The organism is Bradyrhizobium sp. LB8.2 (assembly GCF_040548035.1).
Taxonomy (GTDB): Bacteria; Pseudomonadota; Alphaproteobacteria; order Rhizobiales; family Xanthobacteraceae; genus Bradyrhizobium.
In genome coordinates this window covers 1-55,409 of sequence record NZ_JBEPQV010000042.1, presented here as the reverse complement: position 1 = coordinate 55,409, position 55,409 = coordinate 1, and the positions used below count along the sequence as shown (strand labels likewise).

The following is a 55,409-nucleotide window of genomic DNA, read 5'->3' as shown; positions in this document are numbered from 1 at the left end:
ATGCATCAGGACGAATCGGGTTTCAGGAAAATCCTGCAACAGGCGGCAGACGTCTGTAGCATTGCTGTGAGTACGAGCGAGTTGCATCACACCGTAGCCAGCCAAAACGCCGGTGTGTAGTTTGACCGGCAGATCGCATTCGCCAGCCTTGCCGACGCAATAGCGGAACAGATAATCTTGCAGCGCCTTGAGGTCCTCGGGACCGAGGGCATGTAATGCGCCGGCTCTGTCGGCATGGTTGGGAAATAGCCTTGACGCGTGCGCTTTAGTGACTGGCTCGAAATCGAGAGCGCGCGAATACGCAATTTGCGATTTTACAGCCACGGCTTTGGCGCCATATGTCGCGAAATAGAAGTCGATGACCCCGAGCCACTCATCGAGTGTCGTCGGGGACTTGCCTGTCTCGGCTTCCACCCACGCGAAGTCAGCAGCACTACACCGGCAAAGTTGAAGGATGCTTATATCGTGGTCGAGTAACTCTGGCTGCTCGGTCTCCATAAAGATGCGCTGCAGCGAATTGACCTGGCAGCCCTCGATGTTCGCCAGGCCTAGAATGTGTTTGTAAAAGCCGGGCTGAACGGTCTCATGGTATTTCTCGGCGATGCGGGGCAGGCTCTCAGCAGTTAGGTCGTCTTCACCGTATACGCCGCGAAAGGTATGGCGCAGCGCCTGGGCGTAACCAGTGTGGCGGATGCGGTCCCAGTAGGGGGCGATCATCCGGTATTTTTCCTGGCTCGCGAGATCCGGCCCGAGAAACCTGCGCAACTCGGCTGCTGGCAGGCCAGCAACCACCAGGTCCTCGGCAGCATAGGACCTGAATAAATAGGCCCAGTCGTTGCATGGCAATGTTCGTGGATGGATCGCTCCGGAAAGGCGCTGACTTTCCTCAATCAAATGCTCGTGGGTATCCACAAACGGCGTCTCCTCGACCCACTGTGCGATTTGTCGATCGGAGTCCGTCATTGCCTCCCAGCCAATCGCAGCTCTACTCATTTTCGGCTCCTTTTATGTAAAGACGGTCGCTTGCGTCCGCATTCGCGATCGCAGCAAGCGTTAGACCATGCTGTACGTCTGACGTTGGCCAGCAGCGCCTTCAGGGCCGCGGCTGGCAAGATCAATTGTTGACGACATCACTAGGATGGGCAACGCGCTCTTTAAGAGCGTCGGTCATTGGGAAGCAGAGATTGATGTTCTTCGGCGGGATCGTAGCCATAAACCATTTGTCGTAGATCTTCGTGAACTCGCCGGAAGCCATGAGCTTAGAGAGAACGTCGTCGACCATCTTCTTGAAGTCGGGATCATCCTTCGAGAACATCAGACCGTAATAATAAATGGTGCCATAGTTGGATTTTAGGAACGTGAGATCAGAAGGGTTAGAATAATCCGCCTTCATACCGGCCAGGAGAATGTCGGCTTCGACCCACGCCGCTGCACGCCCAGTGGTCAGCAACAACAATGATTCCGCATGGTCTTTGGCTTGCGCGACAGTAAGGTTGAGATCGTCATCCTGCGAAATACCTTTGGCAATGCCGAGAGCATCAGACCCCTGTGTGACGACAATAGTCCTTCCCTTCAAGTCTTTTGGCGTCTTGAGCCCGCTTGACACCTTTGTGAGCCAAGCCGTTTGGCTGGCGAAGGTTGAAACGCTAAATGAGACCTGCTCCAGACGCTGCTTGCTGCTGGCAGTACCGCCGCACTCTATATCGATCGTGCCGTTCTGGATAAGCGGAATACGGTTGGACGAGTTGACCGGCGTAAGCTTTATCTGAAGGTCTGGAGTGCCGAGAGCAGCTTTCAGACGATCGACAACGTGCGCGCACAGGTCCAGGGAAAAACCAACAGGCTTCTGGTCAGCACCGAGATAGGAAAAGGGGATCGAAGCTTCCCGGTAGCCAATGGTGATCGCCCTTTTCGATTTAATATTGTCGAGCGTTGGACCCGCCTGGGCCGGGGAGACCGCAAACACGGTGATCGTAGTCGCGGAAAGCAGGGCAAACATTTTAGACATGGATATCCCTCTGGTTCAGGTGAGACGCGCTTTGCGCCTTTATCATTTTTGGGGCGACGCGCGCTTTGCTGCGGCCCGGGTGCGATCGCGCCAGCTAGGAATTGACGACTTCCAACATTCGGCAGACGGCTTTAGTCCTCGAACCTGGGAAGCATAAGATCCGCTCATTTTTTGCACCGCACATGAACTGGGCAGCACTCAACCTTGGCTAAATGATAGGCCACACAAGGTGTCTCGTTCTACGACAATATCACTTTGTGAGTATCCTTATTCCGTAAACTGAGAATTACGATGCAAGATCTGGGAAAACCAAATCCGAGTGCGCAGAACGCCCAGCTGGCAAGTTCGAGCGCTTTTCATCAGCACCGACGGGGCGCTTCGAGAGCACCGCGGCGCCGGCCAAGCGTGCGGCATGGTCGAGACTCAGATGAGTGGGCGCTCGTCTGGGTCGAGCCGGAGGTAAGCTGGCGATGCTTTAGATGATGCTGTCGGCGCTTCGCGGCATCAATTGATTGCACTACGCTCCGACCTCGAGGTGGTGGCGATACAGTCGCTCGACTTTCGCAGGTCGATCTGCGGCCACACAGAATTCAAGAAAAAAGAACGGCCACCGCCTGCGCGGTGGCCGAGTCAGGGAGGAACTGCAAACGAATTGCGTTACGCAACACGCCATCAATTTTATCTCGGCTACGTTCGGCACCAAACGCGCCCGCTGATAAACAAGTCAAGCCCGCGGCTCGGTTGGGCACTCCTATTCACTCGGTATCAGAATGATCTGGCGAGCGAACTCTCTCTAGACCTCCCACCTCAACCTCAGCGGAGAACGCCGCTCTTCTTTGCCCGTCCATGTCGAGAGATAGTCCATCAAAGGCGGCGACAAACAGTCATAAGGCTCTAGATCGAGGGACCGTAGATCAGAACGAATGCCATCCATTTCTGAAGGATCTACCCCGCTTTCAATGATTGAAGAGACAAATGCGGCGAAGGTCGGCCGCGGCCAATCACCATTCTCGAACAATTCCGGATGGATGAATGAGAGGCCCTTGAATGCGTGATCGCGCTCGACTGGGCCATGCATATGAACTCTGCATTCTTTGCATGCGTGGCGTCGGATCAGCGCCCTCGGGTCGACCACGACAAGCTTGTCGCCGTTCTCGATCACCGAAACCTGCTCGCTTGGCGCGACGGCAACGACGGAGAAGGCGGCGTTGTCTGGCTTCCAGCACTTGGTACAGCCGCAGGCGTGATTGTGCGCAATAGCGACTGAGACCTTGACCTTCCACCGGGCGATTCTTGCAATGGCAAGCGAGTACACCTCCCGCGAATAAGGCATTCCCTGCGCGTGAGCCTCCTTCTTGAACCGCCGGATGCAACAGTCTTTTTGTCATACTTTCCTCCTCGTAAAGCGCGATGGTCGCGATCAATAGACAATTACTGATCGGATAGATTTGCCTTCATGCATGAGATCGAAGGCGGTGTTTATGTTGTCGAGAGGCATCGTATGGGTGATCAGATCGTCGATCTTGATCTTACCCTCCATGTACCAATCCACGATTTTCGGCACATCCGTGCGACCGCGCGCCCCGCCGAACGCAGTGCCCTTCCACACGCGACCGGTGACGAGCTGGAATGGCCTGGTCGATATTTCCCTGCCAGCCTCGGCGACACCGATGATGATCGATTCGCCCCAACCACGATGACAGCATTCGAGCGCTTGGCGCATGACGTTCACGTTGCCGGTGGCATCGAAGGAATAGTCGGCACCCCCGTCCGTCAGATCCAGGATTGCCTGCACGACCTTGTCGTTACCGACTTCGGTCGGATTAATGAAATCCGTCATCCCGAACTTCTTGGCCATCTCGACCTTGGCCGGGTTGATGTCGACGCCAACGATCCTGTCGGCACCGACCATCCGCGCCCCTTGAATGACGTTCAGACCGATGCCGCCGAGGCCAAAGACCACTACGTTTGATCCCGGACGCACCTTCGCGGTGTAGATCACCGCGCCGATTCCGGTCGTGACACCGCATCCGATGTAGCAGACCTTGTCGAAGGGAGCGTCTTCGCGGACCTTCGCCAGTGCGATTTCCGGCAACACCGTGAAATTTGAGAAGGTTGAGCACCCCATGTAGTGGAAGACCTCGCCTCCGTCGCAAGAGAAGCGGGTTGTCTTGTCGGGCATAAGACCTTGGCCCTGGGTCGCGCGTATCGAAGTGCACAGGTTGGAGCGCTGTGACAGGCAGGTCTTGCACTGACGACATTCCGGCGTGTAGAGCGGGATGACGTGATCGCCCGGCCTCAACGAGGACACACCTTCGCCAACCTCGCGCACGATCCCCGCGCCCTCGTGGCCGAGGATGGCCGGAAATTTGCCTTCCGAGTCCAGGCCCGACAGCGTGTAGGCGTCGGTGTGACAAACGCCCGTCGCCTTGATCTCGACAAGCACCTCTCCCTGTCGAGGACCGCCGATTTCGATCGATTCTATCGATAGAGGCTTCTTGGCTCCCCAGGCGACGGCTGCTCTGGATTTCATACATGCTCCTTCAAATGACAAATTCTGGCAAGACGACGATCGGCATTCGTCGCCGCATCTCTTTTCGATAGGTGATCGCGATCTATGACGCCACTCGCGTTCGCGTCGGCCTGGTAAGACGATGCGGATCGGTTGTCTGGGCGATCAAATCCGGGGAGAGATCCGGCTCGTCGTCGAGTACCTCGCGGATTGTCTTGCCCGAGATGAGCACCTTCTTCGCCAACTCGGCCGCACGCTCATAGCCGATCGCCGGAGTGAGAGCTGTCGCAACCGCGGCGCTGGCCTCAAGGTGCCTCAGACATACTTGCACATTTGGCGTGATCCCGGTGACGCACTTCGTGCGCAGCACCTCGATCGCATTCGTCAGGAGCTCGAGAGAGTGAAGAATATTGTATGCAATCACGGGCTCCATGACGTTCAATTGGAGCTGCCCTGCTTCGGCAGCAAGCGTGATCGTTAGATCGTAGCCGATGATCTGGTATGCGACCTGATTGACGACTTCCGGCACAACCGGATTGACCTTGCCAGGCATGATTGACGAGCCGGGCTGAAGCGGTGGCAGATTAATTTCGTTTAGTCCTCCCCGCGGTCCACTAGAAAGTAGTCGTAGGTCGTTGCAGATCTTCGACAACTTAGTCGCGGTTCGCTTGAGCATCCCGGAGAACAAAACGAAAGCTCCGGTATCCCAACATGCTTCGATCAGGTTGCCGGCGGCAACGAGCGGAAGATCCGATATCTCGGAAAGCTCCGAAACGGCAAGGGCCTGATAGTCGGGGTTGGTATTGATGCCGGTACCGATCGCCGTGCCTCCAAGATTGATCTCCTGGAAGAATGCGGCGATCTCTCCGAGCCGAGAGACATCCTCGCGAAGCGTCGTCGCGAAGGCTTGGAATTCCTGCCCCAAAGTCATGGGGACGGCATCCTGCAATTGCGTTCGGCCGAGCTTTATCACTTCGCTGAAACAAGCCGCCTTCTCCTCGAAGGCAATCGCGAGGCGTTCTAGTGCAGCCTGGAGCTGCCCTTGGGACTGCAGGATCGCAAGGCGGATTGCCGTCGGATAGACGTCATTCGTGGACTGGGACAGGTTGACATCGTTGTTGGGGTGCACGACGTCGTATCGCCCGCGCGGCAAGCCCATGATCTCAAGGGCGCGGTTCGCAATCACCTCGTTGATGTTCATATTGGTCGACGTTCCCGCTCCTCCCTGGAAGACATCGAGCGGAAACTCTCTCCACAACACCCCCCTCGCTATTTCGCCGCAAACCGCGCAAATTACATCGGCCTTATTTTGCTCCAGATCTCCGAGACGCGCATTTGCCCTAGCTGCGGCCATCTTCACGAATGCCAGCGCCTTTATGAATATGGGAAAGTGATTAATCGGAATACCTGAGATCGGGAAATTTGCGATCCCGCGCGCGGTCTGCGGTCCATAGTAGGCTTTGACCGGGATCGTCACCGGGCCAAGGGAATCGCTTTCGATGCGCTCCGTTGGCGATGCGCTCGTCATATCAAACTCTCGTTGTTGTCGTGTTTTTCAGGGAAGACCGCGCGGGTCGCGACCTCAGTGAATGATCTGGTTGAGGAAGGCCTTTGCACGTTCCGTGTTCGGCGCGTGAAAGAAGGTGCTCGGATCGCCCTCTTCCACGATTGAGCCGCGATCCATGAAGACCACGCGATCTGCAACTTCGCGCGCAAAGCCCATTTCGTGCGTGACGCACACCATCGTCATTCCGTCCCGAGCGAGCTCAACCATGGTTTCGAGCACCTCCTTGACCATTTCCGGGTCGAGGGCAGAAGTCGGTTCGTCGAACAGCATGATCTTGGGCTGCATGCACAAGGCGCGCGCTATGGCGACACGCTGCTGCTGACCGCCAGACAATTGCGCGGGATACTTCTTGGCCTGATCGTGGATCCGGACCTTCCTCAGCAGCACCATCGCCCGGTCGTGCGCCTCGGACTGAGCAAGACCCCTGACTTTCATCGGAGCCAGCATGCAATTTTCGACCACCGAGAGATGCGGAAACAGGTTGAAGCTCTGAAAGACCATTCCGACTTCACAGCGAACGCTGTTGATATCGCGAATCCGGTCCGTCAGCTCGATCCCGTCGACGACTATTCGGCCGGAATCGTGCTTTTCAATATGATTGATGCAGCGGATCAGCGTCGACTTCCCCGAACCCGACGGCCCGCAGAGCACAATCTTTTCTCCTTTTGCGACGTTGAGGTTGACGTCGCTCAGGGCATTAAAGTTGCCGAACCGCTTGACGAGGTGCTCCACGACAACCATCGGAAACTGGTCGGCTGGGCTAACTGCGTGCTCTTGCTGCAATGCTGGTCTCCAGGTTCTAGAGTCTGAGGAACGACGGGCGGTCAGATAGCCGATTGACTATCGGTTGGCACCCGCGATCGCGTACCTCTTGCGGAGCGAGGCGACGAATTGGGACGCGGCGGAACTTATAATGAGATAAACGACGGCCACTGCGAGGTACATCTCGACGAGGCGACCGTTGAGCTGCGCAAGCTTCGAGGCCGCACCGAGAAGATCGGTGAGCGATAGAACGTAGACGAGGGACGTATCCTGAAAAAGAATGATGGTCTGGCTCAGTATGATCGGACTGGCAACCCGGAACACCTGTGGCAGGACGACGTTGCGATACGTATCGAATGTCGACAAGGCGAGAGCCTGACAAGCCTCGAATTGCCCTTTGTTCACGGCGCGCAAACCGACCCGGATGATTTCCGAATAGTAGGCGGCCTCGAACAGGCCGAACGTGATGAACGCCGTATAGGTGGCACCGACTGGAATCGGACGACCATTGCCTGACAGGTGACCCAGAACGATGGGCACCAGGAAGAAGAACCAAAACAAGACGAGGATGAGCGGAATCGAACGCATCAGGGCGACGTAACTACGAACGAGCGAGCTCAGAATGCGGAGCTCAAAGTGTTGCACGAGGGCGAAGAGCGTTCCAAGAAACATTCCAATCAGGAACGCGGCTGCCGTCAAGGAGAGCGAGAACAGCAATCCGGACCATAGATAGGGCCATGCCTGCGCGATAATCGAGAAATCGAGGCTGTTCATTTCACGACCTCCATGCTGCCAGGCAGGGGACTTTCCTGCTTCACATCGTCAAACTCTGATCCCACGACTTCCTTGCCCGGTGCGGTACCGGGAATGCGCACCGCTTTGTCGATGAGCATCATCGTCTGGTAGGCGATCAGAGCCAAGGCGAGATAGATGAGGGTGGCGGCACCGAATGCCGCGAAGGTTTGGAACGTAGCGTCGCTGATCTGGCGCGCCTGAGCGGTCAGCTCCATCAAGCCGATGGTCAGAGCAACGGACGTGTTCTTGTAAATGCCCATCACCTCGCTCGTCAGGCTTGGCACGATGAGGCGCAGTGCCTGCGGCAGGATGATATGGCGATAGGTCAGATATCCGCTTAGGCCGAGTGCGGCTGCCGCTTCGGCTTGCCCCTTAGGCAAGGCTTCGATGCCGGCACGAATCTGTTCTGCGATACGCGCGGCGGTGTACAGACTCAGGCACCACAAGGCCGGAAAGAACGATCCCCAAGGCGGAGGTATCTGCTTTATCCAGTCGCCCATAGCAGTCGGAAGAAGCTCGGGCAGGACGAAGTACCAGAGAAACATCTGCACGAGAACGGGGATGTTCCTGAAGATCTCCACGTAGAGCCGAGCTAAGGCGCCGAAGAAGGGGTTCTGCACGGTGCGACCTATGCCGACGATTATTCCGACTGCGAACGCAATCCACCAACCGACGAAGGCAAGTGCTAACGTCCAACCAAGGCCTGAAAGAAGCCAGTCGATGTACCGCTGGCCATCCATGGTCTTTTCAAGAAGAACTCCGAACATCGCGAGCCTCACGATTGCGGGTGCGCAGAGCCACCATACTCAGCATGGTCGGTCGTCGTGCGCGTTGCGCCGGTGCTAGTCGACCGCGTCACTTGAATGCGCGGTCCTCTCCTTCAGCACGCCAGCAAGCAGAGGGCATGATGCTCGCCGTTGGGCGGGATCAGGCTGCTGTCCGCTTCGCGTGCGGTTTCTCCAACTGCTCCTATGCCAAATCCTAAGCGGCCCTGAATGACTGTTTTGGCTGGCGTCCGCGGATGAGATGCACCAGACGATCCACATCGGCGACGGTGTTGAACATGCCGAACGATACACGGATGCCGTCGCGCTCGGGAGAAACACGCACGCCATTCTCTTCGAAGTAGCTGAGCCACTCTGTCGCGGGTAGGCCTACGACGTAGATGTGGGGCGAGCGATGTTGCCGCTGACGCGGGCCGACGAGACTGACGTCGAGCTCGTCCAGTTGAGTGATGAGATGATCGCCCAGATCGAAGCAATGATTCTGAATGTTCTCGACGCCGATCTGCTCGATCATGTCGAGCGAGGCCCCGAGCGCGTGAACTGCAGGAAGGTTGAAGTTGCCGAGCTCGAAGCGTCGCGCGCTGGGAGATGGCGTCAAGCAGTCGGGGCGAGCGATAAGGTCGTGAGGAACCTCCGCCAAACTGGCAGCGGCAAGATAGGCCGGCTCCAGCTCCTTCAGTGCCTTGTTCCAATAAAGCAATCCGAGACCTTGGGGGACCAGCAATCCCTTGTGACTCCCGGAGCCGACGAATGTTGCCTGGACGGCCTTCGCATCGATTGGAACGATCCCGATTGCCTGCATGACGTCGACGACGAAGTAGAGCTTCTTGTTCGCACAAAGAGCCCCGATGCTCTCGATGTCGAAGCGATGCCCGGCGTGGAAGGTGACGTGCGACAGCGAGATCGCGCGGGTCTTCTCGTCAATATGGGGAAGGAAAGTGTCGGCGTTTACGACGTCCGTCATCGGAAGGAAGTCGATCTGGACACCCTTCTTCTTCAAATTGAGGAAGGCATATGCATTGTTTGGATGGTCCCCGTGGATCATCAAAACGTTGTCGCCGGCTCGCAGAGGCAGCGCGTTCGCCGCGATGTTCATGCTTTCCGATGTGTTCTTCGTGAAGGCAATTTCGTCGGCCGATACCCCAAGGAAACGGGCGACCTTGGCACGCGTTTGCTCGACCCGATCGAGCCACACGCCTTTTGGTCCGGCCGTCTCCAGGCCCTCGCGAAGGAAAGTTTCGATCGCCGCCTTTACGGGACGCGCGAGCGGCGCCTGAAAGCCGGAGTCGAGGTAGACCATCCTTTCGGCTGCCGGGAACTCCTTGCGCACAGCTTCCACGTCGTAATGACGAGACATACCCAATCTCCCTTTCAAAACACATCGCCCGCATCGCCAAATTCCCGGGCTTGGTCGCCATCCAAACCGAGTCTGTGCAGTGCACAAAATCCGATCAACGAGCGACAGCGCCAACGATATGAGCAAACGCGCGGTACGTCCAAATCGTTTTTCATATTTCAGTAGTAATTGTTCCGAAAAATGATAATATATTCGAAAGGAGATTCGTATGGCGGAGCGAGAAAAGACGGCTGGGCCTCTCGACCGGGCATTCGCCATCGTTGCCCACGTCGCCAATCAGACGAAGGCCGTCTCGGTCGCGGAGATCGCGAGCGCCCTTTCATTACCCGTTCCGACGGCCCATCGGCTTGTCGGAAACTTGGAAGAGCGCGGCCTCCTTCAGAAGGCGCTTGGATCGAAGCGCTATGTGGTGGGCAATCAGTTGGTCACGCTGTCGGCCAAAGTCATCGGCGCGGCTTTTCGCACGGCGCGACGGCATGCGGTGCTCCGCGCGGTTGCCGCCGAGATCGGCGAACAGTGCGAGATCGGCGTCGTGCGCGACAACGTCGTCGCTTACGTCGACAGCGTACGCGTGTCCCAACCACAGGGGCTTCAATTCAATCCCGGCGAGGCTGCTCCACTTCACTGCACCTCGACTGGGAAAATTTACATGAGCCGGTTACCGGAGAGAGCACGTGAGAAGTTATGCTGCTCACTTGAGCTGACACAGTACACCGATAACACCATCGTGGATTGCGACACCCTCCTGAGGCTTCTCGAAGAGACACGTCGTCAGGGTTGGGCCAAGACGAATGAGGAATACGTGAAGGGCGTCGTCGGCTGCGCCGTTCCCATCGTGTCTCCGGACCGAGAACTGATAGCCTGCCTTGGCGTTTCGGTGCCCGTGGCGCGAGTCAGCTTTGCAGAACTTGATCGTTTCATTCCTCCGCTTCAAAGAGCCGCCGTGCTCCTCTCGCAAACCATCCTTCAGACGGATAGTGAGGACGAAACGCTAGAGGAAACTTGAGAAAAACGATCCTCGGCTCCTGCTATTTGGCCAGGAGGAAAGAGCACGGATTTCGTCGAAACGAAGTTCGATCTATTGGCCCTCGCCCGTCAAACTGCGACTCAGGCGGCCAAAGAGTCCGTACACCAGGATCTAGCCGCAACGATCAAAGGTACCCAGGAAGAAATTGCCGCAGCTCAATTACGTAAGGAGCAAATGGCGAGCCGAATGACCGCCATCGTATGGGGGGCTACCACGGCGGCCTGGTTATCGCCCTTGCGGCCGCAGTCTGGCTGACTGGGACCGTGCAACGCCCCATCGTCGCTTTGACTGCTACCGTCGATGCGTTGGCGGCCGGCGACTTGACGATGATCGTGAGTTGCACAGAGCGCAAAGATGAAATCGGTCGACTTGCGCGTAGTATGGAGATCTTCCGGGCCGGCGCGATCGAGAATCGCCGTCTTCAGGACGAGCAGGAGAGATTGAAGCAGCGCGCCTCCTCCGAGCGTACCGGCGTCTTGCGTGGTACTGCCGATGCGCTGGACGGACGAACTGCGGGACTTATGGCGACGCTGATCGACCTCAGTTCGGCACTGAACAACTCCGTATCGACAATGAGCACTGTTGCCGATCGTACAGCAGAGCGTTCGAGCACCGCGACCAGTGCCGCCGAGCAAACCACGGCACACGTAGAATCCGTCGCTGCGGCAACCACGGAGTTGTTCGCCTCGGGTTCTGAGATCGGACGGCAAGTGGCCCTGTCATCCGAAATCTCTCGCCAGGCGGCACAAGAGGCGGAACAGGCAAACGCCATCATGAACGGACTTGCGAACGCCGTCGGACGCATCGGCGAGGTAGTTCAATTGATCGAGGCGATTACGTCCCAAACCAACTTACTAGCGTTGAATGCGACGATCGAAGCCGCCAAGGCGGGAGAGACAGGCAAGGGCTTTGCTGTCGTCGCTGGAGAGGGAAAAGCACTGGCAAGTCAGACCAAGAACGCCACACAAGAGATCGCCACACAAATCGTGGCGATTCAGACCGAAACGGACGCCGCCGTGGGCGCTATCCGGCGGATATTCGACGTCATCAATCGTGTTGGCGAAACCACTAAATCTATCGTCAGCATTCTCGACGAACAAAATGCCGCCATCGGGGACATCAGTCGCAGCGCCGAGTCCGCTGCTGCCGGAGCACGCGCGGTAGCCGGGCACGTGCTCGAAGTGTCCGGCGACGCGGCGACTAGCCGCGGAGCGGCCGATGACGTAGTCCGCACAGTTCAGGACCTGATGGACCGCAATCGTGCCCTCGGCAGGGCGATTGCGACATTTGTTAGCGAGATGCGCCAAGCCGTGCCGTAGCCAGCTTGATGTCTGCTGTCGAACTCGCAGCGAACGAGCCGTGTCACGTTGATATCTGGGGCAGTACGCGGCTCGCCTGCGACCGTCAGTGTCGATCTGGCTCATTCTCATTAATCGGAACAGAATGTCCGTCATGGACTGAACGAAATGGAAGTCGCCACGTTTTAGCCTTCACGCATAAATAGCCAAAAATCTCTGTACAACCTTATGGCTCCTCCGACCGTGCCAGTGGAATTTCGAGATCTACGCTGGGCGATCGCCGCCTCGCAGCATCGAAGCCTCCGTCAAGCGGCAGAGACACTCAGAATCAAGCAGTCAACGCTCAGTCGCCGTCTTCGAAGTCTCGAACACACGTTGGGCAGCACGCTCTTCGAGCGCACAAATGGCGGCACACGACCTACCATCGAAGGTCAGGAATTTCTCGATGCCGCCCGGCGCATCGTGGGTGATACGGAAGCCTTGGCGGCTCGCCTCAAGACCCACTCGCGCGGCGAGAGCGGTCAATTGACGATCGGCATCCATGCTTCCCTCTCAGCCGGCAATCTTCGGGCCACCCTCCTCGACCACCGGCACCGCTTCCCCGATGTCGATACACATCTGGTGGACGGAGCGAGAGACCATCTGATCTCCGACCTCGTCAGTTCCGCCATTGACGTGGCTTTCGTGGCGGAGCCAAATCCAAGATGGAGCGACAGGTCATTATTGGTGTGGAATGAACGTGTCGTCGTCGCCCTCCCTGAGAACCATCCGCTGACATCCCGCAATGTGGTTCATTGGGGCGAACTGAGGCAGGAAACGCTCTTGTTGTCACAGCACGGGCCCGGACCTGAATTCCACAAGCTGCTCATAAGCAAAATGGGATCTTCCGATCCATGCCTGGTGCTTCGCCATGATGTGGCGCTCGACCGGCTTCTCACCTTGGTCGGCGCGGGCTGGGGTATCCTGTTGGCCTTGGAAGGTGCGACTGGCGCGAGCTATCCAGGTGTCACCTTCCGAGAGGTCCACGATGCCGACGGTCCGACACGAATGAGCTTCCGCGCGTACTGGCGGCAGGCTAACGGCAATCCGTCGTTGCGTCCCTTCCTTGACTTACTTCGCGAGCGCTATCCGGATCTTTCCGCTGCCCCCGGCAAGGCTTGAGCAGCATTTCGCCGTGCCTTGGCAAAGGCGCGGTCGGTTGCCATGAAACGCTCGATCATCGGCGCAATCAATTTGGCAGGCTCGGTCAGTGTCGTCGTGCCTCCGCTACGCGTTAAAATCTCGGCGTAGCTCTTGAGGTCCCTGAAAACCGCCGCCGGCAACTCGACCGTGAGCTTGACCGGCTTGTCGTCTTCGAGCGGCCCAAGCTTGAGCTTCGTCATGGCGTTCCTCCCTTTCCGTACGGAGCCAACACCAAATCCCGCGTAACGATGACCCGCACCGGGAAACCTGGCCGGACGGTCAGTGTCGGCTGAATGTTGAGCTGGCGCTGCACGATCTGCTGGCCGGTCTGGCTGATGCTGTTGGAGGCGCCGCTGCGGATTGCTTGAACGAGGTTGTTCTCATTCTGGCTCGTGCCCGCTTCCGCTCCGACGCTGAGCATGGTCGAAAGAGCGGCGGCCTTGAACAGCATGCCCCAGTGGTTGTCGACCTCATCCTCAAGTCCGGCATAACCACCGGTGTCGGCGCCGGGCTGGCGCTCCAACACGATCGAGTTACCGTCGGGCATGATGATGCGGGTCCAGACCAAGAGGATACGGGACTGGCCGAACGCGACGGAGCTGTCATATTGGCCGATCAGCTTCGCACCCTGGGGGACCAAAAGATATTTGCCGGACGGGCTGTCATAGACCGCCTCGGTCACCTGGGCGGTGACCTGGCCAGGCAGATCGGAACGAATGCCCGTGATGAGCGCAGCCGCGATTACAGTGCCGGCCTGCACGACATAGGGTGAGGCCTTGGCCTCGAGTCGGTCCGGACTGACCGTGCGCTTGTCCGTTGCAGCATTAAGGAAGGCCGTCTTGCGGTCCTGCATGTTCTGGGCAGATCCAGCATCGACGGGCGGTGTCGCGGCCGGGGTCGTCGTGGTGCCAGCGGAAGCATTCGGGACGAGTTGGCCGGCGCTCTGCGGTTGCTGAGCAGTCTGGGCGAAGAGGCGGCTAACCCGCGCCGCCTCGATTTCCTGGCCCATGCGCTGCGTCTCCGGATCAGTCGTCGTGGCCATGGTATTCGGCGCAGCGCCGGCGTTGAGGATCGGCTTGCCGAGATCGCCGGGCAGCGGCGGCCCGAGCGGCGGCGCTTGACGTGGCAGGCCGGTATAGTCCTTCGGCAACCCGGCGAGGCCCTCGGCCGAAGGCCTGTTCTGGGTGCTGAGCAGCTCTTGGCCGGTCTGCGACTTGTTGCCGGTCTGGAGCGCATAGCCGAGCGCGCCCGCGACCGCGAGGGCGGACAGCGCGCCGAGACCGATAAGGACTTTGCGCGAGAGCCGTGTGACACGGGGCCGCTCGCCGCGGAGCCGAAGGTCCGGCGGCGCGACGGGCGGGATGTCGCTCTGAGGTTCGTCTTCGCTGCCTATCGCCATGAGCGCGGCCTTCCGTCGGTCCGGACGATACGCACGCGCCGCTCGCTGTCCTTGTCGCCAAGACGCAATTCGGCGGCGGCGAACAGGCGATCGACGATGTAGTAGTTGCGGTTCGCGCGGTAGTTCACCAGCTCGGACCCGCCGGCCGGACCGATGACGAACAGCGGCGGCATTTCGCCCTGGACGATCCCGCTTGGGAACTCGATGTAGACCTTGTTCCCGTCGTCAAAGGCGCGCAGCGGACGCCAGGCCGGATCATCGCCCTCGATCGCGTAGCGGAAGTTGATCGAAGCGAGATCGACGCCGGCCGCGATTGGCGCTGCAGTTTCAGCCGCCGCATTCTGCCGCCGAAGTGCAATCAGTTGGTCCTCGGGATACTGCCAGGAGACCGAGGCCATATAGGTCTTCTCGGTCGAGCGGAGCTCAAGGAGATAGGTCCGCCGGTCGGTGTTGATGACGAGATTGGTGACCAATTCCGGCCGCGTCGGCTTGACCAGGATGTGGATCTTCCTGGTCGCACCCGCCCCGCTCTCGGTATCGCCGATGATCCAGCGCACGGTGTCACCGGCGGCGACCGGACCGGAGCCTGTGAGTTGCTCGCCCTCCTGGAGGGCGACATCCGTGATCTGACCGGGCGCCGTATAAACTTGATATAGGGCTCCGCCGGAGAACGGATAGACCTGAACGGCGTTGATAAAACCGGTGCGGACCGGCTGCACTCGTGCAGCGGCGTTGGCCTGTTTGACGCGAACCTTCGGATCAGCGGCTTCCGGGACGTGTTTGCCGGCGCCGAGCGGTTTCAACTGCCCGGGCAACGGGAGCGGCTGGGGCAACTCCACGATTTTGACGGGGGCCGGCGGATCGACGGTGAGCGTCGCGGGCTCCGCGCTATCGTAGCTGATGTCGGGCGGGATGAAATTGTGCGCGCAGCCACCAAGCGCCGAGGCGAACATCAGCAAAGCAGCAAAGGCGGATTTACGGAAACACGGATCGGTGTCTTTCCGGTTTTGGCGAACGAGACGCGAAGCCGGACCGCCGGCTTTTGAGAAAATCGGCGGGGTCATTGTCCCAGCTCCTTTGACCAGTTGATGGCGTTGACGTAGATGCCGAGTGGATTCTTGCGCAGCCGGTCGGCATCGGTGGGCGGCTGAATCGCAATGGTGAGGATCGCGGTCCAACGTTTGGTGCCGGCGAGCGCCCCATCCTGAAAGCGGTGCTCGACCCAGGCGACGCGAAAACTGTCGGGCGAGGCGCGGATGACGCTGGAGACGTCGATGGCGACCTGCTGCTTGCCGAGATTGGCGAAGGGGTCATTGGCGCGGGCGTAGTCGTTCAGCGCCGCCGCGCCCGCCGTGGTCGTGAAATCATAGGCCTGCAGCCAGTTGTGCCGCACGATGATCGGGTCGGCCGGAAGCGAGCGAACGATCTGGATGAAGTGGGCGAGATACCAGGCAATCTGCGGGTCGTTTGGCCTATAGTCGGCGGTGGCGGGCGCCACGGCTTGCGCCTCGCCAAGCTTGTCGACCTGCACCACCCAGGGAACGACGGTGCCGTGCGTGGATTGCCAGACGAGCCCGCCGGCGAGGCCACAAGCGAGGATCAGCGAACCGAAAGCCATCAGCCGCCAGTTCTTGGCCTGCACGCGAGCGGAGCCGATGCGTTCGTCCCAAACTTGCGCCGCGCGCTGGTAGGGGGTTTCGGGTTCGGGCGTGCGGCCATAGCGGACCGACGATCGCCGGAAGACTGACATTTCTTATTCTCCTCCCGAGAGGTCGACGGAGTGGCCGCCACCATGGCTGTCGCCGGATTTGAGGGCTTGCGCGGCTGTCTGAGCGCCGTGAATGACGGTCTGATTGCGCTTGACGCGCTGGGCCCAGGCGGGCGGACCGCTTTCGCTCGCTGCTTGAGATTCGGCTCCATCGGGTGCAGCCTCGCCACTCCCGATGGTCCCCATCGTCGAGGAGCCACCGGTGTTGGCGACGCCGGCACGGGCACCGGAGGTGAAGCTCTCCCTCATTGCCCCTGCCGCTTGGAAAGCGGCGCGTCTGACGGGGGCTGCCGCGTGACTTGCCGCCGCGCGCCCTGCGCCACCGAGACCGGACGCGACGCTGCCAACGCCGGACCGACCGGCCGATGCGAGGCTGTAGGCGGAGGACACACCGCCCGCCATCGCCGCACCACCACGCGCGGCGGCCGCAGCACCGGAACTAGCCGCCATCGCCCCCCTTCCGGCGAGCCCAAGCGCAGCTCCACCCGCCATAGCCGTGCCGGCGACGGCGAGGCCCGTGCCGACGGCAGCGCCGACGCCAAGCTGCGGCGCGCCCGACACAAGCCCGGTGGCGATGCCCGGACCGAAGATGCCGAGGCCGAGCATGGCGAGTGCCGCCAGCACGACAGAGAGCGCTTGCTCGATGGTCGGCTCCCCGCCGGCATAGGCAGTTGTGAATTGGGAGAAGAGCCCGGTGCCGATGCCGACGATGACAGCAAGCACCATCACCTTCACGCCGGAGGCAACGACGTTGCCCAGCACCTTTTCCGCGAGGAAGGCGGTCTTGTTGAAAAGCGCGAAGGGAATAAGGATGAAACCGGCAAGCGTCGTCAGCTTGAACTCGAGCAGCGTTACGAACAGTTGCACCGCCAGAATGAAGAAGGCGATCAGCACGAGTAGCCAGGACACCATCAGCACGGCAATCTGGACGAAGTTCGCAAAGAAGCTGGTGAAGCCCATCATTTGGCTTGCGGAGTCGAGCAACGGTTGCCCGGCATCGAGTCCGACCTGCGCAAGTCGGCCGGGCCGCAGGAAGTCCGCGGTCGAGATTGATGAGCCGCCGGCCTTCAGTCCGAGGCTAGCGAAGCTATTGAAGATGATGCCTGAGAGCTTGGTGAAGTTGGTGATGATGAAGGCAAAGAAGCCGATGTAGAGGGTCTTCTTCACCAGTCGTTGGAGAATGTCTTCGTCTGCGCCCCAGGCCCAGAACAGGCCGGCGAGCGTGATGTCGATGACGATCAACGTCGACGACACATACGTGACCTCGCCTTTGATCAGGCCGAAACCTGAATCGATGTAGGTCGTGAAGGTATTGAGAAAGGTGTCGATGACGCCGACGTTGTTCACGGCTTCTCTCCCTGTGGAGCACTCGTCGTCGGCTGTGTGGCCGGCGCGGCCTGCGGCAGAAGTGGCCGCGCCGGCCCGCCGAAGAAGCGCGCGCGGTTCTCCTCCCAGACCGCCTGGCAGTGCGGATCTTCGGCATCCTGGGGGCCAAGCGCGCGGCAGCGGCGCAGCTCGGCCGAGAGATTATCGGGAGCGGAGACAGAGGGTGCATCGGATACAGGCCGCTCCGCCGGACGCCGATGAATGACGTGCAGCGTGGCAAGAAAAATCGCGAACACAATGATCATCGCGCCTACGCGAAGGATATCCGAGCGCTCCATGATCGGTGTGCCTTAGTTGCCGCTGAACATGGTGACATTGCCGGGCTGATAGCCGCTGCGTGTCGAGAAGATCTTGTATTGTTGCTGGCCCTGCGATTCGGTCGCGGTCACGCGCGCCTGCTCCAGCGCGTCCGCCCGTCCCTTTGCGGCGAGCACCGCGACTAGATCGGATAGCTGCTGGGAATGCAGGGCCAAGAGCTGATTGCCGGCCTGAGCGGCCTGCAGGGCGCCACTCGCCGACTGGCTGGCGGTGACCAGCGAGCTCATTGTGCTGGAGTTGGTCGAGATATTGCCGACGACTCCGGCCTGCATCTTGAGCGAGTCTTCGAACGCGCCTACCGAGTTCTGCCAACGACTTTGGGCCGCGGCAAACATTGTCGCATTGGAGCCCGTGGCCGCCGCCGTGCCGTAGGTGCTGGAATATGTCGTCTGGATGCGCTCGACGTTGAAGGCGATGTTCTGGGCCTGGCTCAGCAGTGACTGAGTCCGTGCGACCTGTGACTGAAGCTGGGTCAGCGTCGACAACGGCAGATTGGCGAGGTTTTTTCCCTGGTTCACCAGGCTCTGAGCCTGATTGGTCAGCATCTGGATCTGATTGTTGATCTGCTGCAACTCACGCGCCGCGGTCAGCACGTTCTGGCTGAAGTTGGTGGGGTCGTAGACGATCCACTGCGCAAAGGCCGGCGCCGTCAAAAGCGGCGTGATTTGTACGGCAAGCAAGAGAGCGGTCGCGGTGACCAAGATTACGCGCCGCGTCTTAAGAGCGGTCATGATTGCACCTCCAGGTTTGTCAGGTCAGGGATGAGATCGGCGGCCCAGAGCAGCTCATGATCCGCGAGCCAGGCGGCCGTGAAGTCGTCGTGTCCGTGCTCGGCGAGCAACCGCTCGATGGCGGCATGGTCGGCCTTCGAGGCCGCGGCGCAGAATGCGAGCGCGACTGGCCCGAGGCCCAGCTCGAACAGCCGATTGCCGCGGCGGGACTGGCAGTAATAGTCCCGCTTCGGCGTCGCTCGCGCGATGATCTCGATCTGGCGATCGTTTAGGCCGAACCGACGATAAATGTCGGTGATCTGCGGTTCGATCGCACGTTCGTTCGGCAGAAAGATCCGCGTTGGGCAGCTCTCGACGATTGCGGGTGCGATGTTGCTGCCGTCGATGTCGGAGAGCGATTGGGTTGCAAAGACGACAGAGGCGTTCTTCTTCCTCAACGTCTTCAGCCATTCGCGAAGCTGCTGGGCGAAGGCCGGATCGTCGAGCACGAGCCAACCCTCGTCGATGATGAGAAGGGTCGGCCGGCCGTCGAGCCGTCCCTCGATGCGATGAAAGAGGTAGGTGAGGACGGCGGGCGCAGCTCCAGCGCCAATCAAGCCTTCGGTCTCGAACGCCTGCACCGACGCAAATCCGAGCTGCTCGGCCTCCGCGTCGAGCAGGCGGCCGGAGGAGCCGCCGACGCAATAAGGTTGCAGCGCCTGCTTAAGCGCGGTCGATTGCAACAGAACCGTCAGGCCGGTGATCGTGCGCTCCTCGACCGGCGATGACGCCAGCGAGGTCAATGCCGACCAGACGTGCTCCTTCACGGTCGGATCGATGATGACGCCCTCCTTGGCGAGGATCGCGGTTACCCATTCGGCGGCCCAGGCGCGCTCCGCCGCATCGCCGATACGCGCGAGCGGCTGGAGTGCGACGGAGTCCTCCGCGCTGTTCGATAGACTTCCACCGAGGTCGTGCCAGTCGCCGCCCATGGCAAGCGCCGCCGTGCGGATCGAACCGCCGAAATCGAAAGCAAAAATCTGGCTCTTCCGGTAACGGCGGAACTGGATCGCCATCAGCGCTAGCAGCACGGACTTGCCGGCGCCGGTCGGGCCGACGATCAGGGTGTGGCCGACATCGCCGACATGCAGCGAGAAGCGGAACGGCGTCGAGCCTTCGGTCTTGCCGAAGAAAAGTGGCGAGCTGCGGAAATGCTCATCCCGATCTGGCCCGGCCCAGACCGCCGACAGCGGGATCAAGTGAGCCAGATTCAATGTCGAGAGCGGCGGCTGGCGGACGTTGGCGTAGGCGTGCCCCGGCAGTGAGCCGAGCCAGGCTTCGAGCGCGTTCACCCCTTCCGGCATGCAGGTGAAGTCGCGCCCCTGGATCACCTTCTCGACGAGGCGCAGCTTCTCGGCGGCGAGACCAGAATCCTCGTCCCAGACGGTAACGGTCGCGGTGACGTAGGCCTGGCCGACGTCGTCGGTGCCCAGTTCCTGCAAGGCGAGATCGGCATCGGCGGCCTTGTTCGCCGCATCGCTATCGACGAGTGTCGAGGCCTCGTTGGTCATCACCTCCTTGACGATCGCGGCAATCGACTTCCGCTTGGCGAACCACTGTCGGCGGATCTTGGTCAGCAGCTGCACCGCCTCGGTCTTGTCGAGGAGGATCGCGCGGGTCGACCAGCGGTAGGGGAAGGCGAGCCGGTTCAGCTCGTCGAGGATTCCGGGATGGGTCACGGTCGGAAAGCCGACCACGGTGAGCGTGCGGAGGTGGTGGCTGCCGAGACGCGGCTCGAGGCCGCCGGCAAGCGGCTCGTCCGCAAGTAACGCGTCGAGATGCATGGGCGTCTCGGGAACGCGTACGCGCTGTTGCCGGGTCGAGATGGTCGAATGCAGGTAAGTTAGCGTCTCGCCGTCATCGAGCCATGCCACTTCGGGCATGAACCCTTCGACCAATTGCAGGACGCGGTTGGTCCGGTCGACGAAGCCACGCAGCAGCTCGTGAGGATCGACACCGCTCTGCGCTCGGCCCTCATAGAGCCACCCCTCGATGCGCGAGGCATCCTCGGCCGGCGGGAGCCAGACGAGAGTCATAAAATAACGGCTCTCAAAATGGGCGCCGGCCTCCTCGAAAGCGTCCCGTCGTTCCAGATCGACCAGCGCTGATGCGGCGTCGGGAAAGGTGTTGTGCGGATACGTCTGAGCGGAGCTGCGCTGGGCCTCGACGAAGATCGCCCAGCCTGAGCCGAGACGCCGGAGCGCATTGTTGAGGCGGGCCGTCACGCCGACCAGTTCGGCAGGCGTCGCGCTGTCGAGGTCCGGACCACGGAAGCGCGCCGTGCGCTGGAACGCGCCGTCCTTGTTGAGGACGACGCCCTTCTCGACCAAAGCCGCCCAGGGCAGGAAGTCGGCGAGACTGTGGGGCCGGTTGCGATATTCGGCGAGGTTCAGCATGGAAGGCTCACTCGCCGAGATAGGATGGATAACGGAGGTGACGTCGCACGACGTCCACGAACTGCGGGTCGCGCTTGGCCGCCCAGACGGCGGCCGCGTGGCCCACGGCCCAAAGCAGCGCTCCGGGAATCCAGAGGTGGAGGCCGAGCGCTATTGCCGCCGCCAACGTGCCGTTGGCGATCGCAACCGTGCGGGGCGCACCGCCCATCAGGATTGGATCGGTGAGCGCGCGATGGACCGACGCAAAGAAGCCCGGCACCTCAGGATCGACGATCGCGGCCATCACACCAAGGCTCCGCCGGAGAAGCTGAAGAAGGTCAGGAAAAAGCTCGACGCGGCGAAGGCGATCGACAGACCGAAGACGATCTGGATCAGCCGGCGGAAGCCGCCGGACGTGTCGCCGAAGGCGAGCGTCAGGCCGGTCACGGTGATGATGATGACCGACATGATCTTTGCGACCGGACCTTGCACCGACTCCAGGATCTGATTGAGCGGCGTCTCCCACGGCATCGAGGAGCCGGAGGCGTGGGCCGCGGGCGCGACAACGATGGAGATGACGGCAATCGCCGCAAGCTCCGTGAAGCGGCGGCGAACGCGACGGATCGCGGCAGGCAATTGGGTCATGATCGGTCTCCGGTAAGCGAGGATTGGCCGCCCGCCTCGGCGGACTGGACGCGGTAATCGCCGGTGGCGGGATCGAGGCCGGCAATGAGAGCGAGTTCGGCAAGGCGGCGTTCGCTGCCGCGGCCGCGCAGCACCGCGACGAGATCGATGGTCTCGGCAATCAGCGCCTTGGGAACGGTGAGGACGGCCTCCTGGATGAGCTGTTCTAGACGACGAAGCGCGCCCAGCGCGGAGCCTGCGTGAATCGTGCCGATCCCACCGGGGTGGCCCGTGCCCCAGGCTTTGAGGAGCTCCAAGGCTTCGCTGCCCCGCACCTCGCCGACCGGAATCCGGTCGGGGCGTAAGCGAAGGGAAGACCGAACCAAGTCAGACAGGGACGCGACGCCGTCCTTGGTGCGCAGGGCGACTAGATTCGGAGCGCGGCATTGCAGCTCGCGCGTGTCCTCGATCAGGACCACGCGATCGGTGGTGCCGGCGATCTCGGCCAGCAGTGCGTTTGTCAGGGTGGTCTTGCCGGTCGAGGTGCCGCCGGCAACCAGAATGTTCTGGCGGGCGGCGACTGCTTCGCGGAGCAGGCCCGCCTGCCCGGTCGTCATGATGCCGGCCGCCGCATAATCATCCAGAGTGAAGACAGCGACAGCGGGCTTGCGGATCGCAAAGGCCGGCGCCGCAACGACCGGCGGAAGGAGCCCCTCGAACCGCTCCCCCGTCTCGGGAAGCTCGGCTGAGACGCGCGGCTTCTCGGCGTGCACCTCAGCGCCGACATGATGCGCGACCAGGCGGACGATCCGTTCGCCATCGGCGGCGGACATCGTTCGTCCGCTATCCTCCAGGCCGCCGGACAGCCGGTCGATCCAGAGCCGACCGTCGGGGTTGAGCATCACCTCGACAATCGAGGGATCCTCAAGGAAGGTGGCTATCGAGGGGCCGAGCGCGGTGCGAAGCATGCGCGCGCCACGCGAGAACGCTTCCGAATGAAGTGAAGTGCCCGCCACGATCGTCCCCCGTCGAGCGCCAATCGCGGCAAGCGATCAGCAACGGGGATGGATAGAAAAGGCAGGAACTGGCGCAGTTCAACAAGTATTCAGCCGTCGTAGAGAGCCCGCGTAGAGCAGAGAAAAAATACTTGCTGTATCGTAAGCGTGCTGATCGAACGCTGCACAGATCACTGCAACAGCTTGCACCAATTGGGCTGTGGCTGCGCAGTCCCGCGCTAGTCGGGAATTCGGCTCAAACTTCTGCTGTTCGGGGCAGAAAGGAAGAGAGCGCCGAATTGTGAAGGCGACGCTGTTGACCCATTGCAGTCATGATGTTTGAGATCCTAGCGAGCCAGGCTCGGAGATGGATCATGCGATAACGTCGCGCACTCGTGGACCGCTATGCGACGGGACGATTGAAAGGTACATGCGATGGGACGACTGAAAGGCAAAGGCGCTTTGGTAACGGGCAGTTCGCGCGGGATCGGTGCCGCCATTGCTCGCCAACTGGCGCATGAGGGCGCACAAGTAATCGTGAACTTTCGCAGTTCCAGGCTCAAAGCAGAGCAACTCGTCGCCGACATTGTGGCCCAAGGAGGTTGGGCAGAGGCTTTACAAGCTGACATCGCTGATATGCAGCAAGTGCAGGCGCTGGTGAACGATGCTTCCGCGCGCTTGGCGGCCATCGGTGGGCGACTGAATGTACTGGTCTGCAATGCGGGCACGGTTGAGCCTGCAAGTCTTGAAGACATTGACGAGGCTCAGTTCGATCGACAGTTTGCGAGTAATGTGAAGTCCGTTCTGTTCAGCGCACAGACTGCAGCGCGCGTATTCGGGGAACAAGGAGGCGCAATTATCAACATCAGCTCGATAAATGCACGTATGCCGGGCCCGGGCTACTCGGTCTACAGCAGCACCAAAGCGGCGGTGGAGGCCATTACCATTGCACTGGCGCGAGAACTAGGACCACGCGGTGTGCGGGTGAACGCGGTTGCTCCGGGAACAACCGCGACAGACATGACCAACCGCGTTCTTACCGCCGAGTTGGCGGCAGCAACCGTAAGCCGCACGGCTCTCCGGCGAGTTGGCGCTCCTGATGACATCGCGAAGGTTGTTGCTTTTCTCGCCTCCGATGACGCCGCATGGATCACAGGTGAGGTGATTACGGCTAGTGGCGGATTGCGATGATGGATAATAGTAAGTGGAACGGATCTGTGAAATGACATGAGCGACAACAAATCGGCCCTCAACCCGCCTTACGAGTGGCGCCCTGCACGCGGAGAAATGGCCCTTTATTCGGCAAGGTTACTTGTGGACCGCCAAAAGATCAGCGCACCAACAGAGCGGATCGTGCTTTCAATCGAAGAAGGCAGGTCTGTCCGCGTCAGCTGCGAATGCGAACGCTGCTTCAACGTCACTCTCGATAGTTCTGCCTCGCGAGAGCGGAGGTAGCTGATCTTTTGGAAAAAAGATCGCCTCGCTGGTCTCCAATCTTGGCCGCACCTCACCGCCTGAGAGCCTCTCGCAAAGGAAGAAAACTTTGTAAAAATCCCGGACATCAGGCGAATATGAACCGCTGGCCTTGTGTCGAACTCCGTAGAGGCGACGAACAGACACTTTCAATCCAGCCTCTTCGTACAACTCCTTTTGGATGTTTTGGACGGCAGAGAGGCCAACGTCTGCAAAGCCACCGGGCAAGGCCCAAAGACCATCGCTCTTCTCGCGGACGAGAAGAACTTTGTTCTCTTCTACAATGGCTCCGCGCACATCAACTTTCGGCGTCGCATAGCCCCGCGCGAAATCAGAGATCAGCCCCTCTATTCTTTCAATGGGAACATTTCCCAATGTGGCGAGCATTTCATCGGCGATAGAAGCAATCTCCTCGTATCGTTCTCGGTCGAACTGATCTCGCGCGAAATGCAGCCCGGTTGACGCGATAGCTTGCAACCTCTTGCCATACCTAAGCCACTGAGGCTCCATGGTGCAGCTCCTTCTTAATTACAATAATCTCATAACAAACGGCGGCTTGAAACGAAAGCACATGCCGCTGATGCAGTGCGATCTGCGGCAGAGCCGCAGAGCCGGCCGCGCTCGTTGCAGCAGTCGCTCTGCGTTGGAATGCGAGTCGAATTCAGCATAGTATTCCTGCTTTATCTGCGCGAAATTGCATTAATTCGGCGACGCTACGCCGCGGTTTCGCGCTCTCAAGGTGAGAAGCACATCCATAGTACTTATTGTTGCGGCCGCCATTTTGCTAAAGTCGATGCCGGAAATTGAGGTCTGGAGTCACATTTTAATGACTGACAATGGCAACTTTTCCTTCAGGGCCGCTCGGCTCGAGGACGCGGAAGTGGTCTTCAACATAACGAAAGCGTCAATCTCCGGTCTCGCAGGAGCATCCTATTCTCGATACCAAATAGAGAATTGGATGGGTGAGCGTACGGTCACCTTCTATGAAGAACTCATCGCCAGGGGACAAATGACCGTGGGCGTGCGCGACGATGTCGTGGTTGGATTTGTCGATGCCGAGCCTGGTGAAGTCACTCGGTTGTTCATACTGCCGGAAGCCGCTGGTCTGGGGCTCGGGCGCCGCCTCCTCGAGATTGGAGTCGAACAAGCGCGATTGGGCCATAGCGGGCCAATAAGACTCGAGGCGACGATCAATGCTGAAGCATTCTACCGAAAACATGGGTTCCGAAACCTGCGCAGGGGCTATTTCTCTCACGGTCTGGGCGGCGAACCGATCGAGATCGTGCACATGGAACTGTGAATCACACGCCTACCCTCACGTTGGTTCGCTCTCCTGAATATCCTCCGGAATCTCTTGTCGGAGCTTCGGCCCTTGATTCAGCCGCCGCCCTAGTGCCGCGACGAAGTTGTCGTAGCGAAGTCCTGCTTGCGCCCGCGCCGCCTTTGCGGCCGGTTCGGGGAGCGGCGGTGTCGTGGTCAACCAGAAGCGAACGAACAGCGCCAAGGTCTCGACTGAGATCCCGACATCGCGTTCGAGCCGCGCGACGCGGCGATCGACCTGGTCGAGGCGCTTGGCAGTAGCGGCCTCCCGCCGCTCGTCCGCGTCCGGCGACAGGAAGGACGCAATCGCGGCTTCGGCGATGAGTGACATCGGCTGCTCGCGTCGCGCCGCATAGGCCGACAACGCCTTCATGACATCTGGGTCGAGGTAGACCGACATCTGGGCTTTCTTCTTCGGCGCGGTCATGCCTGCCTCACAATCCGAGATCGTCGCCAGGATCGAGGGATGCCTGGCGCGCGACACCCTGCATCATGTCGTTCATGCGCCTAATCCGCGGAGCGTCTTCATCGAGCTCGTCGACGAGGTCAGATGCGAACTCGTTGTCGAGCGTTTCCTTCTTTTCCAAAGTGTCGCAAGCCACTTCCGGCTGCTGCCGGCGGTCAGCGGTCTTCGGATCCTCCATGTCGGTCTGATCATCGGCCGACGCCGGCAATGTCGCCGGGCGTGGCGGCAGTGGCCGTGAACTCCAATCGTCCGGCCGGCCGTCGTTGGGCTTGGTCAGCGTCGGCGGCGCCAAGATGCGCTCCTGGAAACGCCGGTCCTCGTAATAGCGCGCCTTCCTGGCGCGGATCGGATGGAGACCAGACATCATAACGATCTCGTCAGTTGGCGGGAGCTGCATCATCTCGCCGGACGTCAGCAGCGGGCGAGCGGTCTCGGACCGGGATACCATCAGGTGACCGAGCCAAGGTGCCAGCCGGCGGCCGGCATAGTTCTTCATCGCCTTCATCTCGGTTGCGGTTCCGAGTGCATCGCTCACCCGTTTCGCGGTCCGCTCGTCGTTGGTCGCGAAGCTGACCCGGACGTGACAATTGTCGAGGATGGAGTTGTTGGGCCCATAGGCTTTCTCGATCTGGTTCAGCGACTGGGCGATCAGAAAGCTCTTGATGCCGTAACCCGCCATGAAGGCCAGCGCGGACTCGAAAAAGTCGAGCCGGCCGAGCGCCGGGAATTCGTCGAGCATTAGCAGGAGCCGGCGCCGGCCGGCCTTGGCTTGGAGATCCTCGGTCAAGCGACGGCCGATCTGGTTGAGGATCAGACGGATCAACGGCTTGGTGCGGTTGATGTCCGAGGGCGGCACCACGAGGTACAGCGTGGTCGCTCGCTCTCCGCCGACGATATCGGTGATCCGCCAGTCACAGCGTCGCGTCACCTCCGCCACCACGGGGTCTCGATAGAGGCCCAGGAACGACATTGCGGTGCTCAAGACGCCGGAGCGTTCGTTGCCGGACTTGTTCAGTAGCTCGCGGGCAGCGGAAGCGACCACGGGATGGACACCGGCCTCGCCGAGATGCGGCGTCCGCATCATCGCGGCAAGCGTCGATTCGATCGGCCGCTTGGGATCGGACAGGAAGGCGGCGACGCCGGCGAGCGTCTTGTCTTCCTCCGCGTAGAGGACGTGGAGGATGGCGCCGACCAGCAATGCGTGGCTGGTTTTCTCCCAGTGGTTTCGCTTCTCGAGGCTGCCCTCGGGGTCGACGAGGATGTCGGCGATGTTCTGGACGTCGCGCACCTCCCACTCCCCGCGCCGGACTTCCAGCAAGGGGTTATAGGCCGACGAGTTCGCGTTCGTCGGATCAAATAGAAGGACACGGCCATGCCGATACCGAAAGCCGGCCGTAAGCTGCCAGTTCTCTCCCTTGATGTCGTGGACGATCGCCGAGCCCGGCCAAGTCAGGAGCGAAGGGATGACGAGGCCGACGCCCTTGCCTGATCTCGTGGGCGCGAAACACAGAACATGCTCTGGCCCATCATGGCGAAGATAGGCGTGCTCGAACCGGCCGAGCACGACGCCGTCAGGTCCAAGCAATCCGGCCTGCTCGATCTCCTTTGCCTCAGCCCAGCGCGCAGACCCGTAGGTCTCAGCATTATTTGCTTCACGGGCGCGCCAGACCGACATGCCGATCGCAACGGCTGCGGCGATGATGCCGCCGGATGCGGCGATGTAGCCACCCTCGATGAAGATTGAGGGCGCATAGGCATCGTAGGCATACCACCACCAGAAAAACGCCGGCGGAAGGTAGAACGGAAAATGGAGCAGCTCGAACCAGGGCTGCCCGAGCTGCGGCTGGAAGCCGAGCCGCCAAGCCGTCCATTCCGTCGCGGTCCAGATCGTCAGCAGGACGACCGCGAAGACAGTGATGACCTGCCCCCAGAGAATTTTGGTCGCGGACATGGCGGCCGTCCTCTCCTGATGTCGGTGATTGGAGGGATTGCTCACAGGCCGAGCCCCCGATTGCGTCCAAAACTCCAATCGATGCCGCCGTCGGTGCGGGCCACGCCTGAGACATGTCGGCCGAGCTGATTTTCGAGTGAGGGCGTCCAGGGCACGAGTTGGAAGCCGAGACCATCGTCGATCATGGCGAAGCGGCCGGAGGCGAGCGCGAAGCGCCGCCGATAGGCGCCAGCGACATACTCGCCGGCGGCCGACGGGTTGAACGGCTTGCCAGTCTCGGCCGCGAGCTGCTTGCCAAGGGCGTCGATCTCCCGATGGCGCAACGTGCCGACGAGGTTCTTCGCGAATATCAGTCCACGCGTCTGGCGCTCGGCGAACCCCTGCTCGATCAGCTGCTCGGCCCGCCGTCGCATGGCGTCGCGGACTTCGTCGCCGAAGCCCGCCTGGCCCAATGCCACCGGATCGCGCGCAACGGCCTGCCGGTCGAGCCACGTCGCGCCTCTCGCCGTTATCTGCGCTTCGATCGAGAGATCGGAGCGGACGGCGAGCGCCGCGCGACGCTGCCCTCTCGCGTCGTTGAATTTGCGTAGCTCCACAATGGAGCCCGGTGCGCTGTCGCCGGAAGCGTCGAGATCGGGCAGCCTGATGTGGTGGGTGCGTCCGTCGACGCCGTCGATCACGGCATAGGCGGTCCCTTTGAGTTCGTCGTCGAGACCGCGATCGACGAGGCGCCCGATGATGGGCACGTCGAGGCTTTCGCCCGATAGCACGTAGCTCGCGGTCCCGCGCTCGATGCCACGATCGGTCAGGCTGCGGTGGATGCGCTTGATGATGTCGCCGCGCTCGTCGAGCTCGCGCAAGGTCGTCTCGGCGGCCTCGTCCATGACCCATTGGCCTGGCCCGAGTTGATGCGCAAGTCCGAGGCTCTCCAAGCGCCGCAGCCGGCCGACCTTCAGGGCATGGAACTGATCAGGCTGCTGCGCCAGATCGGGTGCAAGATCGATGACCCCATGCCGGTCTGCATCGCGAACAAGCTGGCGGTCGAGCTGTGTCCAGCGTTCGGCTTCGACCTGGCGCTCGAGCGAGCGACGGATGTCCGGATCGGAGCGCAGTCCGAGTTCCTGTGTGGCAAGGTCCTGGGCACGGGCGCGCATCCCCTCCTTGATGTAGACGCGGGAGATGACGAGGTCCTGGCCATCTTCGGCGACACCGCGCACGATGACGTGGACGTGGGGGTGCTGGGTGTTCCAGTGATCGACACCCACCCAATCGAGCTTGGTGTCGAGATCCACTTCCATCCGGCCGACCAGCTCGCGGGCGAAACCTTTGAGGTCGGCCATATCGGATGCGTCTTCCGGCGAGACAATGAAGCGGAAATGGTGGCGGTCATCCTGACAACGCTCGGCAAAGGCCTTGGGATCGGCATGCTCCGTGTCCGGGCCGAACAGCCGGGCCTTCTCCCCGTCCCGGGTCACGCCCTCCCGCCGGAGATAGCCGAGATGCGCGGCGAGCGGCGCCGATCTCGCTTTATGCCTGACAACACGTGTCTTGATCGTCACCAGACGCGAGCGGCCGGTGAGCAGACGGTTTGCCCGCGCGCTGGCGACCCGTCCGCGGCCGAAGCGCGAATGACGATGGTTGGCGAGCTGGCCGGCTCGCGAAATACCGCCGCCGGCGCGCTGAGCAGCCGCAAGCGCCTGGGCGATGAAGGGCTTGGCCCGCTGGCTCCGCGAAGAGCGGATGCGGCCTGGCCGAGGCTGAAATTCCTTCTCCTCAGTCATGGCCAGCCTCGGCAATGTGCGAAAGGCAGAACCCCCGCAATGAGTTGACCGTGAGGCGCACATTGCGCGCCGAAGCTGCACATTGCCGGATCAGTGAAAAAACAAAGCAACAACAACCGACCGACCGAGCCGCACATTGCGGCCTTTTATCTCGCCATCGTTCGGTCGTTGCCTGCTCGTCTCCCTCGCCTGCTCTTTCTCCTTCGCTGGACTGCGCTGAAACACGCCTGAGTCCGAATTCCCAGCCGACCGCGGAGGCAGCACACCATCGCGTGGCGGATATCCAGATCTCAGCAACCCGCGAGTCTGCAGGCGTGCGTCGATCTCGGTATAGATGTTGATGATGCCGTGCCATCATTGCGCTCCTCCCGTTGCCCCGAGCGCGACGAACAGGCCTTCCGACTGCGGCGCAATCGCAGAGAGATCGTGCCCGGGAACGGCAGCCGACCTGTCGTGCGCCGATCGATCGACTGCCACTCGCGCGGTAGACGACGGACCGTCAACGTGGTCGAAAAAGAGCGGCGCCCGCGTCCAGGATGAACGAGAAGAGGCCGCGAGGAGAAGAGGTCCTGGTACCCCCTCCGCATCGACAAAAGGGACGATGGCCGCGACATAGGCGACGGTCTCGGCAGGTAGTGGACGATGTCTATCGCGAAAATCCTCGTAGCGGCCGGGACCCGCATTGTAGGCCGCAAGGAAGTCCGGCGAGCCGTAGCGGTCGTGCAGCTCACGAAGGAAGGCGGCGCCCGCGAGGATGTTGTCACGAGGGTCGAAGGGATCCCGCCCAAGACCATAACGAGCGCGCATGTCCGCCCAGGTCTTGGGCATGAGTTGCATCAGACCGAGTGCGCCCTTAGGTGACACGGCGCGCCGCTCGCCATGGCTCTCGACCCGCATGACGGCGTGTATCCATGCTGCCGGAATGCCAAAGCGCTGCGCGGCTTCCGCCACGGGGGTGGCATAGCGATCGTTCGTCGGTTGACCGCGCGCCGGCACTGTCTCTGCTGACACTGCCGGCATTGCCCCGCCAATCACCAGCAGGCCGGTAAGGAGGAGAACGGCAAAGCCCGCCGTGGCTCCGCTATCGCGGCGCGGCATCGTGCTGCTCACCAACCGTGCACACGGACCGCCACCACCGCTGTGTGCGGCGGCCGGCTGACGGTTGCGCGGACCGGAGGGATGAGACGGCTTTGTCGCGAGCAAAGGGATAGAGCTTCGATGCGCCTTGTCGGCGGCACGCGTGACGGAACCCTGCATGCAATCAGTCCCGCTCGGCGCGCTGGGGCAGACGATTCCAGTTCAGTGTCCAGACCGATTTGTCGTCGCCTGACTGGAAGAGATTGGCGCGGATCGGCCGCGGCAGCGCCGGGTCGTCGATGATGAACGAAACGTACTCGCCGGCCTTCTCTCCAGTGCGTTTCCAACCTGCGCCGATCTCTGGGCCGTCGGCATCGCCGAGGCGGACGCGGTAGTCCGGCGCGTTTTCGGCATCCGAGGATTCGGCCGGGACGAGGGTGAGAATCCGCTCGAAGAAAAGCGTTTCAACGCGTCCGGTGAAGCCGGACTTTTCGCGGGTGAACTGGCCGATTTGTGCCATGGGAAAGCTCCTTGGTTGCTGGGTGGGGAAGCGGGTCAATGGGTGGCGGCGCGCCAGACGAAACGGCCGTCGCCGCCCTCATTGGTCCAAAGCGGGACCGCGCGCGCGACGATCGAGCTGACGGGCAGTGAACCGAAATAGCGGCCGTCCAGGCTGTCCGGGACGGTCGGGTTCATGAGGAAGACCTCGCCAAGCGGGAGAGTGTGGCAACCACTCCAGCGCGGCAGCAGACGACCAAGATGGTCGCGGTCGTGTGCCGCACCGACATCGACAGCGTCGACAGTGATGGCTTCGCCCGACCGACACACGGTCTGCCCGGGCAGCGCCATCACGTGCTTGAGCAGCGGCACATTTTTCGGAAGAAAGCCGCGATCGGCCAGCAAGCTCGCGATCGGCTCGGGTAGCCGTACCGCGACCAGTTCCAGAGCGTGCAGCGCTCCGACCGGCTGCAGCGCGTAAAATCCTGTCGGCGTGCTCGCGGTGGCGTTCCAGACCAGCCGCGGCGCGGGATGAAGGAATGCGAGGCCGCCGGCGGCGAGCATCGCGATGTACGTCACCATGACGTAGCCGAAGCGGGTCATGGCGTGACGCTCCGGCGCTTGAGCCAGGCCAGATGCTGCTCGCGCGTGTAGGCGCGCGGCTCATGACCGGCGGTGAGGCGGTTGTGGAGATGTCGCCAGTATTCAGGCGCGGCGTCGGCCGGGTCGATAGAAAGCGCCTCGATCGCGTCGATCGCCTGCAACACGCGCTCGACCTTCGGCCAGCTATCGACGCGCAGCAGGATCTCACCGCCGGGCCGCACGAATGGCAGCGTCTGATAGCGCCGGCCGGACTCGACGGCGCGCACGATGTCCATGCGCGACACCACGGTGCCATAGTCGTTCGAGGCCCAGCGGACGAAGCCGAAGATGCTGCCGGGCGCAAAGCTCGAAACGCTGCGGCGGCGGTCGAGAATTTTCTCTTCAGTGCGACGACCGAAACGCAGCCAGTGCTCGATCCGCTTTTCGATCCAGGTCAGCTCGACATGGGTGAGCGCAACGCTCCGCCTATGCGAGGGCGACACGGCACGCGGCGGCAAGGCCTCATTGTCGTTCATGACGGCTCTCCGGTGTCTGTGGGGAACTCTCGCGCCAGCAATTCGCGCAGCATGTCGGCGACGGTGACGCCGCGCTGGAATGCCGCGACCTTGATGCGGCCGCGCAGCGCTGGCGTGACGTCAATGGTCAGACGCGCGGTGAATGCGGCCGCGTCATCCAAGCGACTTGGCGACGCGTCGCTGGTCTTGATCCAGCTTTCGGCATCGGCGGGGCGCGAGGCGAAGCCGCGCTTTGTGGAACGCCCGCTCATGGCGCGAACCTCGCGACTTCAGCGGCGAGCGCGGCGATCTCGCGGGCGGCGACGTTCTGTTCGGCGAACTCGAAGACGAGCCGGCCGGACTGCGCGGCGTCAGCAAAGACGACGCGTTGGCCGATGGTGCTGGCGAGCACCGGCGGATCGTGATCGGCAAGAACCTCAGCCGTCTCGCGCGCGATGATCGTGCGCGCGCCGCAGCGGTTGAGCACAAAGCGAGCGGCGAGCTGGGGTCGATAGATACGGGCCTCTCGCAGCAGATCGAGCATCTCGGCTGACGCCCAGCCGTCGAACGGCGATGGTTGCACAGGTATCAGTACCAAGTCGGCCGCCAGCAGCGCCGAACGCATCAATCCAGCGACGCGCGGCGGTCCGTCAATCACGACATGGTCGGCGATGCGTGCGATCTCCGGCGCTTCGCGATGGAGCGTGTCGCGCGCAAGTCCAACGACGCCGAATAACCGTGGAACGTTCTCGCGTGCCCGCTGCTGCGACCAGTCCAATGCCGAGCCCTGGGGGTCTGCATCGATCAGCGTCACGCGCTTTCCGCGCTGCGCCCATTCACCGGCAAGGTGCAGGGCGAGCGTGGTCTTGCCGACACCGCCCTTCTGGTTGAGCACGGCGACGATCATCGCTTGCCTCCCGTCTTGCGGTCGAGAAGCGGCAAGGATTGTCGGCTTTGGTGCTTGGTTGGCAGCGGCTCAGCGCTCGCGTCCGCGTTATCCGCAAGACGCGCGGGCTCACTACAACAGTTAGATTCTAAGTTAGATTCTAAGTTAAGGCCCGGAATCACGGTTTGCCGCCAAAGCGTTAGTTGCGGTTCACGCGTGCGAAGTCCCGGTAGGGCTGCGTGCGAAGTCCCGATGCGGTTTGCGTGCGAAGTCCCGAGCGCTTCCACAGCACTGTCCACAGGGGCAGTGGACAGTTTGGCCGGCAGAATACGCAGCAGCTCGCGGCGCGCCTCGCGTTCGATGCGCAACTTGTAGCCGGGAAGCGGCTGACGCGCGGCGATGCGCCGGATCTGCAACGCGAAATCCGAGACACGCACCTGGCTGCCCGACTTGGCGTGGAGGTGCGCAAACTCGAACAGCCATCCTCTCGGCTGGCGGCCAGCATGCTTGCGCGCAACGCGATAGAGCCAGCGCTCGATCCCGCCGGTGAGGCTGAAGTAGGCTGGATCAATCGTGAGGACGAGCGAGCGATCGATGACGCCGCGATAGAACCAGTCAGGGAGGACGAACTCCATGCCTTCAACGCGCCCATCGCGCCGCGCGCATTCCTCCCATTCGTTGATCCAGGAGAACTGGTGGCGGCGCCAATGCTCACCCTGCCGGATGCTGGTGCGGATGACGGTCGCCTGCAGGCGGGCCAACGCTCTCTTCAAAAGCTTGTAATCGCGTGCCCCCGTCTGCCGGCCGACGGCGATCAAAAGCTGGTAGGGTGTGAAGCGCAGGAAGCGCGAAGTCTTCAGACCGAGATTCTCGGCCTCGACGATCTGGCTCGCCGCCCAAATGAGCACATCGGCGTCCCAAATGGTCGCCATGCCGTGCTCCGGAACCGCATAGACCTCGACGCGAACGTCGCCCGCCTCATAGAGGATCGGTACCGTCCGCTTGGTCTTGGCGAGCGAAAAGAATGGCCGTTCCATCAGGTCGCGCTGATCGCGCGGGCTGGCGTCGCCAGTGGCGACAACGAACGGGTCGAGCTTGCTTCGCTCGCTGGGCGTGATGAGGCGGCGCGACGACATGGGCGAGCCTTGCCTCAGCGATTCGCGTTGCCGGCGGCGCGCGCCTCGACGTAGCGCGGATCCGACGTCGAGCTGCAGGCAGCCTGATCGGCCCATGCTTCGAGATCGCCGATCGCATAGACGACGCGGCCGCCGAGCTTGCGGAAGGTCGGACCGTTGCCATGGCAGCGATACTTCTCCAGCGTACGCGGCGAGAGGCCGAGGAGGCGCGCGGCCTCGGGGGTACGCACGTAGCGCGTGGTGAGCTGCGCGATCCGGTCGAGCATGGGAGATCTCCGTCTTGCCTTGAAGCGCCGCGGCCAAGTCGCGGCTTGTCGCGGCCAGAGTGGCGGAGAGCTTTGGCGTTGGGGGTGGACGAAAATTTACGTGGGTTTGTGTCCCCCCACAGTCGCAACGAGGCGAAGCCAGGCGCTAACAGCGAGGCGCGGGTTAACTCATCAGGTCGGATGGCTTGGAGGAATCGAGGCGCCTGTCAGAGGCCGCGCAGGAGTTTCAGATAGCCGCGCTCGACCAGGGCGATCGAATCATGAATGAGCCGGTTGGCCTTGCGACGGGCATGCGAATCCTTCCACTCGACCGAACGACGCTTGGCGTGGTCGGAAGCAAGTACCTTTGCTGCCACGTCCCGCGGGCCGCCACCGAGGTCGTGGACGTCGAAGGCGTGAAGAAGCTGGATCAATCGCCGTTTCTGAAACGACGTCAGCCGTAGCGCCGCCGGCAGAAGACTGGTGCGCTGGCCAGCAAGGCGGCGCGCGAAGTGTAGCGCCACCTCGGCTCGCAGTTCGCCCACGCCGTCGAGCGGCACAAGCACGGCGGGTCTGCGCGCGGCCTGCGCGTCACGCAAACGGACATGAAGTTCACCCGACCCGTCCGCAATCACCAGCTCGCGACCGTCAGCGTCGGACACCTCGAGAAGCGAGTGGCCGAAAGCATCGCGATTGATCGAATCAACGATCTTGAAGCCCGTCGGCGCGGACTCCAGGATCAATGTTGTAGGTGATGCCTCGGGCAGCCAAATGGCTGGCTCGGGCCCAACCGGGGAGGCGGGGTCATGGGCGACACCGCAACCTCCATCGACGTGCGAACTTAGTTTGGATGGTCTCAGGATCAGCGCCGTTGCGCGCGACCTGGCGCTTCGTTCGGGCGAAGTCGCGGCGGTAATCAGCATTGCGGCGAAGAAACTCAAGGGCGAAGCCGGGGCGCTCAAGGCGATTGAGGCGATCGATGGTCTCCGGCGAGCGCCAGTACTGGGTGGGCATGGCGTGTCATCTCTGTTTTTTGTTTGTTGAGGGACACAACACGATCCGAAAAGTCGGCTCGGCAGACTAGACCTTGAGGTTGCATCACGGGAGATCGCAATTTGCGTGACTGCGCACGAATCACTGCATCCGCGGGTGCAAAAGCTGCCGATATCCGGCTTCCGACATCCATCGCGCACGGGCAAGATGGCTGTCGTGGACGACTTTGGCACGATCCGGTTCGCGCGCGGCATCGAGGCCGAAGATTACGCTGACCACCTCACGCCAGTCGGCCCCCTCTTCTTCGGCCATCAACAACCTGACGTAGATTGAAAGATGTTTCTCGTCGTAGGCGTTGACACGATCGGTTATTGGCGGCCGGTCCTGGAATGGCGCTTCGTTCATTGCAATTGCCCCCTCAGCACCGATCACAATTCATTTGTCGCGGAAGTTTACAAGCCGTGAAATCGCCGCACCATTTGCGTCGCGATGCACAGACTGCATCACGCTGCTCCCGGAAGCGGCAAACCAAGCCTAAGCCAGAAGTTATGAATAGCACACCATCGTACGAATCGGAACGATCGTTCCTGGAACGATCGTGCCGATGTGAGTTCCCTTGTCGCCATGGATCTCAAGGAGGTCATGGCGATCAATTTGCGTCGGATACGCCATTTGAAGAAGATGACGCAGGAAGAGTTGGCCGATAACGCCGGACTGAGTGTCCGTTACGTCGGTGCAATCGAACGCGCCGATGTGTCGGCTAGCGTGACAGTGCTCGGCCGGATCGCGGCCGCGCTAGGCGTCGACGCAACCGATCTGATTAAACGAACGGCGGTTCATCCTCATCGCGCTCGCTGACAGAGTGTATTTGTGCTGCACCATGGCACTAGCGCGTTGAGAACCAACTCCGCGTTACGTCACGCCTATGTGGATAGGCAGCTCCAGGCAAATCTGCTCTGTTTCGAAAACGCTTGCTCGGCCGAAGGGACTAGCGGCATCGTTGGACGGATGGAGTAGCCACTATGACCTTGTATGAGCACTTGCCAGCCGACATCCGCGAAGTCGTGGACGCTTACGTCGTGGACCTCAGGCCCCACCCTTGGCGAATTCGCTTCCTCTTGCTGATTGATCTCCTTCAAGAAAAGTTGGAGACCGGGTCCGCCGCTGAGCAATGGCTTCTACTTCAACAATGGAGCGGCATAGTAACGGCAATCCTGGAACACTTGCCGCCTGACAGCTCAGTCGTCGAATGCCTGGGGCTGATGAGCATCAGCTTCAACTCGCAATGGCGGGCTCAGGCGCTCGGCCAGATCGAGCGGGATCCCACCGTGCTGGATTGGTTGGTCGCAATTTGTCCCGACTGGGGTGACATCGTCGAAACTATAGCTGAGACCAATCAAAAATGGCCGATCAAGGCGGGGCAGGTCCGCGGCCGCTGATCGGGATCCATCCGCCATTCCGCACTGGCTCACGAAGCTATACATGGCCAACTCTTGAGCTTGGCGATGCCCCGCCCGGTCCAGCCGGGCGGGGCATCGCCGATCGCGTCAGTCGCCGTTCCGACGGTTGGGACGAGACCAGATCAGGCTGAGGCCCTCACCTTCTTCATCGGCGAAGAGGTTGGCGAAGATCGGAGCGGTGAAGCTCGGATCGTCGAGCTTGAGACCGAGATAATCGCGGCCCTCGTTGGAGCGCTTGGACCAGGCCGCCCCGATCTCCACACGGCCGACATAGATTCGGTGGCTGGGGGCGTTGTCGCCCGAGCGGCTGGTTTCGGGAACGATCCGGACGTTCCTGGCCTGAAGCGAGAGAGTGACGATTTCGCCGTTGAACTCGTTGTTGCCGGTCTTCTTGAAGGTGCCGATGGTCGCCATGGTAGTTCTCCTTGATCTGAAGTTTCCGAGCCCGCACCATTGCGGCCTCGATGGTGATCGACAGGCCGGAGGCGATCGACGGCGCACCCCCGCAGGGGCTCGACAGCAAAGGAGGAACTTTCTTGTTTCGCGAGGAATGACGGCGCAGCCGGCAGGGGAAGAAAGTTGCGACGCCGCTGTTGCGCCATAGGCGGTCGAGGCTTTAGCCGTCCTTCGGCCAGATCCATCCATCGAAGAGGCCGTTTGGTGCGCTCGATCCGAACAGAGCTGACATCAAGGAGAACGTGGCGATCCTCGCGTCCCGCAAAGTTCGGCAAGCGAATTCGACGGAGATTGGCTCCCGTGCTGCTGGCGACGGACGGATCTAAGTTTCCGCGACCGAACTTGAGTAACACGCCCATCGACTCGAGTCGCCGGCCGTGTTTGTGAGACGTCACCGCCTAGACCATCGCGACTCAACAACCGCTGTTAGCTCGGCCCCCCGCGACGATTCGAGTGTCGACGCACGGGCCGCTCTCTATCGAATATCGAAGATGAGCACCGCGAGCGCTCTGGGCGCCTGATCTGGTCCCGCCCCAAGCCGCCGCTAGGGTGTTAGCCCTGCGCGAAATCCCGTCCGACTGGTCCGGGTGCGGCCATAGCCGTAAAGCGGATGAACGCCGTGATGGTGACGGCGGTCGCGCCAACAATCGCGAAGATCGTTTGCCAGGTGGGCGAAGGCATCGCCATCTGGGCGATTCCGTGCGTCGCGCTGTAACCTGCGAAGGTGGCGGGCGCGACATAGAGGTGGATGATCAAGAGTCTAAGCCAAGTCCATGGCACGTAGGCGAGCGCGAGTTGGCCAATGCAAATGGTTGCACCGCCCGCCACGAGCCCTGCTGCGGTGCCCCCGAGCACTCCGGCGCCGGTGTGGAAGGCCCAGATGCCGATCGTCAGGCCAACGAAGAGGGGCAGTGCGAAGACAGCGAGCGTGAACAGCAGCCAGCAAAAACAGCCGATGCCAACGACGACGAGCAGTGGTCCAAAGATGATCATGGCGGTGGTCTCCGTGAGATAAAGGTCTGACGGTCGCGCCTTCCACCACCACCACGGCGCAGCCGACAGCATAGCCACAAACGGCGGCGGCCGGTAGCGGAAATCCGAAAGGACCTCCGCTCGCCGCCCAACGATCTGCAGCGCCCCTTCGTCATTGGAAGGGATCGAATTCGTGAATGACGGCGGCCGGATCGCCGTCGTATTCGGCGGCCGGCATGACGCCGTATCCGCCCATGCCGGTACGGAAGATAACGACGTAGACCATGAGGGTGGTGGCGAGGTTCCAGGCGTTGGCGAAGGCAAGGGCTTGAGACATCGGTCCGGCTCCTGTTCTGAGGCGGGGACCATCCCCGCGCGACAGGCGCCCGATGTGTCCGGGCGTGGGCCGCAATCACCGCGCAGGCGAAGACGAAGCGGCGGCACGCTTCAGCATAAGCCGACCCCTTGCGGGTTGATGGCGTCAGGCCTACGGCCGGATCAAGGATCAGCGCAAAGGCAGCGGGGGCGGTGTCCGCCAGACAGGAGTCTGGCTTTCAGTGCTGCGTGGCTCTCGGCTGGAACGTCATTGCCGTTACGGTGCGGTGGCTGATCGGCTAGAATGGATTGTGAGGCGATGTGCGGTTGAGGAGGCTGGCATGGCGGAGTTCACAGGACGCGACCTGCATTTGGTGAAGAAAGCGCTCGCGATCGCGGTGCTGACGATCGAGCGTGAGCCAGGGCCGTTTCAGTCGGCTTCCGATCAAAGCGACATGAAGACGTTGCTTGACGATATGATCGAGGACGACACCGAGCTGGCCTTTTATGCGCGCGCGGCAAGGATCGCCGTGACCGGCGAGCCCGACTGAATGGAGCCGATCACCAATACGGGGCAGTCCGTCGACTGCCTGACCGCCTTAGCGCTTGAAGCCGTATAGCGGAAACCCGGCAGCCTCGTGGTTTCAGCGCAGCAGAATGCGCGGCCAGCGATGCAACGCGGAGATACTGACGTTCGATAGAAGGGAAGCGGTAAGCGGACGTCCACCCTCTGAGCATCATCGGCGATCACCGCGGCAAAAGAGAAAGCCTTACGATTTATGAGTTTTGTGCTGATATTATATATCGATGAATTGCGATTCTTCCGGTAGCTGATTTCCGGTCTACGTCTGCAGCCCGGAGGTCGTCACGATCATTCGAGCCTCAACAGGACAAATGAGGATGCCCGGCATGGGTGAGATCAATATCCCTCGCGATCAACAAAATGCCCTCGCGGCGATCGATACCAACGAGCTGGGCAGGCTTGTCGAGCAAGCAATCCGCGAGGAACGATTGGGTGATCCTCACCACCTCCCTCTCGCGAGCTGTGGACCCTACATTGCGAGAAAACTTCATTATTTTGAGCAGGCGTTGACGAAGCACCGCCAGGCCAAGGCGCCACGAAAGCGTGCGGAAACAGAAAACACCCTCCGACGCGCGGGCAGTGATTTATCCTTCGCGGTCGAGGCCATGAAGCGACGAATGGAAACCGAACAGAAGGAAGGGCAGCTCTTCTACGTCGATGACCAGATCGTGCCGCCTTACCGCTTCGATAAACGCCTGAGCGTCAGAGTGAGCTATCGGTGGCGCCGGACCGTCGGTGACGAGTGGACGTCTGGCAGCATAACGTTCGTCCATGACGTAGATCTACGACCCGACTATACGATCTCCGCTCCCAAGCAAAAGCCTAGCGCCGCCAGGCAGGAGCAGGATCGGCATACCGAGTTGTGTCAAATATGGGAACATCTGACGAGAGGCGCACTTTATTCGGTTAGGGATTATTTTAGGGAAGGCGGTGATGGAGAGAAGATTCCGCAGACATTTCAGGCGATCGTCGATCCGCATACCCGCGGATTAAACAACTACAGCACTCGGTTCTGGCGCGAGCCCGCCTAGTTTTCGAGGCGAATGACTTTATCTTGGCCCCGCTCCCACCTTCTATGAGCCGCCTCATTTTTGCTCGTTCACGCCTGCACAAATTGCTTAGATTCGCGAGGAGAAGAGCGGGTGAGCGGTAACACCGATCTCGAAAGCAGAGTCGTTGCAGCGATACGGCAATATCGCGAGGCGCTCAAATGGGTGGAAGACCTGGAACGAGAGGATGCTTGCGCTCACCGAGCACTGAAGAGCACGCACGTTGATTTGGATCGTGCCATGCGAGGCAGAGTGGCGCCGCATCTCAAGGATAGCCTGTTTGAGATTGGCTCGGCGGCGGTTTCGCGGTCTGACGAAGCGCAGAACGCCCTAGCGGAGGCGACTGCGCAATTGGAGTCCGCCCGCCTAATTTTGGCCGCCTTGGAACGGCAATTGGGATACATCCCAGAGGTTTCGATGGGGACGGATCACGAATAGGACGGATCACGAATAGACACTGGCGGCTTGTCTGAACGGACGACCTGTCCCAGAGGGTTGGATAGGATCGCAATCCACTGCTGCACTGACTTTCTTGACGAACGTCCAGCGTGAGCAGGCTCATACGATCAAAACCCTTTCCGATCATTCGGAACGACAGCATTCGCTTCGACGGGCTCGCGTTCCAGCCAAAATCCGGCTCCTTGAAACCAGACCTTTTCTGCATCGTCAGAGCTGGGATCGCTGACGTGCAGCGCGCGGATTGGAGCTTTGCCGGGCGGCAGGCCGTCGAATGCGGCATGCAGACGTTTTCCCGCCGCGTCGTCGCGTCCACCCATGCAAGGATAGATAGAGACGGCACCAATCGAAGAGGCATCGAATTGGTTTCGACGCCGGATCACGCGAAGAAGAAAGCCCTTCCAGGACTCGTCGGTCAGCGGCATCAGAAGCCGGCCGCCTTCAACCAGGCGATCGAGCCAAAGGCGGGACGGATGGGTGGATCCGGCAAATACGATAACGACGTCAAGTTCACCAACGTCCACCGCCCGGCCATCGCCCGAGACGACATCGACCTGAGGCCAGTTGGCGAGATTCGCTCGGGCCTGTGAGGCCAGGGTTGGGTCAGTTTCAGCTGCCGTCACGCGACCGGTGGATCCGACAATCTCAGCCAGTACCGCCGAATAATATCCGGTCCCGGCGCCGACCTGGAGCACGCGATCGCCGCGCGCGATGTCGAGATGCTCGAAGTTGCGGGCCCAGAAGCTGGGCATCCCATTGTTGAGGTTGCGGCTCGCATCGAGCGTCACGAGAACGTCATGGTAGAGCCAGCGCGGATCGGCATCGGGAGTCATGAATGCGTCGCTATACGGGTCCGAGATGATGCGCCACGGCCCAGCGCCGACGAATTGCTCGCGTGGAACAGACGTAAACGCCTCGATCAGCTGCAGGTTACGCAGGACCGGGACTTTGTATCGCAGGTCTTCTGCATACCAGCGGCGCGCCGCTACCAACGTGTCCTCCATGGAGGCTCTCCTATTGCGATACAGACGATGCGCCTGAGGGCCGCCCGCGCGGACACATCAAAAATTATTCTCATTGGCTGTCCGCACTGGGCCGGGTGAAGCGCATAATGGTGTGACCATGGAACGATTGACGATAGCTCCCAAGGGTGATTTCGCGGTTGCCCGCGCGGCCGATGTCGCGTCCGCCCTCGATGCACTATCCGATATCGAGCTCGCGCGGCTAAAAGCTTTGGCGCGGTTGTGGAGCCGCGATCTGCCGGGCGGACTGGGCTGGAGCGACATCTTCCACGAGGCGATCGCACGCGTCCTCGATGGCTCGCGCCCTTGGCCGCCCGACGTACCCATCCTGGCGTTCCTGTCGGGCGTCATGCGCAGCATCTGCAACGACCATTGGCGGCGTGCGCGGCTCGAGCAAAGGCTGCTTGTGAGCCGCGATGATCCGGGCCAGCGAAGCTGGCCCGGTGAGGAGGCCGATGAGGAGCCCGACCCGGAGCGGGTCCTGGCCGCCGCACAGGCGCTGGCCAACGTCTATCGGCTGTTTCAGGGCGATCCGCTGGCGCTGAAGATCATCGCGGGCCTGGCCGACGGCCTGGCGGCCAGAGAGATCTGCAGTGTCCACAATATGTCAGAGCTCGACTACGACACGACGCGACGGCGGATGCGACGCGCTCTGCTGCGCCATCAACAGAACTGGAGCAAGTGATGACGCGCTGGCACCCGAGTCGCGATCTGGCCCACCTGCTCCAAGCGCTGAGCGAGGAAATCCTCGCTGCGACCGATGAGGAGGTGCGGGAGACATGCCGGCTGCAAGGATGGACAATCGCCAATACCGCCCTCGAGGTCAGAGAGGTGATCAAGGCCGCGCACGGGGACGTGAATGGGAGGCATGATCGTAATTTTGGTCTGAACGAAAATCTGAGCAAACCTGGTGCCAGGCAGCAGCCCACCCGTGGGGGCCGCGGCTCGTCGCACAATCAGCGGCACTGAACGAGCCGAGGGCACCTCGTTCTCGGAATTTGCGGCGGCGCTCACGCGCCGCCGAATTTCCAGACTGGGATGCCCAGCTTCTTGGCCTTGTCGGCGAGGTTGTCCTGGATGCCGGTGCCGGGGAAGTGCATCACGCCGATCGGTTGCGCCTCCAGGATCGCATCGTTGCGTTTGAACGGAGCGGCCTTGGCATGCTTGGTCCAGTCGGGCTTGAAGGCGATCTGCGGGACCTTGCGGTTGTCGGCCCACTTGGCGGCGATCAGCTCGGCGCCCTTGGGCGATCCGCCGTGCAGCAGCACCATGTCCGCATGCTTGGCGTGCACCTGGTCAAGTTTGGCCCAGACCAACCGGTGATCGTTGAACTCAAGGCCACCAGTCAGCGCCACCTTTGGCCCAGCGGGCAGGAGTACTTGGTTATCGGCGCGCTTCTTCGCAGCCAGGAAGTCGCGACTGTCGATCATCGCAGAGGTCAGATTGCGGTGGTTAACCTTCGACCCGTTGCGCGGCCGCCAGGCCGAATGGGTATGGCGTTCGAACTCGTCGGCGGCCCGGTCGCGCATCAGCTCGAAGGCGTTGCGTCGCTCGATCCGCGTCTGCCCTTCTACCGTCAGTCGCTCCAGCTCGACGGATTTGATCTCGCTGCCGTCCTGCTCCCGCTGCGACCGCTGCTGCGCCAGCTCGTTGTCGTCGAGCTCGCGCTCGATCCTGTCGATGGCGCGATGGAAGACGTTCACTGTCGACCAGAGCAGGTCTTCGAGGTCGGGCTCAAGACGGGTATCGGACAGCGCCACCACGAGGGCATCGAAGATGTCGGCGATGCTGCCGGCGAGAACTCGCGCTTCAGGGAGCCCCCGGGGATCGGGCTCATCGTGGAAAGGACGGTAGCCATAGAGCTGGAGTTCCTGGAGGACCTGGTCGGTCGGGGACGAGCTGTGGTGCGGCTCGAAATTGTCGTCGTGGTCGATGGTCATTGCGGCTTTCCCTCGTCGAATCGACCGCGCCCATCGCGGCCTTCATGGCCGACGAAGGCGGCAGGCGGAACGGACTTGCACCCGCAGCGAAGCGAAGGGCCGGAGCCTGAGCGGAGGACCGAAGGGGGCCGACTATTTTGCCTCGCGATGTAAAGGCGGCTCTGCCGCCGACGGAAAATAGTCGGCCCCAGAGGTTGCCGGTCCGGGCCGCTTGCCGCCCGATCGCCCTCTTAAGAAGGCCGTGGGTGCGGTCCTCTCCGGCGCCGAGGGAAGCATGACCAGCGGCCTGGCGGAAACGAAGCGGCCGCGTTGCCCCTCATCCCGTTCCGGCTATGCCGCCAGCTCCATAAAGCGCGCGACGTCCTGCGCCGCGATCTGCACGCGGCTCACGGCCCGAAAGGCATCCAATCCGAGCAGGCGAAGATCCTCGTTGAAGTCGCCAAGCCGTGGCGAGATCACGATCGCCTCAATCCCGACCTCCCGCGCGCGGTCGATCAAGGTCGCCACGGCGCCGTCGCCGGCAGGATCGTCATCGCGGGCGATGTAGAGCCGGCGGAGCGTGTCCGGGAGGAGGATGGCGGAGAGATGCGCCGCCGAGAGGGCTGCGACCATCGGCATGGTCGGCAGGACGCTCCGGAGCGACAGCATGGTCTCGATGCCCTCGCCGGCCGCCATGACCTCGCCCGCCACGCCAAATCGAACGGCGTGACCAAGCAGGTCGCCCATCGCCCGTTTCGGCGTGTCGATCCGCGCCTTGCCGAGGGTCGTCTCGCTGAAGCCGTCGGGGTCAAGCCATGTGCGATGCGCGCCGGTCAGGTCGCCGGAGAGATCGGTGACGGCAGCGATCATGGCCGGCCAGGTCTCGGTCGGGCTGTGGTCGTCGGGCCGGTAGTAGCAACGCGGGTGAAAGCGCAGGCTTCCAGTTTCGTGCAAAGCCGGAATGCCGCGATTGCGGAGGTACGCTTCGACGAGCGTGCCTGCGATCGACTGCGACATACCAAAGAGCCGCCGTGCCGCCTCCGGCGACCCGACTGACGCGGGGGATTTTCTCGACCGGTGGCGATTTGGCTCCGGCTCCAGTTCAGGACGCGGAAGGCTCAAAAAGCGTCGTGCCTCATTGGCGACATCGCGAAAGTCCACGAAACCGCAGCTCTCGCGGATCACATCCAGGAGATCGCCATATTCGGCCGAGGCGGCATCGGTCCAATGCCCGGCCGCGCCAGGACCGGATTCCGGTCCGCTGAGCCGAACGAACATCGACCGGCCGGGCGTATTGCGGACGTCGCCCACTGTCCAGTAGCGGCCCTGGCGCCGCCCGTTGGACAGGTAATGGCGGCACACCGCCTCGGCGTCGCGCGCGAGACGGCGGGCCAGTTCGGAGGCGTTGTCGCGGGCCATCAGGCGGCCCCCTGCTCGCCGATGCGCTCAAGCGGATAGTGGTCGAGCACCTTCGCCAACACCTCGGCGCCGGTCGCATCGGTCGGCACGAACATGCGCAGCTTCCACGAGATGATCTCGCTGAAGAGGCCGTACGCGCACAGCCGGTCACGCATTGCATCGGTGAAGCCGGACAGCTCGATGCGATGTGCGCCCATCACGCGGGCACGACGGAGCTGCAGATCCTCGGCGAGGTCGAGCACGGCGCGCCCCTCCATCAGCGCTGAGAAAGCTTCGTGTGGGGTCAAGCTGCTGGTGCCGGTCGCGCAAGCGTTCGCCGCCCAGGCTGGCGAGACCCTGCGACCAATGATGCGCTCGCCCTCGTCGGTCTGGAGCCGATAGACCCGGGTCGACTCGTTTGGAAGTCGCTTCCAAATCGGCAACAGCAAGCCGGCGACGATGTGGAGGGTGCTATCGGCGAACTCGGGTACGTCGACGACTTCGTCGTTCCATGCTGTGGCGAATGTCTCGCGATCCGCAGGCTGCCAGTGGCTCTCGTGCATCATCATCATTGAAGCATGATGGTGCTCCATCGGACGTATCAGCCGCACGCGGCTTTCGATCTCGCCGTCATCGAGCATAAAGCTCGGCGCCGGAATCTGCACCGCGGCACGTCCCGAACGCTCGTTGACCAGTAGCACCGCCCGAGAATCGGCGAGATAATCGAGCACTTGATCCAGCGTCAGGGGGCGATTGCGCCGGCGTTCGGTGATCGTGAGCAGCCGGGTTTGCGCGCCGGTCGCGGGGTGCATGTAGATCGAGCGCCGATCGGTGACGACGAAGCTTTCAGCCTGCAGTGTCTCGAGCCCGATGTCGTAGACGCCGCTGGCGATAGCGCCCTCGACCTTGGCATTCAGCAGTTGCTCGAAGGCCGTGAACAGCAAACCTTGCAGGTCGATGGTGAGGGCAAGCAGCCGGTTCAGGAACGTCGTGATCGGCGGCAGCTCGTCCTTGATGCCGTTCGCGTCCGTGAGCTTCAGGCCGGCGGCGTCCTCGAACATATGGAGCGAGCAGCCTTCGACCTTCCCCCGCACGAGCAACAGATAGAGCTGGCGCAACGCATCTCGGGCGTAGTGGCTCTCAAGATTGTCCTCGGGTCGGAACAGGCCCTGGCCGCCGGTCTGGCGTTGGCCGCGCGTGATGGCGCCCAGCGTGTCGAGCCGGCGCGCAATGGTCGAGAGGAAGCGCTTCTCCGCTTTCACGTCGGTCGCAATGGGGCGGAACAGCGGCGGCTGCGCCTGGTTGGTGCGGTTCGTTCGACCGAGACCCTGGATCGCAGCATCAGCCTTCCAGCCCGGCTCGAGCAAATAATGGACGCGAAGCCTGCGATTTCGCGCCGAGAGTTCGGCGTGGTAGCTGCGCCCCGTGCCGCCAGCCTCCGAGAAGACGAGGATGGGCTTCACGTCGTCCATGAAGGCGGCGGTCTCTGCGAGATTGGCGGAAGCGGCCCGGTTCTCGACCGCAAGGCGGTCACCCCTGCGCACCACGCGGCGCGAACGTCCGGTCACTTCCGCCACGAGGTCGGTGCCAAAACGCTGCACGATCTGGTCGAGCGCGCCGGGAACAGGCGGAAGCGAAGCAAGCCGCTCGATCAGCTCATTGCGGCGGACGACGGCCTCGCGGCTCTCGACCGGCTGGCCGTCGCGGCAGACCGGCCGGGACGAGATATTGCCCTCGCTGTCGGTGAAGGGCTCATAGAGCTGCACCGGGAAGGAATGAGCGAGGTAATCCAGCACATACTCGCGCGGCGTGATGTCCACGCGCACGTCGTTCCATTCCTCAGGTGGAATCTCGGCGAGCCGGCGCTCCATCAGCGCCTCTCCGGTCGACACGATCTGGATCACCGCGGCATGGCCCTCGGCCAGGTCCCGCTCGATCGAGTGGACCAGGGTCGGCGTCTTCATGCTGGTGAGCAGATGGCTGAAGAAGCGCTGCTTGGCGGACTCGAACGCCGAGCGCGCGGCCGACTTCGCCTGACGATTGAGCGTGCCGGTCTCGCCGGTGATGTTGGCGGCCTGCATCGCCGCGTCGAGGTGATTGTGGATGACGCCGAAGGCACCGGCATACGCGTCGTAGATGCGCCGCTGCTCATCGGTGAGCTGGTGCTCGACGAGCTCGTATTCGACGCCGTCGTAGGAAAGCGAGCGGGCGGTGTAGAGGCCGAGAGAGCGAAGGTCGCGGGAGAGCACCTCCATCGCCGCGATGCCGCCCTCCTCGATCGCCTCGACGAACTCGGCGCGCGTGGCGAACGGGAAGTCCTCGCCACCCCAGAGCCCGAGGCGCTGAGCGTAGGCGAGATTGTGGACCGTGGTGGCGCCGGTCGCCGAGACATAGACGACGCGGGCATTGGGTAGTGCATGCTGCAGGCGCAAGCCCGCACGGCCCTGCTGCGAGGGGGCGACATCGCCGCGCTCGCCCTTGCCGCCACCGGCATTCTGCATGGCATGGCTCTCGTCGAAAATGATGACGCCGTCGAAGTCGGAGCCCAACCATTGAACAATCTGCCGGACGCGCGATAGCTTCTCGCCGCGATCGTCGGACCGCAGCGTAGCGTAGGTTAAAAATAGGATGCCTTCGGCCAACCGGATCTCGCGCCCTTGAGGGAAGCGCGAGAGCGGCGTGACCAGCAGACGCTCCATGCCGAGCGCCGACCAGTCGCGCTGCGCGTCCTCGAGCAGCTTGTCGGACTTCGATATCCAGACCGCCTTGCGCCGGCCCTGCAGCCAGTTGTCGAGAATGATGCCGGCGGACTGGCGACCCTTGCCGGCGCCGGTCCCGTCGCCGAGCATGAAACCTCGACGGAAGCGGACGGCGTTCGGAGCATCGTCGCGCGCGGCGGCGACGAGGTCGAAGGTCTCGTCAACCGTCCAGGCGCCGGCGAGATAGTTGCCGTGGGCCTCGCCGGCATAGATGACCGTCTCAAGCTGGGCGTCTGAGAGGACGCCGCAGCTGACGAGGTTGGCCGGCAGCCGGGGCCTGTAGCTCGGCTTCGGCGGCGCGACCGAGGCCATCGCGGCCGACTGCACCAGCTTGGTCGGATGCGCCTGCGCGCCGGGGATCCGGATCGATTGCAGCCGATATTCCTCGTAGATGGCGTCGCTGAGGCGCGCGCCCTCGGGCGGCGTCCAATCGGTCGTCTGATAGACGAGGTCAATCGCTTCGGGGGCGGCGACCGAGGCATTGGCCGACTGCCCGGCCGCCCGCGCGAGATAGCCGCGCACGGTGCGAGGCGCCGGCGAGGCTGAAACGGGAATCGCGCTGGTTGATGCGACTGGCAAGCGAGCCGGAGCGTGCTCGCCGATCCAACGGAGCAGCGTCGCGACGTCGGGCGCCATTCCAGGCGACTCCGGAAACGCGTTCGGGTCATCGGCAGGCACCTTGTCGATGACGGTGAGGCGCGTCTCGATCGTGGTGCCGTGCTTGGCATAGACCGCGCCGGCGATCGCGGCGGAGAACACCACGCGGCCGCGTTCCTGCAAGCGGGCGAAGGCGTCGCGCCAGGCTGGGGCTTCGGGTGAGAAGTTTGCGCCGGTGATCGTGACCAGCCGGCCGCCATCGGCGAGACGCGCCAGCGCCGAGGCAATGTGACGGTACGCCGTGTCGGCCATGCGGCCGGAAACGTTCGCCATTGCCGAGAACGGCGGGTTCATCAACACGACACTCGGGACGACGGCGGGATCGAGGTGATCGTCGATTTGAGCCGCGTCGAAGCGCGTAACGGAAATGGCCGGAAAGAGGGAAGAGAGCAACATGGCCCGGGTTTCGGCCAGTTCGTTCAGCACGAGACCGCTGCCGGCGATCTCGGCGAGGATGGCGAGCAGCCCGGTGCCAGCGGAGGGCTCCAGCACGCGGTCCGCCGCCGTAACAGCGGCCGCGGTCAGCGCAGCCAAGCCGAGCGGAATCGGCGTCGAGAATTGCTGGAAAGTCTCGCTTTCGGCAGAGCGGCGCGTGTGGGTCGGCAGAAGCCTCGCGATCTTGGCCAAGGCAGACAGTCGTGAAGCCGGAGAAGCGGCTTTGCGGAACAGTGCCTTTCCGTATTTGCGCAGGAACAGGACGGTGGCGACCTCACAAGCGTCATAGGCCATCTTCCAATCCCAGGCGCCTGTCGCATCGGACGCCCCGAAGGCCTCTTGCATCGCGTCGCGCAAGAGCGCGCTGTCGATGCGTCGGCCATACTCGACATGCGGGAGAAGCTGCTCAGCCGCAGCGATGATGGCGCGGGCATCCTCGGGAGCGCGCGCAGACGAGTTCGAAGCGGCCTCGTCGGCCGCGATCGAGAAAAGGTGGTTCATGAGGGGAGCCTTAAGGAGAGCGGGGACTAGCGAGCCGGCCGGCGCTCTCTCTGACCGCGCCGGCTCAAACCCGTCCCGGCCTCACTCTCACTCTCTGCCCGATGCCTTGAAACGTTGCAGGCAGGACATTATCTTCGCTGCGTCAGGGTCGCTGCGCGCTGCGCAGCAAGAACCGCTTGTGGTGCTCGCCTCAAGAGCTGAATGGCCTGGTCAACAGGCTGCCGCTGACCTGCTCCCGCGCACTTGCGCGGGGCGGGTCTCGGCATGCGGTTCACGAGCCCCGGTAAGACCATCGAACCGCTTCGCACAACGAAGGAGGATTTGATGGCTCAAATTCTGAAGTTTCCCACCAAGAAGATCGAACCTGTCACCGTCCGCAGCGAGAGTAAGCACCGTATCAGCGTCGAGGTACTCGATGATGTTCGGCCGCGACGCACGCGGTGGAGGGTTCAGTTCGAGATCCAGGAAGCGGCGGGGTTTGCTGCTTTGAAAGGCTTTACCGATCGCGCCGTAGCCCAAGGCTATCGACGTCGCTTCGAAGTAAGCAGCACGCGGGCGGTGCGGCGGTTCGTGGCGGAAACGTCCGGTCTCGTCGCCGCCGGCAGGATCGCGATCTGGATCGACGGCCTGAGGGTGCAGCCACAGGTGGCCCGTAGCGCATAAAAATAGGCTGGGGCGAAGATCGTCGCCCCAGCCAACGTTTCTACTCGGCAGCAATCATGCGCGGCTCGTCCGCTTCATCGGCCGGAGTTTCCTCGTCGTCGCCGGCGAGGAATTCCGGCAGCGCTTCGCCATCGACCTCGGGCTCCGCGGCGTCGACGGGCGCCGCCTGCTCGGCATCGGGCATCCGCAGGGGGGCAGGCAGCCAGCCGGTCTCGGCCAGGAGCCGTTCGGCCTCTTTAGCCATGTCACCTTTCTTCAGATGGTCGATGAGCTGGGCGGCCCGCTCGCCGGCACCCTCGCGCACCGCCTCCAGGATGCGGCGCTTCGGCACCCGACCGAGATAGTTCTCGACGGTCGGCCGCCAACCGGACACCACCATGTCGAGGTCGACGGCCCGGGCGATGCGATCCGCGTCCGCGATTCGCTGGTCGACGATGTACGGGGTGACGCCGCCTCCATAGCGGTCGCCTTTCTCGTAGAGCGCATTGACGCCGAACGAGGCGCAGTGCGCAAAGAGCGCCGCCTGCTCGTCGCCCGTGAGACCGGTGAGCCAGTCCCAAAAATCGGCCTTGTCCTTGGGCAGGCGCTCCTCCCATGTCTTGTGGCGCGCGTCGATCGCCTTGGCCGCTGGCGTGTCCTTCAGCCCTTGCGCCTGCACCGGGAAGCTGGCGCTACGCACGGAGACCTCCATCGCCGTCCCATAGGAGGAATAGCGGGAGAACACGTCGAGGCAGAACTTGTGCAGCACCGCCTGGAAGGCGACCGAAGGCGTGATCGCGAGCTTGTCGCGCAGCGCCAACGTCCGCTCCGCCGTGAGCTCGGTCAGCAGGCGGTCCGGCAGCGGCTTCATCGCATCATCATCCTCGTCCTCGGGCTCCGCAACCTGCCCGCCAATGGTGATGACGGCGCGCTGGATTACCGGCGCTGATGGTTCGGTGCCGGCCACGGCCGCGGGTTCGCCATCGCTGTTCTGCTCTGGCTCGGTCACGGGCACTTCGTCCTCCGGCCGGACGTAGCCGCGATCGACCGACAGCGCGCCTTCGGCGTCGATGCAGACGAACACACCCGCGCGGGCGATGTCGGTCGCCTGATAGATGATGGGTCGATCGTCGAAGGCGGCGAGAGCCGTCTCAATTTCGCCAAGTCGCTGGTCGACCTCTTCAGGAAGCTCATCCGCGCCGTCATGCTCGGCTTCGAGCCCGGCAAATTCGGCCTTGAGCGCCTCGATGGTTGCCTGCTCTTCGGCGGTGAGATCGGCGGATACGCCGTCCAGCTCGCGCAAGCCATTGGTGTGGCCATAGGGGAAATCGACCGCCACTTCGATCCACTTCCAGCCTTCGGCGACGATCGTCTCGGCCTCGGCTTTCAGCTTCTCGGTAGCGAGACGATCGAGCAGCGGCACATCCTGCAACCAGCCGCCATCGTCGTGTGCGAACAGATCCCGTAGGACGGTACCGCCGGCCTGCTCGTAGATATCTAGCCCGACGAACAGGGCACGACGATCGGAAGCGCGCACGGTGTTCTCCGTCAGCATCCGCCGGATCTGATATGGTTCGTCGTTGCCGGATCTGCTGACATTGTCCCAGGCCTGCTCCTGACGCGCCTGGTCGGTCGTGACCGAGAAGGCCATCAACTGTTCGAGCGTCATGCCATCGTCGGCATAGACGTCGTGCAGCTGCGGCGACACTGACGCCAGACGCAGGCGCTGCTTGACGATCGCCGGCGAGGCGAAGTGCCGCGCGGCGATATCCTCTTCACTCATGCCACCGTCACGCAGCAGCTTGAACGCGCGGAACTGATCGAGCGGATGCAGGCCGACCCGCTCGTCGTTCTCGGCAAGGGAATCGTCCTCAGCGATGCCGCCATCCCGGACCACGCAGGGGACAGGTTGCGTCTTCGCCATACGCTTCTGCCTGACCAGCAGTTCGAGCGCGCGGTAGCGGCGTCCACCGGCGGGCACCTCGAACATGCCGGTCTCCTGGCCGTCGGCATCGACGACCGCACGAACGCTCAGGCTTTGTAACAGTGTGCGCTGAGCGATGCTCTCCGCCAGTTGATCGATCGAGACGCCGGCTTTTACGCGGCGGACATTGGACTGGCTGAGCACCAGTTTGTTGAAGGGGATATCGCAGGAGGGACTGAGTTTGATTTTCTGAACGCTTGCCATGTCGGATTCTCCACGACGGGCGGCCGAAAGACTCTCTCTCGACCTCCTACCCGTCACAGGCAAGCCAACGCTCCTCTCACTCTCTGACGCGCCGCACCAACTGAAGACGGACACTGAAACGACGTGCGGATGCATCACGCGGCCTCCTCATTGCCCTCAACGACGGAATCGATCCCGGGCGGCAGAAAGGCGAGCAGGAAAATCGGCGGCCTTCGATGCCGCGCTCGCGGCGCGCACGACGGCGCGCTTATGTGCGCGAGAGGCCGAACCTCTTAGCGAAACAAACGTCAATGCGAGCGCGAAGCGCTCTCCATGAACAAGGAAAAGAGGCACCCGCAGGAGGGTCAGCATAGCGCCGACGCGACAGCGGCGGGACCCGGGACCGAGTGCAGTCGCGAGACCGGTTAAGAAGGCACCCGAACGAAGGGCAGTGATAGCGACGCCGGAACGAAGTGACGGCGGGACCGAGGGCGAGTGCCTCCGGCGAGCGACTCATGATCGCGCGAGGGATCGAAGCCGGATGGCGTGCGCCGTTGAGGCGTGGAGAAGAAGGGAGTGTTCGAAAGAATGGAGCCTGCTGGTTATGGCTCTTACTTGCCCGGCTTACCGGTGTCGGAAACGACTGAGACTCCGAAAGGGGAACGGGACCAGAGCATGCCGGGAAACGTCTCGAAATCGGGCGCCGCAGCCCGGTGGAGAGCACAGAGTAAGGTGTGCATGGTGAAAGCTGTATTGCCTGAATCCCAGTTTCCAGTCGCCAAAGGGCTGGCAGTAGCGAACGCGGCTGACACGCTACGCCACGCGGGGCAGATCGCACCGGCCAGTGCGAACTGTCACCAGTTCGCGTGGGACGACCACCATCCGTGGGTCAAGGAGACGAATGGGACACCTAAACACACCGCAACTCCCCGCACACGTAACTACGGGATCGCCTGCAGCAGGTTCGTTTGCGAACCTGTATGGCGACGGAGCCGTCGTAGTACCCAAATGCCCGACGTAATGGCCGGGACAGCCGCCGCGAGGCGGACGATCATGCGTATAAGGCCGGGTGACCGGACCGAAAGCGCCTCCGATCGGGGGAAGGACGATGCCGCCAATAACGGCATGTGCAGTATGCGAAGAGAAGATTCTTCGACGGAGAGGTTCTGCTGATGCAGGCCGTCACCATCCAGAGGAGAATTGAATCACTGCCGACTTTGTCGCGGTCGGGTAAGCGCGTAAATGGCCTTCACCGCCTGATGAGATGTCCGCATCTCTTCGAGTGGGCCTACGAAAAGGTCTCCCGCAACAAGGGAGCTCTGACGCCCGGTGTAGATGGCAAGACCTTCGACGGCATGTCGCTGGAGAAGCTCGCCGACATCGCCAGGCGCGTGGCAGATGGCACTTATCGCTTCCGGCCAGTCCGGCGGGTTTATATCCCGAAGGACAACGGCAAGACACGACCGCTGGGTATCCCCACGGTGGAAGACCGGCTCGTTCAGGAGGCGGTCAGGATTCTACTCGAAGCGATCTATGAACCTGTGTTCCTCAATGAATCACATGGGTTCCGCCCGGGGCGATCCTGTCATACCGCACTCAAGCTCATCAAGAAGAGTTGGACGGGCTGCAAGTGGCTGGTCGAAGTGGATGTGCGTGGGTTCTTCGACAACATCGACCATGACATCCTGCTTGGGCTTCTAAGGAAGCGGATCGATGACGATAAGTTCATTGGTCTGATCGAAGGAATGCTCAAAGCAGGCTACATGGAAGATTGGGTCTACGGACGCACTTACAGTGGCACGCCACAGGGCGGCGTTGTCTCGCCCTTGCTCGCCAACATCTATCTGCACGAGCTGGACCAGCACATGCAGATGATGAAGGCGGACTTCGACAAAGGCCGTGAGCGACGTCCATTCCCGCGCTACGTGGCGTTGGAACGGCGCGTCCTCAGTCTCCGCCGGAAGATTGAACGGCTCCGTGCCGAAGGCGCGGATCGGGCCGAGATCGATGCTGCATTTGCGGAGATCAAAGCCATCAACAAGGAGAGACGGAAAGTGCCTTCCGTCGATCCGATGGACCCCAACTTCAAAAGGCTCCGCTACTGCCGCTATGCCGACGACTTTCTTATCGGCGTGATCGGGAGCAAGCGGGAAGCGTGTGAGATCATGGCCTGCGTCGAACGATTCCTGACGGAGACCTTGAAGCTCACCGTTTCGCCCGAGAAAAGTGGGGTTCACGCCGCTTCAAAGGGAGTGACCTTCTTGAGCTATCGCGTCTCGACATACACATCCTACGGGGCTGGACGAAAATCCAGCCGCAAGGGACCGGCTGGACGGACATGGCGCGTGATGCGTCGGCCGACCACCGGAAATGTCAGCTTGCGGGTGCCGCGCAAGGAAGTCACCAAGTTCTGCAAGCAACACGGCTATGGCGATCTCGCCAAGAAGACCGGCAGTCCGCGCGAGCAGTTCCTGGTAACCAGCGACGTTGCAACCGTCCTCGCCTATAACTCAGAGTTCCGTGGGTTTGCGAACTACCATTCGTTTGCCGACGACATCAAGAGCGCCTTGGGATTGCTGGAGCTTGTCGTGTTCCGCAGTCTTGTGAAGACGCTGGCGATGCGACGTCGGACGACGAGAGCAAAAACCATGGCGCGTCTGTGGAAAGGCACGGTGTGTTTCGGCATGGAATAAGGACCCCGTATTCGGGGTAATCGGCATCCAATCGGGACCCCGGGACAAGGGTCCACAGTGGCTTCCATCAAGTC

The 55,409-nt window shown here is 62.0% G+C and carries 56 protein-coding genes and 1 pseudogene (1 of these 57 running past the window's edge); 14 read left to right on the top strand and 43 right to left on the bottom strand.

Annotated elements, in window-relative coordinates:
- From ABIB06_RS34790 to ABIB06_RS34750, 9 genes and pseudogenes are all read right to left on the bottom strand, one after another.
- On the bottom strand, positions 1-993 hold the 5' portion of the coding sequence (locus ABIB06_RS34790; RefSeq protein ID WP_354051422.1) for an amidohydrolase family protein. 360 nt of this gene lie to the left of the window's left edge; the window shows 993 of its 1,353 coding nt (coding positions 1-993); the start codon lies at positions 991-993; the stop codon falls past the left edge of the window.
- A gap of 121 nt (positions 994-1,114) precedes the next feature.
- Positions 1,115-2,008, bottom strand: coding sequence for an amino acid ABC transporter substrate-binding protein (locus tag ABIB06_RS34785; protein WP_354069977.1), 894 nt, complete (start codon positions 2,006-2,008; stop codon positions 1,115-1,117).
- A gap of 813 nt (positions 2,009-2,821) precedes the next feature.
- A pseudogene (gene gfa / locus ABIB06_RS34780) lies at positions 2,822-3,396 on the bottom strand (S-(hydroxymethyl)glutathione synthase).
- Between the two features lie 32 nt (positions 3,397-3,428).
- Positions 3,429-4,541, bottom strand: coding sequence for an S-(hydroxymethyl)glutathione dehydrogenase/class III alcohol dehydrogenase (locus tag ABIB06_RS34775; protein ID WP_354069979.1), 1,113 nt, complete (start codon positions 4,539-4,541; stop codon positions 3,429-3,431).
- An 82-nt stretch (positions 4,542-4,623) separates the two neighbouring features.
- Positions 4,624-6,048, bottom strand: a complete 1,425-nt coding sequence (locus ABIB06_RS34770) for an aspartate ammonia-lyase (protein WP_354051428.1) — start codon at positions 6,046-6,048, stop codon at positions 4,624-4,626.
- A gap of 54 nt (positions 6,049-6,102) precedes the next feature.
- Positions 6,103-6,828, bottom strand: a complete 726-nt coding sequence (locus ABIB06_RS34765) for an amino acid ABC transporter ATP-binding protein (RefSeq protein ID WP_354051571.1) — start codon at positions 6,826-6,828, stop codon at positions 6,103-6,105.
- A gap of 99 nt (positions 6,829-6,927) precedes the next feature.
- Complete coding sequence (locus tag ABIB06_RS34760) at positions 6,928-7,623, bottom strand: amino acid ABC transporter permease (protein ID WP_354051430.1); 696 nt, start codon at positions 7,621-7,623, stop codon at positions 6,928-6,930.
- Positions 7,620-8,411: an amino acid ABC transporter permease gene (locus tag ABIB06_RS34755; protein WP_354069981.1), complete on the bottom strand. Its 792-nt coding sequence runs from the start codon at positions 8,409-8,411 to the stop codon at positions 7,620-7,622. Before ABIB06_RS34755 ends, ABIB06_RS34760 begins: the two co-directional genes overlap by 4 nt.
- Positions 8,412-8,625: 214 nt before the next feature.
- Positions 8,626-9,786: an aminotransferase class V-fold PLP-dependent enzyme gene (locus ABIB06_RS34750; protein ID WP_354069983.1), complete on the bottom strand. Its 1,161-nt coding sequence runs from the start codon at positions 9,784-9,786 to the stop codon at positions 8,626-8,628.
- A gap of 208 nt (positions 9,787-9,994) precedes the next feature.
- Here ABIB06_RS34750 and ABIB06_RS34745 point away from each other — a divergent pair, with 208 nt between their 5' ends.
- From ABIB06_RS34745 to ABIB06_RS34735, 3 genes are all read left to right on the top strand, one after another.
- The gene (locus tag ABIB06_RS34745) at positions 9,995-10,792 is read left to right on the top strand and encodes an IclR family transcriptional regulator (RefSeq protein WP_354069985.1); all 798 of its coding nucleotides are present in this window, start codon (positions 9,995-9,997) and stop codon (positions 10,790-10,792) included.
- A 221-nt stretch (positions 10,793-11,013) separates the two neighbouring features.
- Complete coding sequence (locus ABIB06_RS34740; protein WP_354069988.1) at positions 11,014-12,132, top strand: methyl-accepting chemotaxis protein; 1,119 nt, start codon at positions 11,014-11,016, stop codon at positions 12,130-12,132.
- Positions 12,133-12,339: 207 nt separating this feature from the next.
- Positions 12,340-13,272, top strand: a complete 933-nt coding sequence (locus ABIB06_RS34735; protein WP_354051439.1) for a LysR family transcriptional regulator — start codon at positions 12,340-12,342, stop codon at positions 13,270-13,272.
- On the opposite strand, the gene ABIB06_RS34730 is transcribed toward ABIB06_RS34735, so the two are convergent.
- The 11 genes from ABIB06_RS34730 to trbB are packed head-to-tail and all read right to left on the bottom strand — an operon-like array spanning position 13,236 to position 22,949.
- Positions 13,236-13,493 (bottom strand): DUF2274 domain-containing protein, encoded by a 258-nt coding sequence (locus ABIB06_RS34730; protein WP_354051441.1) that lies wholly within the window; start codon positions 13,491-13,493, stop codon positions 13,236-13,238. The two genes, ABIB06_RS34735 and ABIB06_RS34730, sit on opposite strands and share 37 nt — an antisense overlap.
- The gene (locus ABIB06_RS34725) at positions 13,490-14,692 is read right to left on the bottom strand and encodes a TraB/TrbI/VirB10 family type IV secretion system protein (RefSeq protein WP_354051443.1); all 1,203 of its coding nucleotides are present in this window, start codon (positions 14,690-14,692) and stop codon (positions 13,490-13,492) included. Before ABIB06_RS34725 ends, ABIB06_RS34730 begins: the two co-directional genes overlap by 4 nt.
- Positions 14,683-15,756, bottom strand: coding sequence for a P-type conjugative transfer protein TrbG (gene trbG, locus ABIB06_RS34720; protein ID WP_354069990.1), 1,074 nt, complete (start codon positions 15,754-15,756; stop codon positions 14,683-14,685). The genes ABIB06_RS34725 and trbG overlap by 10 nt, the downstream gene beginning before the upstream one ends.
- On the bottom strand, positions 15,753-16,442 hold the full coding sequence (trbF, locus tag ABIB06_RS34715; protein ID WP_354069992.1) for a conjugal transfer protein TrbF: 690 nt from the start codon (positions 16,440-16,442) through the stop codon (positions 15,753-15,755). The genes trbG and trbF overlap by 4 nt, the downstream gene beginning before the upstream one ends.
- 3 nt (positions 16,443-16,445) lie before the next feature.
- Entirely contained in the window at positions 16,446-17,807 is a 1,362-nt protein-coding gene (gene trbL, locus ABIB06_RS34710; protein ID WP_354069994.1) for a P-type conjugative transfer protein TrbL, read from the bottom strand.
- Positions 17,804-18,124 (bottom strand): putative entry exclusion protein TrbK-alt, encoded by a 321-nt coding sequence (trbK-alt, locus tag ABIB06_RS34705; RefSeq protein WP_247377230.1) that lies wholly within the window; start codon positions 18,122-18,124, stop codon positions 17,804-17,806. The genes trbL and trbK-alt overlap by 4 nt, the downstream gene beginning before the upstream one ends.
- Before the next feature lie 12 nt (positions 18,125-18,136).
- Positions 18,137-18,895: a P-type conjugative transfer protein TrbJ gene (trbJ, locus tag ABIB06_RS34700; RefSeq protein WP_354069997.1), complete on the bottom strand. Its 759-nt coding sequence runs from the start codon at positions 18,893-18,895 to the stop codon at positions 18,137-18,139.
- Positions 18,892-21,330, bottom strand: a complete 2,439-nt coding sequence (gene trbE, locus ABIB06_RS34695) for a conjugal transfer protein TrbE (protein WP_354069999.1) — start codon at positions 21,328-21,330, stop codon at positions 18,892-18,894. Before trbE ends, trbJ begins: the two co-directional genes overlap by 4 nt.
- A gap of 7 nt (positions 21,331-21,337) precedes the next feature.
- Entirely contained in the window at positions 21,338-21,613 is a 276-nt protein-coding gene (locus tag ABIB06_RS34690) for a VirB3 family type IV secretion system protein (RefSeq protein ID WP_354070001.1), read from the bottom strand.
- Positions 21,613-21,954, bottom strand: coding sequence for a TrbC/VirB2 family type IV secretion system protein (locus ABIB06_RS34685; RefSeq protein WP_018457220.1), 342 nt, complete (start codon positions 21,952-21,954; stop codon positions 21,613-21,615). The genes ABIB06_RS34690 and ABIB06_RS34685 overlap by 1 nt, the downstream gene beginning before the upstream one ends.
- Positions 21,951-22,949, bottom strand: a complete 999-nt coding sequence (gene trbB / locus ABIB06_RS34680) for a P-type conjugative transfer ATPase TrbB (protein WP_354070003.1) — start codon at positions 22,947-22,949, stop codon at positions 21,951-21,953. Before trbB ends, ABIB06_RS34685 begins: the two co-directional genes overlap by 4 nt.
- A gap of 414 nt (positions 22,950-23,363) precedes the next feature.
- Between trbB and ABIB06_RS34675 the strand changes: the two genes are divergently transcribed.
- Positions 23,364-24,119 carry an SDR family NAD(P)-dependent oxidoreductase gene (locus ABIB06_RS34675; RefSeq protein ID WP_354070005.1) on the top strand — a complete coding sequence of 252 codons (756 nt, stop codon included), beginning with the start codon at positions 23,364-23,366 and terminating at the stop codon, positions 24,117-24,119.
- Between the two features lie 168 nt (positions 24,120-24,287).
- On the opposite strand, the gene ABIB06_RS34670 is transcribed toward ABIB06_RS34675, so the two are convergent.
- Positions 24,288-24,911 (bottom strand): NUDIX hydrolase, encoded by a 624-nt coding sequence (locus ABIB06_RS34670; protein ID WP_354070007.1) that lies wholly within the window; start codon positions 24,909-24,911, stop codon positions 24,288-24,290.
- A 316-nt stretch (positions 24,912-25,227) separates the two neighbouring features.
- Between ABIB06_RS34670 and ABIB06_RS34665 the strand changes: the two genes are divergently transcribed.
- Positions 25,228-25,701: a GNAT family N-acetyltransferase gene (locus tag ABIB06_RS34665; protein WP_354070009.1), complete on the top strand. Its 474-nt coding sequence runs from the start codon at positions 25,228-25,230 to the stop codon at positions 25,699-25,701.
- Between the two features lie 15 nt (positions 25,702-25,716).
- On the opposite strand, the gene ABIB06_RS34660 is transcribed toward ABIB06_RS34665, so the two are convergent.
- From ABIB06_RS34660 to ABIB06_RS34595, 14 genes are all read right to left on the bottom strand, one after another.
- Positions 25,717-26,148 carry a CopG family transcriptional regulator gene (locus ABIB06_RS34660; RefSeq protein WP_354070011.1) on the bottom strand — a complete coding sequence of 144 codons (432 nt, stop codon included), beginning with the start codon at positions 26,146-26,148 and terminating at the stop codon, positions 25,717-25,719.
- Positions 26,149-26,155: 7 nt separating this feature from the next.
- Positions 26,156-28,138 (bottom strand): conjugal transfer protein TraG, encoded by a 1,983-nt coding sequence (locus ABIB06_RS34655; protein ID WP_354070013.1) that lies wholly within the window; start codon positions 28,136-28,138, stop codon positions 26,156-26,158.
- Between the two features lie 41 nt (positions 28,139-28,179).
- Positions 28,180-29,919, bottom strand: coding sequence for a relaxase/mobilization nuclease domain-containing protein (locus ABIB06_RS34650; protein ID WP_354070015.1), 1,740 nt, complete (start codon positions 29,917-29,919; stop codon positions 28,180-28,182).
- Between the two features lie 354 nt (positions 29,920-30,273).
- Positions 30,274-31,017, bottom strand: a complete 744-nt coding sequence (locus tag ABIB06_RS34645; RefSeq protein ID WP_502916584.1) for a lytic transglycosylase domain-containing protein — start codon at positions 31,015-31,017, stop codon at positions 30,274-30,276.
- A gap of 163 nt (positions 31,018-31,180) precedes the next feature.
- Positions 31,181-31,516, bottom strand: a complete 336-nt coding sequence (locus ABIB06_RS34640; RefSeq protein ID WP_354070019.1) for a DUF736 domain-containing protein — start codon at positions 31,514-31,516, stop codon at positions 31,181-31,183.
- A gap of 35 nt (positions 31,517-31,551) precedes the next feature.
- Positions 31,552-32,097, bottom strand: a complete 546-nt coding sequence (locus ABIB06_RS34635; RefSeq protein ID WP_354070021.1) for a S26 family signal peptidase — start codon at positions 32,095-32,097, stop codon at positions 31,552-31,554.
- Complete coding sequence (locus ABIB06_RS34630; RefSeq protein ID WP_354070023.1) at positions 32,094-32,612, bottom strand: DUF2840 domain-containing protein; 519 nt, start codon at positions 32,610-32,612, stop codon at positions 32,094-32,096. Before ABIB06_RS34630 ends, ABIB06_RS34635 begins: the two co-directional genes overlap by 4 nt.
- Entirely contained in the window at positions 32,609-32,863 is a 255-nt protein-coding gene (locus tag ABIB06_RS34625) for a ribbon-helix-helix protein (protein WP_354070025.1), read from the bottom strand. Before ABIB06_RS34625 ends, ABIB06_RS34630 begins: the two co-directional genes overlap by 4 nt.
- Positions 32,860-33,498 (bottom strand): ParA family partition ATPase, encoded by a 639-nt coding sequence (gene parA / locus ABIB06_RS34620; protein ID WP_354070027.1) that lies wholly within the window; start codon positions 33,496-33,498, stop codon positions 32,860-32,862. Before parA ends, ABIB06_RS34625 begins: the two co-directional genes overlap by 4 nt.
- Complete coding sequence (locus ABIB06_RS34615; protein ID WP_354070029.1) at positions 33,495-34,613, bottom strand: replication initiator protein A; 1,119 nt, start codon at positions 34,611-34,613, stop codon at positions 33,495-33,497. The genes parA and ABIB06_RS34615 overlap by 4 nt, the downstream gene beginning before the upstream one ends.
- A gap of 14 nt (positions 34,614-34,627) precedes the next feature.
- The gene (locus ABIB06_RS34610) at positions 34,628-34,879 is read right to left on the bottom strand and encodes a helix-turn-helix transcriptional regulator (protein WP_354070031.1); all 252 of its coding nucleotides are present in this window, start codon (positions 34,877-34,879) and stop codon (positions 34,628-34,630) included.
- 206 nt (positions 34,880-35,085) lie between these two features.
- A complete protein-coding gene (locus tag ABIB06_RS34605) occupies positions 35,086-35,601 on the bottom strand; it encodes a DUF2285 domain-containing protein (RefSeq protein ID WP_354070033.1) in 516 nt (171 codons plus the stop codon).
- A gap of 61 nt (positions 35,602-35,662) precedes the next feature.
- On the bottom strand, positions 35,663-35,872 hold the full coding sequence (locus ABIB06_RS34600; RefSeq protein WP_247377199.1) for a transcriptional regulator domain-containing protein: 210 nt from the start codon (positions 35,870-35,872) through the stop codon (positions 35,663-35,665).
- Positions 35,873-35,992: 120 nt separating this feature from the next.
- Positions 35,993-36,256: a DNA -binding domain-containing protein gene (locus tag ABIB06_RS34595; RefSeq protein ID WP_247542415.1), complete on the bottom strand. Its 264-nt coding sequence runs from the start codon at positions 36,254-36,256 to the stop codon at positions 35,993-35,995.
- Between the two features lie 219 nt (positions 36,257-36,475).
- On the opposite strand from ABIB06_RS34595, the gene ABIB06_RS34590 reads away from it, so the two are divergent.
- Together ABIB06_RS34590 and ABIB06_RS34585 are read left to right on the top strand one after the other, a co-directional pair.
- The gene (locus ABIB06_RS34590; protein ID WP_247377194.1) at positions 36,476-36,709 is read left to right on the top strand and encodes a helix-turn-helix domain-containing protein; all 234 of its coding nucleotides are present in this window, start codon (positions 36,476-36,478) and stop codon (positions 36,707-36,709) included.
- 164 nt (positions 36,710-36,873) lie between these two features.
- On the top strand, positions 36,874-37,290 hold the full coding sequence (locus ABIB06_RS34585; RefSeq protein WP_354070036.1) for a hypothetical protein: 417 nt from the start codon (positions 36,874-36,876) through the stop codon (positions 37,288-37,290).
- A 108-nt stretch (positions 37,291-37,398) separates the two neighbouring features.
- Here the strand turns inward: ABIB06_RS34585 and ABIB06_RS34580 are convergent, their stop codons facing one another.
- From ABIB06_RS34580 to ABIB06_RS34570, 3 genes are all read right to left on the bottom strand, one after another.
- Positions 37,399-37,725, bottom strand: coding sequence for a DUF736 domain-containing protein (locus tag ABIB06_RS34580; protein WP_182869651.1), 327 nt, complete (start codon positions 37,723-37,725; stop codon positions 37,399-37,401).
- 594 nt (positions 37,726-38,319) lie between these two features.
- Entirely contained in the window at positions 38,320-38,760 is a 441-nt protein-coding gene (locus ABIB06_RS34575; protein ID WP_354070039.1) for a hypothetical protein, read from the bottom strand.
- 151 nt (positions 38,761-38,911) lie between these two features.
- Positions 38,912-39,076 carry a hypothetical protein gene (locus tag ABIB06_RS34570; protein ID WP_354070041.1) on the bottom strand — a complete coding sequence of 55 codons (165 nt, stop codon included), beginning with the start codon at positions 39,074-39,076 and terminating at the stop codon, positions 38,912-38,914.
- A gap of 319 nt (positions 39,077-39,395) precedes the next feature.
- Between ABIB06_RS34570 and ABIB06_RS34565 the strand changes: the two genes are divergently transcribed.
- The 3 genes from ABIB06_RS34565 (at position 39,396) to ABIB06_RS34555 (ending at position 41,124) form a co-directional block, all read left to right on the top strand.
- Positions 39,396-39,605: a hypothetical protein gene (locus ABIB06_RS34565; RefSeq protein ID WP_247377186.1), complete on the top strand. Its 210-nt coding sequence runs from the start codon at positions 39,396-39,398 to the stop codon at positions 39,603-39,605.
- A gap of 358 nt (positions 39,606-39,963) precedes the next feature.
- Positions 39,964-40,668, top strand: a complete 705-nt coding sequence (locus ABIB06_RS34560; RefSeq protein WP_354070043.1) for a hypothetical protein — start codon at positions 39,964-39,966, stop codon at positions 40,666-40,668.
- A 111-nt stretch (positions 40,669-40,779) separates the two neighbouring features.
- Complete coding sequence (locus ABIB06_RS34555) at positions 40,780-41,124, top strand: efflux RND transporter periplasmic adaptor subunit (RefSeq protein WP_354070045.1); 345 nt, start codon at positions 40,780-40,782, stop codon at positions 41,122-41,124.
- A 128-nt stretch (positions 41,125-41,252) separates the two neighbouring features.
- Here ABIB06_RS34555 and ABIB06_RS34550 read toward each other — a convergent pair whose 3' ends face one another.
- A complete protein-coding gene (locus tag ABIB06_RS34550; RefSeq protein WP_354070047.1) occupies positions 41,253-42,146 on the bottom strand; it encodes a protein-L-isoaspartate O-methyltransferase family protein in 894 nt (297 codons plus the stop codon).
- Positions 42,147-42,264: 118 nt separating this feature from the next.
- Between ABIB06_RS34550 and ABIB06_RS34545 the strand changes: the two genes are divergently transcribed.
- Both ABIB06_RS34545 and ABIB06_RS34540 read left to right on the top strand, forming a co-directional pair.
- Positions 42,265-42,849 carry an RNA polymerase sigma factor gene (locus ABIB06_RS34545; protein WP_354070049.1) on the top strand — a complete coding sequence of 195 codons (585 nt, stop codon included), beginning with the start codon at positions 42,265-42,267 and terminating at the stop codon, positions 42,847-42,849.
- Entirely contained in the window at positions 42,849-43,133 is a 285-nt protein-coding gene (locus tag ABIB06_RS34540) for a hypothetical protein (RefSeq protein ID WP_354070051.1), read from the top strand. The genes ABIB06_RS34545 and ABIB06_RS34540 overlap by 1 nt, the downstream gene beginning before the upstream one ends.
- A gap of 41 nt (positions 43,134-43,174) precedes the next feature.
- Here ABIB06_RS34540 and ABIB06_RS34535 read toward each other — a convergent pair whose 3' ends face one another.
- The 3 genes from ABIB06_RS34535 to ABIB06_RS34525 form a co-directional block, all read right to left on the bottom strand.
- Positions 43,175-44,104 carry a DUF2493 domain-containing protein gene (locus ABIB06_RS34535; RefSeq protein ID WP_354070053.1) on the bottom strand — a complete coding sequence of 310 codons (930 nt, stop codon included), beginning with the start codon at positions 44,102-44,104 and terminating at the stop codon, positions 43,175-43,177.
- Positions 44,105-44,434: 330 nt separating this feature from the next.
- On the bottom strand, positions 44,435-45,502 hold the full coding sequence (locus ABIB06_RS34530) for a DUF7146 domain-containing protein (RefSeq protein ID WP_354070055.1): 1,068 nt from the start codon (positions 45,500-45,502) through the stop codon (positions 44,435-44,437).
- Positions 45,502-49,833, bottom strand: coding sequence for a strawberry notch-like NTP hydrolase domain-containing protein (locus ABIB06_RS34525; RefSeq protein WP_354070057.1), 4,332 nt, complete (start codon positions 49,831-49,833; stop codon positions 45,502-45,504). Before ABIB06_RS34525 ends, ABIB06_RS34530 begins: the two co-directional genes overlap by 1 nt.
- A 324-nt stretch (positions 49,834-50,157) precedes the next feature.
- Between ABIB06_RS34525 and ABIB06_RS34520 the strand changes: the two genes are divergently transcribed.
- Positions 50,158-50,496 (top strand): hypothetical protein, encoded by a 339-nt coding sequence (locus tag ABIB06_RS34520; RefSeq protein WP_354070059.1) that lies wholly within the window; start codon positions 50,158-50,160, stop codon positions 50,494-50,496.
- A gap of 40 nt (positions 50,497-50,536) precedes the next feature.
- Here ABIB06_RS34520 and ABIB06_RS34515 read toward each other — a convergent pair whose 3' ends face one another.
- Positions 50,537-52,663 carry a ParB/RepB/Spo0J family partition protein gene (locus tag ABIB06_RS34515; RefSeq protein ID WP_354070065.1) on the bottom strand — a complete coding sequence of 709 codons (2,127 nt, stop codon included), beginning with the start codon at positions 52,661-52,663 and terminating at the stop codon, positions 50,537-50,539.
- Between the two features lie 1,151 nt (positions 52,664-53,814).
- On the opposite strand from ABIB06_RS34515, the gene ABIB06_RS34510 reads away from it, so the two are divergent.
- Positions 53,815-55,335, top strand: a complete 1,521-nt coding sequence (locus ABIB06_RS34510; protein WP_354070061.1) for a reverse transcriptase domain-containing protein — start codon at positions 53,815-53,817, stop codon at positions 55,333-55,335.
- The last annotated feature ends 74 nt before the right edge of the window (positions 55,336-55,409 follow it).

Coding starts and splice junctions, on each gene's coding strand:
- ABIB06_RS34755 (WP_354069981.1), bottom strand. CDS start 8,411: ATGTTCGGAGTTCTTCTTGAAAAGACCATGGATGGCCAGCGGTACATC.
- ABIB06_RS34510 (WP_354070061.1), top strand. CDS start 53,815: ATGCAGGCCGTCACCATCCAGAGGAGAATTGAATCACTGCCGACTTTG.
- ABIB06_RS34530 (WP_354070055.1), bottom strand. CDS start 45,502: ATGGCCCGCGACAACGCCTCCGAACTGGCCCGCCGTCTCGCGCGCGAC.
- ABIB06_RS34610 (WP_354070031.1), bottom strand. CDS start 34,879: ATGCTCGACCGGATCGCGCAGCTCACCACGCGCTACGTGCGTACCCCC.
- trbG (WP_354069990.1), bottom strand. CDS start 15,756: ATGACCCCGCCGATTTTCTCAAAAGCCGGCGGTCCGGCTTCGCGTCTC.
- ABIB06_RS34660 (WP_354070011.1), bottom strand. CDS start 26,148: ATGACCGCGCCGAAGAAGAAAGCCCAGATGTCGGTCTACCTCGACCCA.
- ABIB06_RS34570 (WP_354070041.1), bottom strand. CDS start 39,076: ATGTCTCAAGCCCTTGCCTTCGCCAACGCCTGGAACCTCGCCACCACC.
- ABIB06_RS34590 (WP_247377194.1), top strand. CDS start 36,476: ATGGATCTCAAGGAGGTCATGGCGATCAATTTGCGTCGGATACGCCAT.
- ABIB06_RS34690 (WP_354070001.1), bottom strand. CDS start 21,613: ATGGCCGCGATCGTCGATCCTGAGGTGCCGGGCTTCTTTGCGTCGGTC.
- ABIB06_RS34685 (WP_018457220.1), bottom strand. CDS start 21,954: ATGACCCAATTGCCTGCCGCGATCCGTCGCGTTCGCCGCCGCTTCACG.
- ABIB06_RS34565 (WP_247377186.1), top strand. CDS start 39,396: ATGGCGGAGTTCACAGGACGCGACCTGCATTTGGTGAAGAAAGCGCTC.
- ABIB06_RS34615 (WP_354070029.1), bottom strand. CDS start 34,613: ATGTCGTCGCGCCGCCTCATCACGCCCAGCGAGCGAAGCAAGCTCGAC.
- ABIB06_RS34650 (WP_354070015.1), bottom strand. CDS start 29,919: ATGACTGAGGAGAAGGAATTTCAGCCTCGGCCAGGCCGCATCCGCTCT.
- ABIB06_RS34540 (WP_354070051.1), top strand. CDS start 42,849: ATGACGCGCTGGCACCCGAGTCGCGATCTGGCCCACCTGCTCCAAGCG.
- ABIB06_RS34520 (WP_354070059.1), top strand. CDS start 50,158: ATGGCTCAAATTCTGAAGTTTCCCACCAAGAAGATCGAACCTGTCACC.
- ABIB06_RS34770 (WP_354051428.1), bottom strand. CDS start 6,048: ATGACGAGCGCATCGCCAACGGAGCGCATCGAAAGCGATTCCCTTGGC.
- ABIB06_RS34580 (WP_182869651.1), bottom strand. CDS start 37,725: ATGGCGACCATCGGCACCTTCAAGAAGACCGGCAACAACGAGTTCAAC.
- ABIB06_RS34675 (WP_354070005.1), top strand. CDS start 23,364: ATGGGACGACTGAAAGGCAAAGGCGCTTTGGTAACGGGCAGTTCGCGC.
- ABIB06_RS34585 (WP_354070036.1), top strand. CDS start 36,874: ATGACCTTGTATGAGCACTTGCCAGCCGACATCCGCGAAGTCGTGGAC.
- ABIB06_RS34535 (WP_354070053.1), bottom strand. CDS start 44,104: ATGACCATCGACCACGACGACAATTTCGAGCCGCACCACAGCTCGTCC.
- ABIB06_RS34740 (WP_354069988.1), top strand. CDS start 11,014: ATGGGGGGCTACCACGGCGGCCTGGTTATCGCCCTTGCGGCCGCAGTC.
- ABIB06_RS34775 (WP_354069979.1), bottom strand. CDS start 4,541: ATGAAATCCAGAGCAGCCGTCGCCTGGGGAGCCAAGAAGCCTCTATCG.
- ABIB06_RS34525 (WP_354070057.1), bottom strand. CDS start 49,833: ATGAACCACCTTTTCTCGATCGCGGCCGACGAGGCCGCTTCGAACTCG.
- ABIB06_RS34630 (WP_354070023.1), bottom strand. CDS start 32,612: ATGAACGACAATGAGGCCTTGCCGCCGCGTGCCGTGTCGCCCTCGCAT.
- ABIB06_RS34760 (WP_354051430.1), bottom strand. CDS start 7,623: ATGAACAGCCTCGATTTCTCGATTATCGCGCAGGCATGGCCCTATCTA.
- ABIB06_RS34550 (WP_354070047.1), bottom strand. CDS start 42,146: ATGGAGGACACGTTGGTAGCGGCGCGCCGCTGGTATGCAGAAGACCTG.
- ABIB06_RS34725 (WP_354051443.1), bottom strand. CDS start 14,692: ATGGCGATAGGCAGCGAAGACGAACCTCAGAGCGACATCCCGCCCGTC.
- ABIB06_RS34560 (WP_354070043.1), top strand. CDS start 39,964: ATGGGTGAGATCAATATCCCTCGCGATCAACAAAATGCCCTCGCGGCG.
- ABIB06_RS34665 (WP_354070009.1), top strand. CDS start 25,228: ATGACTGACAATGGCAACTTTTCCTTCAGGGCCGCTCGGCTCGAGGAC.
- trbE (WP_354069999.1), bottom strand. CDS start 21,330: ATGCTGAACCTCGCCGAATATCGCAACCGGCCCCACAGTCTCGCCGAC.
- trbK-alt (WP_247377230.1), bottom strand. CDS start 18,124: ATGGAGCGCTCGGATATCCTTCGCGTAGGCGCGATGATCATTGTGTTC.
- ABIB06_RS34575 (WP_354070039.1), bottom strand. CDS start 38,760: ATGATCATCTTTGGACCACTGCTCGTCGTCGTTGGCATCGGCTGTTTT.
- ABIB06_RS34735 (WP_354051439.1), top strand. CDS start 12,340: ATGGCTCCTCCGACCGTGCCAGTGGAATTTCGAGATCTACGCTGGGCG.
- trbF (WP_354069992.1), bottom strand. CDS start 16,442: ATGTCAGTCTTCCGGCGATCGTCGGTCCGCTATGGCCGCACGCCCGAA.
- ABIB06_RS34625 (WP_354070025.1), bottom strand. CDS start 32,863: ATGAGCGGGCGTTCCACAAAGCGCGGCTTCGCCTCGCGCCCCGCCGAT.
- parA (WP_354070027.1), bottom strand. CDS start 33,498: ATGATCGTCGCCGTGCTCAACCAGAAGGGCGGTGTCGGCAAGACCACG.
- ABIB06_RS34640 (WP_354070019.1), bottom strand. CDS start 31,516: ATGGCACAAATCGGCCAGTTCACCCGCGAAAAGTCCGGCTTCACCGGA.
- ABIB06_RS34635 (WP_354070021.1), bottom strand. CDS start 32,097: ATGACCCGCTTCGGCTACGTCATGGTGACGTACATCGCGATGCTCGCC.
- ABIB06_RS34785 (WP_354069977.1), bottom strand. CDS start 2,008: ATGTCTAAAATGTTTGCCCTGCTTTCCGCGACTACGATCACCGTGTTT.
- ABIB06_RS34595 (WP_247542415.1), bottom strand. CDS start 36,256: ATGAACGAAGCGCCATTCCAGGACCGGCCGCCAATAACCGATCGTGTC.
- ABIB06_RS34655 (WP_354070013.1), bottom strand. CDS start 28,138: ATGTCCGCGACCAAAATTCTCTGGGGGCAGGTCATCACTGTCTTCGCG.
- ABIB06_RS34600 (WP_247377199.1), bottom strand. CDS start 35,872: ATGCCCACCCAGTACTGGCGCTCGCCGGAGACCATCGATCGCCTCAAT.
- ABIB06_RS34750 (WP_354069983.1), bottom strand. CDS start 9,786: ATGTCTCGTCATTACGACGTGGAAGCTGTGCGCAAGGAGTTCCCGGCA.
- trbJ (WP_354069997.1), bottom strand. CDS start 18,895: ATGACCGCTCTTAAGACGCGGCGCGTAATCTTGGTCACCGCGACCGCT.
- ABIB06_RS34670 (WP_354070007.1), bottom strand. CDS start 24,911: ATGGAGCCTCAGTGGCTTAGGTATGGCAAGAGGTTGCAAGCTATCGCG.
- ABIB06_RS34745 (WP_354069985.1), top strand. CDS start 9,995: ATGGCGGAGCGAGAAAAGACGGCTGGGCCTCTCGACCGGGCATTCGCC.
- ABIB06_RS34545 (WP_354070049.1), top strand. CDS start 42,265: ATGGAACGATTGACGATAGCTCCCAAGGGTGATTTCGCGGTTGCCCGC.
- ABIB06_RS34730 (WP_354051441.1), bottom strand. CDS start 13,493: ATGACGAAGCTCAAGCTTGGGCCGCTCGAAGACGACAAGCCGGTCAAG.
- ABIB06_RS34765 (WP_354051571.1), bottom strand. CDS start 6,828: ATGGTTGTCGTGGAGCACCTCGTCAAGCGGTTCGGCAACTTTAATGCC.
- ABIB06_RS34645 (WP_502916584.1), bottom strand. CDS start 31,017: ATGCCGCGCCGCGATAGCGGAGCCACGGCGGGCTTTGCCGTTCTCCTC.
- ABIB06_RS34515 (WP_354070065.1), bottom strand. CDS start 52,663: ATGGCAAGCGTTCAGAAAATCAAACTCAGTCCCTCCTGCGATATCCCC.